We start from the raw sequence: 57,671 nt of genomic DNA, 5'->3' as shown, positions 1-57,671 counted from the left end.
ATGGTGTTGTTCACTAGCATTTTCAATCAGATCGGCGTTCATTTGTTCTTTGCTAACATCTTGTAAATTGTTGATAAATTCTACAATAGCGCTTTTATGCCATTAGATAAACCTTCAAGCGTCATCTCATACATATGACCCGCCATGATCTGCTCCATCAGACCAATAGATTGATAATAGGGCCAATAAGCTCTCGGTTGTGGGTTTAACCAGATAGCATGTTGAAAATGATCTAACACGCGTTGCATCCAGACACTACCGGCTTCCTGGTTCCAGTGCTCGACACTGCCCCCGGGGTAGGTTATTTCATAGGGACCCATGGTGGCATCACCAACGAATATAATTTTGTATTCCTTGCCGTAGGTGCGAATGATATCCCATACATCGATGGTTTCCTGGCGACGCCGCTTATTGTCCTGCCAAACCTGTTCATATACACAGTTATGGAAATAAAAATATTGCAGGTGTTTAAATTCAGTGTGAGCGGCTGAGAAAAGCTCTTCGCAGGCAAGAATATGATCGTCCATTGAACCGCCAACATCGAAAAATAACAGTACTTTGATGGCGTTATGACGCTCGGGACGCATTTTTAAGTCAAGATAGCCGGCATTTTGTGCTGTCGCTTTAATGGTGTTGTCCAGGTCAAGTTCGGAGGCGGCACCGGTTCGGGCGAACTGACGTAGCTTACGTAATGCCATTTTTATATTACGAGTGCCCAGTTCGACATCGGCATCAAGATTACGGAATTCCCGTTTATCCCAGACTTTGGCGGCACTACGATTTCGACTTTGCTCCTGGCCAATACGCATGCCCCCCGGATGCTCACCATACGCGCCAAACGGTGATGTGCCACCGGTACCTATCCATTTATTGCCGCCCTGATGCCGTTTTTTCTGTTCACGCAGGCGTTCGTGCAGGGTTTTCATTAGTTCTTCCAGACCGCCGAGCTGCTGAATTTGCTTGCGCTCCTGTTCGCTAAACATTCGTTCAAAGCGCTTTTCCAGCCAATCTTTTGGAATTTTATCAAGGTCTAAATCAATCCGTTCTACACCCTCGAAATAATCGGCGAAGGCCCGGTCAAACTTGTCAAAGTGGCACTCATCTTTAACCAGAATAACCCGGGAAATTACGTAAAAATCATCGATAGATGCAAAGATCACTCGTTGTTCGAGCGCCTGAATTAAATCCAGTAACTCTTTTAAGGTTACGGGCACCTGATACTTTTTCAGGGTGAAGAAAAAATCGATAAGCATATCTTAACGACCCGAGCGATTTAAAAATGCCAACTTCTCGAACAGGTGAACATCCTGCTCATTCTTTAGCAGCGCGCCGTGTAACGGGGGAATGACTTTGTTTTGATTACTTTCATGTAAGATCGCCGGATCAATATCTTCGGCAACCAGCAGTTTTAGCCAGTCAATCAGCTCAGAGGTGGACGGCTTTTTCTTCAGGCCCGGGATGTCTCGCAAATCAAAAAACATCGATAAGGCTTCGTCGAGCAGACGCTGTTTAATCGAAGGGAAATGCACATCGACAATCGCCTGCATCTCCTCTTTATCCGGGAATTTAATGTAATGAAAGAAGCAGCGCCTTAAAAAGGCATCGGGTAGCTCCTTTTCATTGTTGGAGGTAATAATGACAATAGGACGCTGTTTTGCAAAAACTTTTTGCTGAGTCTCGTATACGAAAAACTCCATTTTATCGAGCTCCAGAAGCAGGTCATTGGGGAACTCGATATCTGCCTTGTCGATTTCATCAATCAGTAACACCGGTCGCTCATTTTGCTCAAAAGCCTGCCAGAGCTTGCCTTTAACGATATAATTAGCAATATCCTTAACCCCCTCTTTACCGAGCTGACTGTCTCTTAAGCGCGAAACCGCATCATACTCATACAACCCCTGTTGGGCCCGGGTGGTGGATTTAATATGCCATTGAAATAGCTCGCAGTTAAGGCTAGTCGCCAGTTCTTCTGCCAGCATGGTTTTACCGGTACCAGGCTCGCCTTTGATCAACAATGGTTTTTCAAGAGCAATAGCGGCATTTACCGCCAGTTGTAATTCCTGACTGGCGATGTAATTTTGAGTCCCTTTAAACACGATAATACCTCCGAAACTGTGCAAACTTAGAGATGCGATTTTTTATACTAAATAGAAATAAAGAAAATACAACTGAATGGAATTAGTTATAACGTTCTATTACTTCTTAGAAGAATGAAAACTGAGTAATCTAGCCTATAATAGCAACTATCATCCGCTTCATTGTTTCTTTCGATATTGAAATTATCGATTATCAACAATGGGTTAGCGAAACTGTTGTTGGAATGCTCATTATAAATCTGCGCCATACTGTTGTTACGTGCGCAGCGTTTAAGCTAAGGATAACCCAAAGGATCATATCATGACCAACCTATATCAAGATAACCCGCAATCTATCGGCAATACGCCCCTGGTTAAGCTTAACCGTATTACCGGCGGTAACGTGTACGCGAAAATTGAAGCCCGTAACCCGAGTTTCAGCGTCAAATGTCGGATTGGTGCCAACATGATTTGGGATGCAGAGAAAAGCGGAAAATTAAGTAAAGGTAAAACCATTGTAGAGCCGACCAGTGGCAATACCGGTATTGCATTGGCATTCGTAGCAGCAGCAAAAGGCTATGACTTGATTCTCACCATGCCAAGCACGATGAGTCTTGAACGCCGTAAATTGCTAATTGCCCTTGGCGCCAAACTTGAGTTGACCGACGGTGCCAAAGGTATGAAAGGGGCGATCGAAAAAGCTAACGAGATTGTTGCCCAGGATCCAGAAAACCACATATTAATGGGCCAGTTCGATAACCCGGCAAACCCTGAGATCCATGAGAAAACCACCGGACCGGAAATCTGGGAAGATACCGGTGGTGATATCGATATTTTTGTTGCCGGCGTTGGTACTGGTGGCACCATCACCGGTGTTAGCCGTTACATTAAAAACGAGAAAGGCAAAGCGATTCAGTCCGTCGCCGTAGAACCGACAGATTCGCCGGTGATAAGCCAGAAGATGGCAGGCGAGGAACTGACACCCGGTCCACATAAAATTCAGGGGATTGGCGCTGGTTTTATTCCGGGTAACCTGGATTTGTCACTAATTGACAGTGTTGAAAAAGTTACGAATGAGGAAGCCATGGCAATGGCGCACCGCCTGATGCGTGAAGAAGGCATTCTTGCCGGCATTTCATCAGGGGCTGCAGCGGTTGCCGCTAAACGCCTGGCTGAAGACCCCGCCAATGAAGGGAAAACCATTGTCGTGATTCTGGCAAGCTCGGCGGAACGCTACCTGAGCAGTCCGCTATTCAGTGACACCTTTACCGATGCAGAGTTGGTCCAGTAACAACTCAATAGGTACATCCTTGCAACGAAAAACAGCACAACACTCTGTTTTTCAGACAAAGATCTTTACAAACCAAATCCCTGCTAGTGTCTAGCGGGGGTTTTTTATCCACGAAATACTTCCCTTCCCGTATCAGACATCAACTTTAGCAGGTTAACTCAGGCCCCCTTAACAAGACACCCACTGTAATCGAGGCCTCCTTATCAAGACACCCACTGTAACCAATATGTTTCAAACAAATACCAACCTACTGATTAGTATACTTTTATGAACTCATAAGAGGAGGAAGTATTATCTTCATTCTGCGGACTTGTCGCGCATACAGAATTCCCTGCAAGTAATTTACAGGATTATCATAGGTGTCTTGATATTTACTTATGCTGTAAGGTTTAGTCGCAGTGAATTTAGCCAAATGCAGGCTATCGCCTCACGCTTAATGACATCCAAACTAAGAAAACAATGTTTAGCAATTTTGCAGGAGTGGAAACTTGCTCCTGCTCCGCAGAACAAAATTAGCAATCTAAGTGTTCGGGTGATTCATTAACAATGGGTGTGTTGATAACTGCATTTGCGGTGGGTGTCCTGCTAAGCGTTTACGATGGGTGTCTTGTTAATTGTATAATCCCGGGGGGATAAAAAGTCCCTGCGGTTGCAGGGATTTTTTTTAATTTGAGGGGGAGTTGTTATTACTCGCCGAGGACAATGCCTTCGCGACGGGGGTCGGCACCGCCAACCAGTTTACTGCCGAACACTTCAATGCCATGCAGACCACTGTTTAAATCGCGAATGCTGACCTCATGCCCCATCGCCTCAAGCGCTGGTTTAAGCATCTCAAGGTTCGTGCCTTTTTCCAGGGTGGTAATGTCATTGCGATGGGTCACTCGCGGCATGTTAATCGCCTCCTGAATCGACATGTTCCAGTCAAGTACACCAATTAGCGTCTGTGATACGTAATTAATGATGCGACTACCACCCGGCGAGCCCACGACAAGGCGCAGAGAACCATCACCATTAAACACCATCATTGGTGCCATCGAGCTGCGCGGGCGTTTTAACGGTTCAACCCGGTTTGCAATTTTTACCCCGTTTTCTTCCGGGGTACGGGAAAAGTCGGTCAGTTGATTGTTTAGCAAGAATCCGTTCACCATGACCCCGGAGCCAAATGCCATTTCAATGGTTGCGGTCATGGATACCGCATTACCGTCTTTATCGACAATACTCATGTGCGTGGTTGATGGCAGCTCGTAAGCGTTATCATTCGCTCTTGTCAGGTTTTTAAATTCGCCAGGACTGGCTTTACCCATGTCTTTTTCAGAATCAATCAACGCACCACGCATATTCAGGTAATCTGCCGATAACATTTGCGATGTTGGAACATTGGCGAAATCCGGATCGGCCAGATATCGATTTCTGTCCGCAAAGGCTAAACGGGCACTCTGGGTATACAAGTGGATCGCTTGCGGATCTTCAGCGCTTAGTTTGCTTAAGTCAAATTGCTGTAGCTGGCCAAGGATCTGCATTACCGCGATACCCCCGGAACTCGGTGGTGCCATACTACATAACTCATAGGCGCGGTATGGCGCACACACCGGATCACGCTGTTTGGCTTGATAATTTGCCATATCCTGTTCGGACAGGCCGCCCGGTGACACTGCAGAATTTTGCACGGCAGCGGCAATATCCTTGGCAATCCATCCGTGGTAAAAGGCATCGCTACCCAGCTCCGCCACGGTCCTCAATACACGGGCAAATTCCGGATTTTTCAAAACCATGCCCGCCTGTAACGGTTTGCCATTGGGGAAAAAATACTGATTCGCGGCGCCTAGTTTTGTAAGGCCTGGATTTATTTCCAACTGCACCAGTCTGGCCAGTCGCGGAGATACGATGAAGCCCTGTTCCGCAAGTTTAATTGCCTGCTCAAATAGGGTTGCCCATGGCAGTTTACCGTGTTGTTGATGCGCCATTTCCATCATTTTAATCAGACCTGGTACGCCAACACTGCGACCGCCAACGACGGCTTCAATCCAGGGAACAGCGTTACCCTGCTTATCTAAAAACATGTCCTCAGTCGCCGACGCCGGCGCAATTTCCCGACCGTCGTAGGTACGCAATTCGCCTTTATCTTTATCAAAGTAGAGCATGAAAGCCCCACCACCAATACCGGACGATTGCGGTTCCACCAGGCTCAGTACCAACTGTACGGCAATCGCGGCATCGACAGCACTGCCGCCGTTCTTAAGAATGTTAAATCCGGCCTGGGTCGCCAGGGGATTTGCGGCGGTTACCATAAACGATTTTGATTCAACCACCTGTTTTTCAGTCACGCCGGTGGCGGCTTCAGGCTCACCTTCTTCTCGTTTTTGTGTTGCCATCGAGGTATCGTGAATACAGCCTGATAGCACGCTGAGACAGACCAGCATCGCTGACAATTTCTGGATATTTAACACACGTTTATCCTTCTATTTATTATTAACCCGGTTAGTATGCGCAAGTCTTAATTGAAAATCATTAAATTGTTTAAAACCGCTCAATATTCCCCGATAGGTATCGGGATTATTTTCTAATATCCCAAGGGCGTGGACAGTGGACTCCAGGGTCGACAGGCCGCGTGGGTCGTGATGTTTGCGAATGTGATAATTACTGGTAAATTGTTGAGGTAACGTGAGTTGCGGCAAATCATGAAGGTTGGTAGATAACTGCAACATTTTATAGGCTTTTTTCCAGGTACCATCGAGCACCACGAGACGCAGTTTAGTTAATGTCTCATCTGGCCTTGGTTGCACCACTTCACTATTTTTCCCTGGATACAACAGACAGGTCTGGTATCCAGGTTCATTTATCAGCGCGTTAAGTTCACGATCCTGGGAAAAGTTTTCACCGACAAATACCTGGCAATGTTGCAAACTTAGCGCCAACAACCTGGCAGTGCCTTTGGCCTGTTTCTCTTCACTCTTGTGTTGCAGGAGCAGGATTTCTACCCGGTTATCGGTGGTGGACGTAAATTCACAAACACAGGTGACTAGCGGTCGTTGACACCTTATGCAATACTGTCGGCTCATTGGCAATCGTCAATCACAATTAAAATAAAAACTATTATATGCGCGAACTCCCACTATGTTGAAGTTATCTTTACCGTGGCAAACCTCTGCCTGGCTCACACCACTTATCACCCTGGTCATTTCTATCGCGGTATTCTGGTTACCCGAATCCATCTCTGATTCGCTGATTTACGACCGCAATGCGATTAACGCCGGCCAATACTGGCGGTTACTAACCGGGCATTTCGACCACACTAACCTAAATCACATGTTGCTAAATATCGCCGGGCTAACCATGCTTTGGGCCCTACATGGTGATCATTACCGCCATGGTATATTTATAACGGTCTTCCTCGTTTCGGCACTGGCCTGTAGCATCGGCATTTATCTGTTCGACCCGCAAATGCTGCGCTACGTGGGACTATCCGGCGTATTACACGGCATCTTTGTGTTTGGTGCTATTGCAGATATCAGGACCGGTGACAAAACTGGCTACCTGTTATTGCTTGGTGTCAGCGGTAAAATACTTTATGAGCAAACCGTTGGTGCCAGTAGCGAAATGGAAGAAATGATCGGGGCAAACGTGGCTGTCGATGCTCACTTATATGGCGCTTTAGGTGGCGTGATTGCAGCATTTTTGCTGGCAATGGTTATCAAACACCAGGAAAAACCCGATTAATTAACAATTAGTTGCTGGCGATAAAACGATTATTTAACGCCTGCCCTAATCAGGGGCAGATAACCAGCAACCACTTACGTTATTGACCCAGGCGCTCAATAAAGCAGTCGACAAAGCGCTGCGGCGAATGCGGATCCATATTGAAATATAGTGACGGCTCAATGAGCTCTGCCTCCATCATCGCAAACCCCTGGCGATAACGGACAAAGTCAAGACGTGCGTACATGGGGATTGAAGGTAATTGCAGCAATGCTTGCTGTGCATGTGCCAGCAACGACGCCTCTGGTTCAACCAACTTCAGGCGTCCACCATGTTCTTCCTGAACCCGGAAATCATTGGCTTTTGGGGTTTTCAAAATACTGTGGCTGTACTGACCATTAAAATAGAAACAGGAATATTCCCCTTCATCGATCACGGATTCCATAAAGGGTTGAACCATAAAGTCGCCGTTTGCAAATGCAACTTCAAGATCCCCAATAGCTGCCGACGCTGTGTCTTTGTGCAGCCAGAAGGTATTATCCGCATTGGCACTCACACATGGCTTGATCACGATTTGATCCGCATTAAAATGATCGAAGTACGAGGCAACTTCATCAGCAATAAATGTATCTTTCCATAACGTCGGCACGATGGCCACGTGTTTTTGTTGAAGCTCAGCCAGATACTTCTTATTGATGTTCCAACGTACGGTAGTCATATCGTTTTCCAAACGAGCGCTTGATGCTTCGATGGTCTCGAGTACGTCGATAAACTCCTGTTCGTATTGTTGATAATCCCAGGGACTGCGGATCAGGACGACATCAAATTTCGACCAGTTGATGTTCTTGTCGTGCCAGTCAACCGTATGAGTTTGCCATCCTGCGTTAAGAAACGGTTCATCTAGTAACTCGTCATATACTTCGAAATCATCCAGGTTAGCCATCGACAATATAGCTACGTGCTTCACAGTTACTCCCTGATTTAATTGATTATCTTAATTGATCGCCGAGTGTACTCGTGATTTGCCGGGAATAGCAAGCAAATTACCGGCTCAAGTCACAAAAAAAGATAGCGCAATACCGGGCTGAAAAAAGATACAGTTTCGGAATTTACTTGACGGTGCACGGGGAACATCATAAATTGTGGGGCGAAGATATTCGTAAAGTAACAGTGATTTTATAATGCTAAAAAGAATTTTTGTACTTTTACCACTCCTGCTAACCTCTTCCCTGGCATTGGCCGAATCTGGTGAGAACACGGAAGCCGTCGCGGAAATCCCGCTAACCGCTGACGCTCAGGTTTTTTCTCGATATGATGATGATTTTCCTGCGATTTTGACCTTTTTCAGTCAATTGAGTGAAGCCGAGATCAAGTCTTTCTACAACGATCAGCTCGGTCAACCCACGTCCGAGAAAACCGTTTATGGTCGTCTCGAATTAAAATACGCCTGGGACGAAAAATCTTACCGGGTCATCATTGATTCGCTTCAGGAAAATCATCGCGAAGTCGATGTGCTGGTAAGCCAATAACTCAATACGATGCCCGATTAGAGGCACAAACTACCCTGCCCCCACATACATTTCATCTGCCTGATTAACACCGGGCGGTCAGTTTTATCTGTTTTAAAAAAGGAATAAACCATGGAAAAAACCATGAAAGCGTCTGCATTATCTCTGGCCTTAGCAACAACGATTCTTGCTGGTTGTGTAACAACGGTTGACCCATACAGCGGGGAAGAAAAAGTGTCTAATACTACCGTCGGCACTACGGTCGGTGCCGTTGCTGGTTCTCTGATTGGTGTAGCAATTGGTGATAACAAAGAATCAGCAGCCATTGGTGGTGTGGTCGGTTCTGCAATTGGTGCTGGTATTGGCTATAACATGGATCAGCAAGAAGCCATTTTACGTCAGAAACTGCAAAACTCAGGCGTTAAAGTGGTGCGCCAGCACGACGGTTCGATTAAGCTAATCATGCCATCTAACATTACCTTTGCGAACAATGAAAGTCAGGTTAACCCTGGATTTGTTAATACCCTTGATGCGATTGCCGAAGTGTTAAAGCAAAACGATAACACCCGCATCCAGGTTGTCGGTCACACTGACAGCGTTGGTAACGCCGACTACAACCAGGGATTATCGGTAAGACGTGCTGCCGCTGTGGCAACCGAAATGCGAGTTCTTGGTGTCGCCGCCAACCGTATCGTTTCTCTTGGTATGGGCGAAAACCAGCCACTGGCAGACAATAAATATGCGAATGGTCGCGCGTTAAACAGACGTGTAGAGCTATTTATCGTACCTGCTGCTTAATTAATCTAGACAACCTAGATAAAATAAAAAGCCCGTTTTCACGCATGTGAAGACGGGCTTTTTTTATAGAAATCAAGCTCTCAATCTATTTCTTCAAAATCTCATCGACGGTACCCTGCGCCAACGGATGATATCCAGGGCGAGCTTTTTCGTACACCGGTTTAACCCAGGCAAGCCCTGCATCGGATTCCGCTAGTTTCATATACAGAGGCACGATAAGCTTACGACGACCGATATTTATCAGGTATTTTTCAAGTTCAGGTTTGATAACGTTATAGTTATTGTGCAACGCCAGCAAGTACCAGGCATGAGCGATTTCCGCATTCTGGCTGTGGGTTAAATCAAACGCCTTGTCCAACTCCTGCATTTTTTTCCGGTCAAGATCGCGGGGCAATTCATTGATAAAATAAAGCCACTCGTGAACGGTCCAGTTATCGGTTGGCATATCCTTTAGGGATTTTTCACCCTGTTGCCAGGCTGCAGACTGATTCGCCACTTTGCTGAACACGTCCGATTCTGGCTGCGGCGCGTTCTCTGGCAGGCCTTTACCAAACACCCACTCTTCGACTTCCGCTTTACTGACAATACCCGGGTATTTATTGATCAGGTTGTTATATAAATACTGGAGAAAATCTTCTGTACCAATGCTTTGAAAACTAAAATGGTTAAAGTACGCCAGTACGAAGGGATCAAAACGCTCACGACCGAAACGTTGCTCTAAAAACATCAGGAATAGCTGGCCTTTGACATAAGGAACGTCAGAAAATGCAGCATCCGGGTCGCGCCCTTTTAAGTCCAGATAAAGAATGGAATCATCAGCAGGCAGGGATTCTAAATCACCTTTCAGACTGGCAACCCCTAGTACCTGCTCCATTACAGCGCGCTCGGTGGAAAACACCACTTCCATAATGCGATTTTCCACATATGAGGTGAAGCCTTCGTTAAGCCAGAGATCACGCCATGTGGCATTGGTAACCAGATTACCTGACCAGGAGTGAGCCAATTCATGGGCAATCAGATTAACCAGTGATTTGTCGCCGGCCACGACGGTTGGGGTGATAAATGACAAGCGTGGATTTTCCATGCCGCCAAACGGAAAACTGGGTGGTAGCATCAATAAGTCATAACGCCCCCAACGATATTCGCCGTATAATTTTTCTGATGCGGTGATCATCGCCTGGGTATCATTAAACTCTTCAGCCGAAGCATCAAGAATATATTTTTCCGCGTAAACCCCGGTTTGTTCACTCATCGCTTTAAAGTGTAAATCACCTGCGGCGATGGCAATTAAGTAAGGTGGAATCGCCTGTGGCATCGTAAATTGATAGTCACCGTCACGCTCGGTACCTGGCTCATTATTGGCACTCATCACTGCCAGTAATGACTTGTCGGTATTGATTTGCGCGGTATATGTCATCCGCACCGCCGGTGTGTCCTGAATCGGGATCCAGCTGCGGGCATGAATCGCCTGGTTCTGGCTGAACATAAAGGGATGTTTTTTGCCGGCCGTTTGCTCAGGCGTTAACCATTGCAGACCTGATGCCTGAGGTTGAGACTGATACTTTACCAGCAATTTATCAGCCTGAAACGTTGGCTTTATGGTCAGTTTAGAACCCATCACGTCATCACGCTTGCCTAGGGTAAATGACACTTTCTGCCATTCTCCATCGCCCTGCTGTGCTTTAACGGCGGCGATGACCAAATCCCGGGTATCGAGATAAATGGTTTTCGCTCCACTGTCACTCCAGTCTAATGTCAGTTCCGCCGAGCCAACCAACGCCTTTTGCTGAAAATCGACGTCAAGATCAAGATGTAGGTGACTGACTTTAACCTGATCATAATTTGCATAGGTCAGATTATCGTCAACTTTCGCCATTGATGGTTGGCTGAGCATCAAAAACGCCGCTACCGTCATCAATACCTGTTTGCGCACTTGGGTATTAAAAAACCACATGTTTCATTCAATCCTTAATTTTCCAATGTTTCACCGCTGCGATACTCAATATGAAATCGCCCTGAAACCTTGCAGCTAAGTTTACAGATGAAGTGCACAGTTGCAAGCAATAGCAGCAACACGGACAACAAAAGCGTTGGCATTAACCCCTGCTTTTCTGAGATAATTGTGCGCCTTAACATAAGCTGAATAAAATGTGGTAAGTAATGAGCGACACTCAAAAATCTTTGTTTGCACAGCGGTTTCGAGGCTATTTCCCGGTTGTAGTTGATGTAGAAACCGCAGGATTTAATGCAACAACCGATGCCTTGTTGGAAATTGCCGCCAGCATTCTGCATATGGATGAAACCACGGGGCTGTTATCGCTTAAAGAAACCCTACATTTTCATGTCAATCCTTTTGAAGGAGCAAACCTTGAGCCAGCAGCACTGGAGTTTACCGGTATCGATCCGACTAATCCATTGCGTGGTGCGGTTGATGAAGACGTAGCCCTAAAGGCTATTTTTAAAGCCGTTCGTAAAGCGATGAAAGCAGCTGGTTGTCAACGTGCCATCATGGTTGCTCACAATGCGGCATTTGATTTGGGGTTTGTCAATGCCGCGACAGAGCGCTCACAAATAAAACGCAGTCCTTTTCATCCGTTTGTAACGTTTGATACTGCCACCCTATCGGGTCTGGCCCTGGGGCAAACGGTGCTCGCTAAGGCCGCAGTCGCAGCAAACCTTGGCTTTGATAACCGCGAAGCTCATTCAGCCTTGTATGATACTGAGAAAACGGCAGACCTGTTCTGTTATATTGTCAATAAATGGCAACAACTGGGAGGCTGGCCGCTCGCTGAAACTGACGAAGCTGCTGAGGAAGCAGAAGCTAATCCTACAGCGAATAACATCTCGGGTTAATATCGGTTGCGTAATCCCAACCACTCGCGAAATGTCAGAAGTATCGCAAATAACGCAATGGCAACTGCCGACTGCTCGGGAAAATAACGACCGGATTCTATCGCAATTAACAGAAACAACGATAATCTTGCCAGCCTAACACTGGGTTTGACTCGCTGAGCAGCACTAAGCAATAGTCGCTTTGGTTTTATCGCCTGGTTATTTAAATACTTCAGGCCAGCCCAGAAAAAAACAAGGTATAAAGCCAACCCTAACCCATGGATAATTGCCTGTTCTGAGAAAATGATAAGTGTGCCGCTTAACAGCAGCAGAGGTAAAATCGGGGGATTTTCCTTCAATGACGAAAGCATCGCCGTTCTTCCTTGAAAAGCTATTAAAAATATTGCCTCACTTAAGCGTAGTAGAATTTATCGAACTGTTTAATTTGATTGAAAAAAAATCCCAAAAAAAAAGCTGCCTGAGGCAGCTTTTTTTATTCGCTTAGCTAAACGAAATTATAAGTTGTCAGCATTGCTGGACAGGTAAGAAGCAACACCATCAGGGGAAGCCGTCATACCAGCATCACCTTTGTTCCAGCCTGCAGGACAAACTTCGCCGTGCTCTGAGTGGAACTGTAATGCGTCGATCATACGTAACATTTCATCGATGTTACGACCTAAAGGCAGATCGTTTACTACCTGGTGACGAACGTTACCTTCTTCGTCGATCAGGAATGAACCACGGAAAGCAACGCCAGCTTCAGGGTGCTCTACATCATATGCCTGACAGATTTCGTGCTTAACATCAGCAACCAATGGGTATTTAACCGGACCGATACCGCCTTCGTTTACTGGGGTGTTACGCCATGCGTTGTGGCTGAATTGAGAATCGATAGAAACACCGATAACTTCAACACCACGGCTTTGGAATTCTTCAAAACGCTTGTCAAAAGCAATCAGCTCAGACGGACAAACGAAAGTGAAGTCTAGTGGGTAGAAGAAGATTACCGCTTTTTTACCTTTGATGGTTTCGGTAAGGTTGAAGTTATCTACGATTTCGCCGTTACCTAATACAGCTGCAGCAGTGAAATCAGGAGCAGGACGACCTACTAATACACTCATGTTGTTCTCCATTTATTAACACATAGTTATTTTAAAAAGTGTGCTGAGGGCAGTTTTTTACCTTCAGCCAATCGCGCCATAGCAGCACGATTAGAAAATTCGATTATTGTTCAGAGTGCTTGGCTGCAACTTCTTTAATCAGTGGTTGCAATTCACCCTGTTGGTACATTTCCATGATAATGTCACAACCGCCAATCAATTCACCTTCAACCCAAAGTTGCGGGAAGGTTGGCCAGTTTGCATAACCTGGAAGTTCTGCTCGGATATCTGGGTTTTGCAGGATATCTACATAAGCAAATTTTTCGCCACAGGCCATAAGCGCTTGTGAGGCTTGTGATGAAAAGCCACAACTTGGAAGTTTTGGCGAGCCCTTCATAAAGATAAGAATCGGGTTCTCGGCAATCTGTTGTTTGATCTTGTCAATGGTTTCCATAAAATCCTCAAAAATTAGCTAGCAAGGTAAAAAACCCGACTAGTTTACTTGGTTTTGTATTGAAATGGTATTACGCGGGAAATTATTCAAGGGTTAAACAAAAATTTTTATTCGAACGGTTAAATTTCAGACAAAAATAAACCCTGCATCGAGCAGGGTTTAATGTAAACAACAGGGCTAACTGTCAGCGGACAGTTTAGCGAGCTAATTCGCGCAATACATCTTCTTTGAGGTTATGCCAGACTTTTCCTGACTCAACACCATAGTTCCGGACAACCTGCACCGACTCATTAAAATGACCATTTTCGGCAACATCGATCAGTTCCCGATAGAACTTCAGGCTCAGTTTGCGAGCATCTTCGTGCGCAAAGTACAGACCACCTAAACGGGAATAGAGATTTTTAAAACCATTCAGGACCAATACATAAATGGGGTTAGACGACGCCAGCGCCAAATCATGGTGGAGCTGATAATCGTTCTGGGCAAACTGCTCACCATCGCATTCGGTATCCATACAATTGTTGATAAGCTCGATCACTTTTTCCGGATTGTTTTTAATCGCTGCACGGATAAAAATCGCGCTTAAGTTGGTTCGGGCTGATAACAGGTTTTCCACCAGGTCCGGGATACCTTCCTGATCTAACTCCGCCAGAGTACTAAGAATATTCAGACCACAGGTTTCCCAGAAATCATTTACTTTGGTCGGTTTGCCATGTTGAATGGTTAGCCAGCCATCTCGAGCCAGGCGCTGTAACACTTCGCGCAGGGTCGTTCTGGTAACACCGATCAGTTCCGACAATTCGCGCTCGGCGGGCAAAATAGAGCCCGGCGGAAAGCCTCCATTCCAGATGGATTCAACAATATACTGCTCTGCAAACCCGGCAGGACTTTGTGCTTTTATGATCATTTAAAATTCCGTGAAGTGCTTATCACTTTAGAGTTAATTATTCAGTATATAAACTGATTGTACCAGACGATGTCAAGTGGCTTGTTGACGGATTAAATAAATGAGGCACATTCAGCTCAAAGATTGCTCAGATATTAACCATTTTGTAACAAATCGCGACTTTTCATTCCAGTTAACCCTAGCTCATTTCCTGAGAAATACCCGATTCACTGGAATTTGCATAGTTATTCAATCCAATCAGCTGTTGATGCATGCATGACTTTTCCAGGATTATCGAGTTTTGGTCTCGCCTGTAATACCAATCCTGATTGGTATTATCTGAATTTTCGAGTATTCTATGGCTCGTTTTGATCGAAATGCAGTGTCCAGCCCCGATGACTCCGGGATTGTAAGACAAGTTTCTATCTGCGCTAATCAATTCGGCGTTATCAACGTCGCAAATAAAATAACAGACTTTACCGGCCGTTTACCGGTAGAGCAAAAAACAGTAGTTCTTTAAGGAAAGTTATTAATGCAGCAGTCATTTGCACACGCTCTGTCGAAAAACTTTTTAGGCCAGGCCCCAAACTGGTACAAGTGGACCATCCTTGGTTTCCTCATTGTTAACCCCATACTATTCTTCCTCGTATCTCCGTACGTTGCAGGTTGGGCGTTGGTATTACAGTTTATTTTCACTCTTGCCATGGCACTAAAATGTTACCCATTACAACCCGGTGGTTTGTTGGCGATTCAGGCCGTTGCCATAGGCATGACCAGCCCAGAACAGGTGTACCATGAAATCAGTGTAAACCTCGAGGTTATGCTGCTATTGATTTTTATGGTTGCGGGTATTTATTTTATGAAGAACCTGCTGCTGTTTTTGTTTACCAAAATCATCACCAATGTGCGCTCAAAAATTGCCGTATCGTTAATGTTCTGTTTCTCCAGTGCATTCCTGTCGGCGTTTTTAGATGCGTTGACGGTTATCGCGGTAATCATCAGTGTTGCAGTCGGCTTTTACAGTGTTTACCACAAAGTAGCATCTGGCAAAACCATACAACATAGCCACGACCATACCAGCGATCATGAACTGCCCGATTATTCTCGCGAAGATCTGCTTCAATTTCGTGCTTACCTGCGTAACCTGTTGATGCATGCGGGCGTAGGTACTGCCCTTGGTGGGGTAATGACCATCGTTGGCGAACCGCAAAATTTAATCATCGGTCAGCAGGCTGGCTGGCAGTTTGTCGAGTTCGCCGTACGTATGTCACCAGTTACCATTCCGGTCTTCATTTTCGGTTTGCTGACCTGTTTCGTCGTCGAAAAATTCAAGATGTTTAGCTATGGCGTCGATATGCCGGAAAATGTGCGCAAAATTCTGGTGGAATTCGATCACGCAGAGACCGCAAACCGTACCAAGCAGGACAATGCAAAGTTAGTGATGCAGGGTGTGATTGGATTGTGGCTGGTCATAGCCCTGGCCCTTCACCTGGCCGCGGTAGGATTGATTGGCCTTACCGTCATTATTCTGGCGACTTCTTTCACTGGTGTCATTGAAGAGCATCAGATCGGCCATGCATTCGAAGAAGCATTGCCATTTACAGCACTATTGGCGGTATTTTTTGCGGTGGTTGCGGTGATTATTGACCAACAATTGTTTACGCCTGTGATTAACTGGGTATTAACGTTTGAAGGCAATATGCAATTGGTAATGTTCTATCTCGCCAACGGCTTCCTGTCGATGGTCAGTGATAATGTATTTGTTGGCACGGTATATATCACCGAGGTGAAAAAAGCGTTGCTGGCCGGCCAGATCACCCGTGATCAATTCGATATGCTGGCGGTTGCCATTAATACCGGTACTAACCTGCCTTCAGTTGCTACCCCAAATGGCCAGGCCGCTTTCCTGTTTCTGTTGACGTCAGCGCTGGCACCATTGATTCGGTTGTCATATGGTCGTATGGTGTATATGGCTTTACCTTACACAATCGTACTGACCATCGTTGGCTTTATTGCCATTTATTCCGGTGTACTCGTAGAATATACCGAACTGCTGTACGACATGGGGTGGATACATCATCACACAACCCCAGCCACTATCGAGCCTAGTGGTCATTAAGGCGAGGGAATCGTATGTTCAACACATTAAATCGATGGGTGATGTCCAGTAAGTCCTGGTGGCTGTTAGCTCTGTCAGCCATCACCCTGGAAATGGCGGCATTGTATTTTCAATATGGTATGGGGCTCGAGCCCTGCATCATGTGTATTTATCAGCGAGTTGCAATATTCGGTATCGCATTCGCTGGTATCATCGGTGCATTAGGCAATCGCCTGGTGCTGCTGCGCCTGGCTGGCTTTGCCATTTGGGGCGTCAGTGCTATCTGGGGACTGATTATCGCCCTTGAACATGTGGAAATGCAAACGAATGCTAATTCGTTGTTTTTCAGCTGTGATATCGTGCCAAATTTCCCACAATGGCTACCATTACACCAATGGGTCCCCGCCATTTTCGAAGCAACCGGTGATTGCGGTGAAATCAGCTGGTCATTGCTAGGATACTCGATGCCACAGTGGATGGTAGTGGTCTATGGCGTCTACAGTGCACTGTTTGTGGTGTTTCTCTGCAGTCACGTGTTGAATAAACTGGGTCGTAATGACACCTGATTGGTATTGATCATTGAATTGAAAAGGAGCCATTTGGCTCCTTTTTTGTGATTAGCGGCAGAGCTTAAGGATTTTTTTCTATTAATGTTAACTTACCCGCTTCGAAGGTAAAAATGGTTAAAGGCTCACTCTTATCAATCGAGAATCGATAAACCAGGCGCTCTACCCTTCTTTCTATTTCCGCAGAAATGATTTCCTGAGCCATTGGCGTACCGCAGCGTTCAATGACATCAAATTTGTCCATCGCTAACTTCGCAACTCCTCCACTACAACGTACTGCCTTAATTTCAGCAGCATGAACCAATGTTGTAGCAGCCATAATCAGACCGAGAAATATTGCAGTTAAAATGCTCTTCTTAGTTCTTAACATGATAGATTACCTTAGCAATTCATAAGGTTACAATATCAGTTTAAAAAGCAGACAGCCAGTCCAGACACAAAAGTCGCGGTTTAAATCAAAATCCAATAACAACAAAGCGCAACGATACAAGAAACCAGCAAGCTAAGTACCGCCCCTTCTTTGACCATGTCGAGTATATCAATTTGCTTGGTACCAAAGGCGATGGCATTCGGCGCCGTGGCGACCGGTAGCATAAACGCGCAACTGGCACAGATTGCGGCGGGGATCATCAGCACCTGCGGTGGCAAGCCGGTTGCTATTGCCGCTGATGCGAGTATCGGCATCAACAGGGTTGCAGTGGCAGTGTTGGAGGTGATTTCAGTCAGATAGGTAACCGCCAGGCAGATACAAAGCAAGGTTAATAGAATAGGAAGATTTGCCAGTTCAACCAGGCCAGAGGCTAATATATCGCTCAACCCGGAAGCCACAAACGCTTTGGCAATCACAATGCCACCGGCAAACAACAATAACATGCCCCAGGGAATCGTTTTCGCGGTATCCCAGTCTAACAGGCGTGAGCCTTTACCATTCGGGATCATTGCCATAATGACCACCGCTGCCAAAGCAATGCTACTGTCTCCAACCTGAGGCAAGTCAAGCGCACCACTCCAGCCTCCGAACGGCTCTTTGCGGGTAATCCAGGCAAGGGCCGTTAACGCAAATACTGCCAGCGTACGCTTTTCTTCCGTGCGCCACTTGCCTTGCACCGGCATGTTTATCCTCTCATCAAGGGTAACATTGCGTGTTAACCATAAGCCCATTATTGGAACTGAGATGAGTACAACCGGAACACCAACTTTCATCCATTCAATAAAGCCAAACTCGGTTTGGGTAAATTGCTCAAAAATGCCCATAAAAATAACATTTGGCGGGGTACCAATTAAGGTACCGACACCACCAACGCTGGCCGCATAGGCAATACCAAGAATCAATGCCACTTTTAACTTACGATTTTCGATATGGGACAAGACCGCCAATGCCATGGGTAACATGATGAGCACAGTTGCCGTATTGGATATCCACATACTAAGAATGGCGGTAGCCAGCATAAACCCGATGACCAGACGACGTCCGCTGTGGACCCCGACCAGATTTACCATATACACTGCCAACCGTTCATGTACCTGACTCTTTTCCAGGGCCTTGGATAGCATAAAGGCCCCCATTAGCAATAAAATTACATGGCTACCAAGAGCACTCGACGCTTGTTTATGATCGAGAATGCCGAACAGGGGAAATAAGACAAATGGTAATAAGCTGGTAATCGGGATCGGTAAGGTTTCGGTGACCCAAAACACTACTATCAACAGGGTTAGTGATACGGTCATCGCCGGAGCACTCCCCATATTTAACTGTAATAACACAAAAAAACAGGCGATACAGACCAGAGGCGTGATAATGGCAATTAAATGGTGGTTTTTCATTCGGTTTATAATTCTTTGACACGGTTTGTTATGAAGTTATATGTCGCTTAGCCGCGGTTCTTATTCGCTAATTGAAATGACTGTTTATCCGTTTACGGATTTTCAGCCACTGTTTAACGGTGTTTAAATCTGAAAATGGTTGACCGTGGTTTATCATGGACTGCAGCCGCACTGCACTATCGCGCTCAACATTCAGGTTTGCCTGATCTAACACCTGTTCGACGCCCTGACGGTCATTGCAAAGCAGTAACATATCACAACCGGCATCAAGGGCCGCTTCACAGCGCTCGACATACCCCCCGGCAACGGATGCGGCTTTCATCGACAGATCATCGGAAAAAATGACGCCATTAAAACCAAGCTGTTTTCGTAACACGTCTTTTAACCAAACCGGCGAAAAACCGACGGGACGATGATCAACGTCTGGATAGATGACATGCGCCGGCATGATCGCGCCAAGAGAGTTGCTCTCGATTAACGTCCTGAATACAGACATGTCATGATTAAAAATCGATGACTCGCTGCGGCGATCAACGGGCATCGCTACATGCGAATCTTCTTTGACACTGCCATGCCCGGGAAAATGTTTTCCTGTCGCTTGCATACCCGCCTGATTCATGCCGCGAATAAAGGCACCAGCCAGGGATGTAACCACCTGAGGTTCAATATCAAAGCCACGATCACCAATAACGTCGGAAATATCGTCGATATCCAATACCGGTGCAAAACTGATATCAACACCGACATTTAGCACTTCAGTGGCCATTAACCATCCAAGGTCCTGAGCCAACTCTGATGCTAACTCATGAGCTTTTGATTCGGTGTTACAGAGTAAACGCGCCCGGGCTATGACTTTGCCCATTGCCGGCAACTTGGTGAAGCCCTGACGAAATCGCTGGACTCTACCGCCTTCCTGATCGACACCGATTAAGATGTTTGGATTTACGGCTTTTATTTGTCTGGTGAGTTCCCGGACCTGTTCAGTGTCCTGATAGTTTCGTGAAAACAGGATCAACCCGCCTACCATAGGGTGAGCAAGAATCTCACGATCCTGCACGGTTAACTCTAGCCCCTCTACATCAACCATTAAGCAGCTCAATGACGACTCCTGTAATACATGAAATTAAAATAATGATGTTAGTTCTGACATTCCCGCTGGCAATCTGTTATCCCGCAACAACGGTATTGGCACCCACCCCGGCGGCGACATAGGGGATCAGGCGACGGATGACGCCTTCGATATCCACTTCAGCATTGAAATCATTCTGGGCAATATCTATCAGGGCTGAGGTCGAAGACATTGCAAATACTGCCGTTCCCATTGTGAAGTGGAGGCGCCAGAACATGTCTTGTGAGGATAATTCCGGATAGGCCTTATGAACCGCCATAACAAAGTTATCGATAATGCCAGGGTAATTGGTCGTGATAAACCAGCGCAAAAATCCCTGCGAATCGGTGTATGAGTGCCCAAGCAATTGCAAAAAGTTACTGGTGCCCTGCTCCTTCAGTTGATTGAGCGTCAACAGTGGTTCAACAAATGCTTCAAAAACCTGTTCCAAGGTAAGGTTTTCGTTATCTTCCATCACCCGTTGCAACGAACCCTGCAGTTCCGGGCTCAACACATCGAGATAACGTTTCATCAACGCTTTGATCAACTCTTTTTTAGAGCCAAAATGGTAATTAACGGCGGCCAGGTTGACTTCAGCGGCGCTGGTAATTTCGCGCAGAGAAGTACCGGTAAATCCTTTATCGGCGAATAAATTCTCTGCTGCATTTAAAATTTTAGTCTTAGTATCCATTACATCTCAGGCTAAAGTTAAACATGCGTTTAAAATGACAGCTAGCAGTTTAAGTGTCAAGAATTAAAGGCTAAATAGGGAAATAAAACAGCCTGCAGTTTGACCTATAACGCCTTATTTTCTCGGTCAAAAAATTGTAAAAAAAACTGACAAAAAATTGTGCGAAACAAAAAATCTCGACCATACTTAAATTACGTTTAATGATTCTCCCTGGACCCAATCGCCCCGATCTGTCAACTGGCTTTTGGGTCTTTTTTTATCCGCTGTTTTTTGCTGGAAACTTAAAATACCGCAATTAAAATCACAAAACTCTAATAAAACAATAAGTTAAATACAACAAGGAAATAACCAATTGGTTTCAAACGGTACTGAAATGATGGCTGACACAAGCCATGCCTTGATTTAGTTAGGATACGTTAATGGTAAAACGTGGACTAATTTACCGGCGTTCGTCAATCAGTCAGCATAGAAGTTTGTTTAATCTGTTACTCACTAAATTGAAATCTTTAGCTCAATTTCTCTTTCTTATCTTGCATACGAGACACGAAATCAAACGGCAGGCGACTGCAAAATATACACAGGTAATTTGCTGCGAGAATTTAAAATTAAAACAGGCATCTATCAATTTATGACGACGATAACCGCACCGTCTGGTTAATGGGATATAAATCTAAGTCACTGATATTATGAGTTTAGATATCGAAAAAATGGTGGCAGATAAGCATATTTTTTATCTACCTCCACTACCTCTGATCACCATCTATGATGATAATTTTTTCGTCCGCAACGATTACGACATTTTATCGATGGGACAACGGCAATACTTAATCAACTTTTTCAAGGCTCAGGGGTTCAGCCAAAAAAGCGGTAAATTGCTAACCAGGGAGCAGTTACAATTACATTTTCCAAAACCCAGTCATATCCTCGCGCAGTCTGCTTTTAACGAGGATTACCTGAGCGCTGATCCACATCACTTTTACTTTGTGACACCAACCACTTTCGCTGAAACCCTTTTTCAGCAGGGCTTGAGGGGGATCAATGCAAACTTTATCGAAGACATTAAATCGCTTATCGAAACCTGTCCATTTAATCTTGAACTGGTCCGTGACATCAATATCACTAATCAACTGGGGCCGTTTATTAATCAATACTATCGACAACTGGAACGCTATCAAAAGCAGGTAATCGAACGAGACTTTAAACGTAAGAAAGCGCTTTAATGGAGTAAGACGTGAGGACATGAAAGCAATTGCGTAATATTTCATAATCCCCATACAAATTACAACACGCAGTGCCTTGCACAAACACAACGTAGGTAATCTAAACGGACATCATCTAAACCCGTTACAGTTCATGATGCACATGCAATTCAGGCATGTGCATCTCAAAAATGATATTGTTTTCTTTGATTTTAAAGGGCCAGCGCTCATGCATGGTCTTTTCGCGGCTGTAGCCATCGCAGCCATAGTGAGTCGACCAGGTATAATCCACGGTGATTTCGCCCTTGTCCTGTTCCATTTTCACCTCGGAAATCGCCAGGCTGTCGGTTGCCACGAGGGCCCGCAGATCGTAGAGCTGGCAAACCCTGGACATAAACTCATGCAATTGTTTTTTATGATGCTGAAAGTGTCCGAGAATAAGCTCCTTTAAGGCGCCATTACTGGTTAAATCATGTCCATTAATATCTATATTCAATAAAACTTTTTCTGTCACGGCCGTTTTCTCCCCATAACCTTAACATACGGGCTTTCTATCCCTTCGAAACTGTTAAGGTTTACTGTAAATACCCCAGATAACGTAAGTTTAACTGTAAACTTTCATTTTAGACATCATTTTATTAAACCAAAGCCTGCCTGAACGGCAACAATAGTGAACATAACCGGTAAAAACCTGACGCTTAGAACAAGTTAAACTGGAGTTTTCGATAACAATGACCTGAATTTCTAGTCGGTCAGTTGGAAAGTCAGATATCAACCATTTATCCATCCCTTCAAGCGCCGCTAACGCTTACAATTTCACAACTGAAATCCGGATCGGATTCCGGTATAATCCCGCCACTTAAATTTTAATGCCAACACCAATCACAGGAATCTTATGAGCGTAAAGACATTCGACCCGAACAACCTGCCGGAACAAACCAGTGCCGAAAATGCCAAAGCCGTAAAGCGCAGTGTCAGTAACAGCGCCGAACGAGCCAATAGCGAATTGAGCCAAGGGAACTCCAAGGTCGGTTTCGTCAGTCTTGGCTGTCCGAAAAACCTGGTGGATTCCGAGCGTATTCTTACCCAGCTTCGTACCGAAGGATACGATGTCGTACCTAGCTATGATGACGCCGATTTGGTGATCGTTAATACCTGTGGTTTTATCGACTCGGCCGTTCAGGAGTCTTTAGATACGATTGGTGAAGCATTAAAAGAAAATGGCAAAGTACTGGTGACCGGCTGTCTCGGCGCTAAAGAAGATGAAATCACCGAAATTCATCCTAACGTTTTGGGCGTAACAGGGCCGCATGCCTATGAAGAAGTGTTAAATCAGGTTCATCAACACGTCGCGAAACCTCAGCACAACCCGTTTGTCGACCTGGTACCAGATCATGGTGTGAAGCTGACTCCAAAACATTTTGCCTACCTGAAAATATCCGAGGGCTGTAACCACCGTTGTACGTTTTGCATCATACCTTCGATGCGTGGCGATCTCGATTCCCGTCCTATTGGCGACGTTTTGGGCGAAGCCAAACGCCTTGCTAACGCGGGTGTCAAAGAGTTATTGGTGATCTCTCAGGATACTTCTGCTTATGGCGTTGATGTTAAGCATAAAACCGATTTCTGGGACGGAATGCCGGTCAAAACCAGCATGCTTAAGTTATGTGAAGAACTGGGTAATATGGGAGTATGGGTGCGCCTGCATTATGTTTACCCATACCCACATGTCGATGACGTTATACCACTGATGGCGGAAGGCAAAATACTGCCTTACCTGGATATTCCGTTTCAGCATGCCAACAAGCGCATATTGAAACTTATGAAACGCCCTGGCAACGCTGATCGCACCCTGGAACGCATTAAAAAATGGCGTGAAATATGTCCGGAGTTAGTGATCCGCTCTACCTTTATTGTCGGCTTCCCGGGAGAGACCGAAGAAGAGTTTGAAGAATTACTGGAATTCCTGCGCGAAGCAAAGTTAGACCGAGTTGGTGCATTTGCCTACTCGCCAGTCGAGGGAGCTACAGCCAATAACTTACCGGATCAAATCGATGAGGAAACCAAACAGCTGCGTTTACAACGGTTTATGCAAGTGCAGTCAGAGATTAGCGCCGCGAAATTGCAACAACGCATTGGTAATGAATACCAGGTATTGATCGATGAGGTCAATTCGGAAGGCGCAATTGGTCGCACTTATATGGATGCCCCTGAAATAGACGGACTGGTATATTTAAGTGATGAGTTTGATGTCAAACCTGGAGACAAAATCTGGGCTCAGGTTATCCATGCTGATGCTCATGATGTATGGGCCGTCAAGGTTGATGATTAAATGGTAATGACTTACGACATTAATACGCTGGACGTCAGCATCGGCTTAACAAACCCCAAGAGCCCCGCTAACGTCGGTGCCATATTGCGTGCCGCCGGCTGCTACCAGGCCGGACAGATATTCTATAGCGGTTCCCGTTATGACAATGCGGCTAAATTTCATACCGATACAAAAAATGCCAGTCTGGATATCCCGTTGCAGCAAACGCCCTGTTTGTTGCAAGCGAAACCGGCCGGCGCCAAGCTGGTTTGTGTGGACTTAGTGGAAGGTGCACAACCCCTGCCCGAATTTGAGCACCCACAACAGGCGTATTATGTGTTTGGCCCCGAGGATGGGACGATTGATCAGGCAATTATCGATGCCGCCGATGCGGTGGTATATGTCCCCACAAAAGGCTGTATGAACCTGGCCGCCTCCGTCAATGTCATTTTGTATGACCGGTTGGCTAAAAATGCCAGCCGGAACCAGGGTGATGAACTCATCAGACGCAGCCGCGATGTTAATAACAAGGTTAAAGTCCGTTAGCGCACAATGACAATATACTTTTGTTCAACCATGCGCCGGGCTGATTCTGACTGAGTTAGCCCTTCCCTTGTGAACAATCAAACAGTTACAAACATTCTCAAAACGCGGCAGATGAATTAAATTTTTGCATACTTATTTTGTTACATATGTATGCACTCTGTTAACCCTTTTCATCCTTGTTCCTCCTATGATTTAAGTTAGGGGAACCACGAGAAAAGGAGGTTTATATGAACCGCACAAACCTGTTTGCAGCATGCTTAATCGCTGCCGTCCCAGTGGGCGCCTTAGCCAGTGACTTTCAATTTGTCGCGAAAGATTCTTCTATAGCAACCAAAACCTGCATTGCTGCCGCCAGCAACGATCTGCCGGGTTTGAAACGAAATGGGCGCCAGGGCTTTGATGGCAATTATCGGCTGATGAGCCTTACCCTGACCTGTAATGGCGTTGATGTTAACAGCTTTGCTCAATCCTTTGGGGCAACATCGACTAATGACTTTCTCAATAGGCGGGTCAGCAGTCAATATCGGGTAGATGAAGAGGTGAACATTATCGATGTTTCTGCTCACTACCCAATGGTAAATGGCCAGTTACAGGTGATGGTTAGCGGCAAATAATAAGCTCGGGGAAGCGGGAGATTAAGGCGTTTTGGTTGTCACTTGTAGGTCTGCTGCTGAGCGATGTTAGCGCGTCCCGAAAAGACGGTCACCCGCATCTCCCAAACCAGGAACCACATAACCATTGTTATCGAGGTGTTCATCGATCGATGCGGTAAACAACTGAATATCAGGATGTTTCAGCGCTAGCTTTTCCAGGCCTTCGGGGGATGCAACCAGGACCATTACAGCGATTTGCCTGGCACCATGAAGCTTTAACAGGTCGATGGTTGCCACCAGCGTGCCGCCCGTTGCCAGCATTGGATCAATAACGAAAACCGGACGTTGATCCAGATGCTGCACCAGTTTTTCAAAGTAAACCACTGGTTCGAAGGTTTCGTGATTCCGATACATGCCAACCATCGAAATTCGGGCATTGGGGATCAGGGTAAGTAGGCCATCGAGCATCCCCATGCCGGCTCTTAACACCGGTACTACGGTTGGTTTTTTGCCACAGATTGCTTCAATTTCGACTTCACCGCACCAATTGCTGATTGAGTGAAATTCGGTTGCCAGCGTCCGACTGGCCTCATAGGTCAGGCTAATGGTAAGCTCGGTGACGACTTGTCGAAATTTTTGCGTCGATATGTCCTTATTGCGCAATAGGCCGAGCTTGTGGCGAACCAAGGGATGACTTAATTGCGTGATTTGCATAACAATACGGAACAGGCCTTAAACTTTAAGTATGGCCAACATTCTCAATATTGCATGAAATACCGATTGCCTTAAGCCGATGCCATTGCGATGGCTATGGCTCGGTAGACGTTGCTATTACCTCACGCCTTCTCCAACAAACGGATTTGATGCCCGTTCCTCACCAAACGTGCCCATCGGGCCATGGCCAGGAATAAACTGCACATCATCGCCCAGCGGCCATAACTTAGTTTTGATCGAATCAATCAATTGCTGTTGATTGCCGCGAGGAAAGTCCGTGCGACCGATGGAACCTCTAAACAATACATCACCAACCTGGGCTAACTTAGTGGCTCGATGAAAAAAGATCACGTGACCGGGCGTATGCCCCGGGCAGAAATACACCTCCAGGGTCTCATCACCCAAGCTCACCGTATCGCCGTCTTCAAGCCAGCGATCGGTAGCGAAAGCCTCAACCGGCTCAAAACCAAATCGTTGCACCTGTTGAGGAAACAAATCAATCCAGAACTGATCCTCCCGATGTGGTCCTTCTACGGTTAATTTCTGCCGACGGGCTAACTCTTCAGTGCCACCAGCATGATCCAGGTGCGCATGAGTCAATAATATCTTGGTTAGTTTTACGCCCAACTGCTGCGCGGTGGTTAACAGGCGCTCCACCTCACCGCCAGGATCGATAATGGCTCCTTCCATGGTGTTGTCGCACCAGATTAAGGTGCTATTTTGCTGAAACGGGGTGACCGGAATAATGTGATACTGCAGCATAACGATAGTGACTCTATTATGTATCAATCAATTAACATGTTAATAACCTAGCATACTGACCTCCTTCCCCGCCACCGTGAGTTAACATGGAAGCGAATTTTTCACCCTGAAAAATTCGCTTTTCAGCGCCTTAGCCCTTGCAATGGTAATAGCAAAATCGGTAAGCTCATGGGTCTATAAAAATAACCAAGAAGTAGCTATGTCCATCGTTCGAGACTCTTTTCACACCCGTATTGGTTTTATTCTGGCAGCCGCTGGCTCAGCGATCGGATTAGGAAACATCTGGGGATTTCCAACACAGGCGGCCAATAATGGCGGTGGTGCATTCCTGTTTATCTACTTAATTGTAACCCTGCTATTGGCTCTGCCGGCACTCTATTCAGAGATGTATATCGGCAATCAAGCACAGAAAAACCCGGTTACGGCTTTACAAGAAGCCTGTGCACCAAAATCAGCACGACTGGGAAAGTTTGCCGGATTGTTTGGCTTGATGGGCGCCATTTTGATGCTCAGCTTCTATTCGATTGTAGCAGGCTGGATGTTGTCGCACGCACTGGCACCGCTTTCAGAACTTGTTGGCTTCAATGGTGCGGCGCAATGGATGGAAACCAGTAGCCTCGGCCGAAACCTCATTTTCACCCCTATTTTCATTGTGTTAACAGCGCTGATTATCTTTCAGGGCATTCATGCAGGCATAGAACGCTGGTCGTCTCGGTTGATGCCAACGTTGTTCGTCATGTTAATTGGCTTAATTATTTATATCTTGCAGCAACCAGGCGCCAGCGCCGGCCTGGAAATGTACCTGATTCCGGATTTCAGTCAGTTAACCGATCCCAGGCTGATTATTTCAGCGATGGGGCAGGCCTTCTTCTCTCTGTCCATCGGCGTAGGCGGCATGATGGTATACGGCAGTTATCTCAAAAAAGGTGATAACCTTGGAAAACTGGTGGCTTCCATTACGGCGCTGGATACCCTAATTGCTTTTCTGGCGGGCTTACTGATCATCCCTGCTCTGTTTGTCGCCCAGCACAACGGCCTGAAAGTCTTTGAAAATGGCGTATTAATTGGCGAAGGCCAGTTAATCTTTCATATATTGCCTAATTTATTTGATGCCATGGGAGAGGTGGGCATCCTGGTTGGACTGGTATTCTTCGCCCTAATGTCGATGGCCGCTCTCACCTCTACCTTATCCTCCACGGAAGTACCGGTTTCTTATCTGGTAGAAGATAAAAACCTGAGTCGGAATAAAGCAACTCTGGCGGTTTCGCTGGTTGTATTGTTGGCAAGTATGACGCTGGTTGCCTTCTTCGATCCTTTATTTGGCATGATCATCAGTTGGGTAAATACATTTCAGCTACCGATTATGGGACTGTTTTATTTTATTGTCGTGGGCTGGCTGTGGAGCCGTGGCAATCGTCTGCGCACCGAAGCCCGGCAAGGCGATAACCGCTGGATTGCCCTGTGGGCAAATTACCTGCGTTATGTATGCCCGGTGTTAATTAGTATTGTGTTTATTAATGTTGCCTTTGGCTAGGGGCTGTTCGAACAGTTCAATCGTGCGCCGGGAACGATATGTTACCTCTTACTTTATCTACTAATTCGATTGACAAACCATTATTGAACAAAATTTGGCCGGCCAAGTTCACCAGGCCCTAACAGAAGGATAATAAAAATGAAGAATTCATATTGGATGAAACCATTAACCATTTCACTGCTTTCCCTGCTTGGCGCCAGCGCCTGTAGTGATGCCCCTGCCGAGCCGGTTAAAAAGCAAATTGTCGCTAGTGAAAAGGCCCACCAACTTGCCCAGCAGCACATCATTGTCGACACCCATATCGATGTGCCCTATCGCCTCGAAGGTCAATATGAGGACGTCACTAAAGCGACAGCAAAAGGTGAATTTGATTTACCACGAGCGCAGCAAGGTGGCTTAAATGCGGCATTTATGTCCATTTACACACCGCCTAAACTGGAAGACGAGCCAGGGCAACACCGTTATGGCCCGAAAGCCATGGCCGATTTGCTTATCGACCGTGTTGAAGCAATCGTTGGCCGCGCTCCAGGGTCATTCTCCCTTGCCTATACCGTCAAAGATATCGAAGAAAACTATGCCGCAGGAAAAGTTTCGTTGCCCCTTGGCATGGAAAACGGCAGCCCAATTGAGGGTAATATTGAAAATCTCAGCCATTTTTACCAGCGCGGGGTGCGTTATATCACGTTAGCCCATAGTGAAAGCAATCACATCAGTGACTCGTCCTATTCGGAAGATAAACCCTGGCAAGGTTTAAGTCCGTTTGGCAAAGAGTTAGTAAAAGAGATGAATCAATTAGGCATCATGATCGATGTCTCGCACGTTAGCGACCAGGCCTTTTTCCAGGTCATGGAGTTAAGTGAAGCACCGGTAATTGCCTCACATTCATCTCTCCGCCATTTCACCCCTGGCATGGAACGTAATATGAGTGATGAAATGTTAACAGCGCTGAAAGATAATGGTGGTGTGATTCAAATTAACTTTGGATCTTATTTTCTGACTAATGAAGCATACCAATGGGATGAAACCAAAGAGGCCAACATTCAGGCCTTTATGAAACAGCACGGTCTGACCGAAGATGATGAAAAAGTTACCGAATTTAAGGCCGATTATCGTCAGCAACATCCCTACCCATTTGCCACCCTTGACGATGTCCTCGATCATATCGATCGCGCTGTTGAAATAGCCGGCATCGACTACGTCGGTATCGGCTCCGACTATGATGGTGTAGGTGATAGTTTACCGACCGGATTAAAAGACGTGAGCAGCTTCCCTAATTTAGTCGAAGGATTGTTGCAACGTGGTTACAGTGATGAAGATATTGGCAAAATTCTTGGTAAAAACCTGTTGCGGGTTTGGCGCCAGGTAGAAACGGTTGCACAGCAGTCGGCAGCCGCTAACAAAGCCACTGCGATATAGGGATAACCGTTTAACGGATAATCGCTTCGGTAGTGATGACACATGTCATCAGCTACCGGCCCTAAAAATCCCATTCATGAAGCCCAGCGATGCCGCAGTAATCGCTGGTCTGCTTAATCTTCCCCCTCCTGTTTAAACACAAATTCTGCCGCGGTTTCCACTTGTTGTTTGTCTTCGTCAATTTCCAGGGCATGTTTACCCCGTTTTAATGCAATTCTCGCTTGATACTGAGCTGCTTCACGCAGCTCCTTATCGCCAATAGCGGCAATCGAGCCCAGTCCCTTTTGTAAACGCACCAAAACCTCAACATTTCTTGCACCATCGCGGGCGATTGCGCTAAATGCATCATCAAACATATCCATAACCGATACCTGCCCTACTTCGACCCGGTCAAACTTAAGATTATCAGTCTCTTCATCCTCGAGCGGCCGGCTCCACAGGGTAATCAGTCTCACTAATACACCAATAATGGTGATCGCCGTGCCTGGATCGTTGACCGCCGGTGATAGCGCACGGCTTGATATTTCAGATAAAACCACGAGCCCGAATCTCGGGTCATAATCAAACATACGCTCATCACCGATTGCAAAACAATTCCGGACCGGCTCAAGTTCATCGGTCGAGCATTCTTCGCTGGCATCGAGCAAGCTTGCAATGGGACGACCAGGAGCCGCCAGGGAACCAGGTAAGGCTTCAACCCTGACCTGTTTATCTTTGTCTTTCGCCCAACCCTGTAATGCTTCCATATCGATGTGTTGCACAAACCCCACCTTAGATGCATATATACGCTGGCCCGCTTTGTCCTGACTCAATGGTTTGCCGCCCAGAGTTGGCGCATTTCGGCGCCTGAGCAACGCTTTACGGGTAGCATGTTCGACTTTACCTATGGTCGAGCCCATGCGTCCAAGACGGGCAATGCAATCGACCCAGCGGACAAAGGTTAGAATTACCAGGGCAAAAACAATCAAGGTAAAAACAAACAGGACAAAAATGCCACCCGCTTGAAAAAAGTCATTTTTAAAGGCAATTAGCGCCACTATGCTGAAAATGAATGCCCCGACAAAGGTGGACAGGGCATTTTTAGACTTATCATCGGCAATGACCAGGGCGAATGATCGGGGGGTAGCATTACTGCTTGCCGATGCATAGGCCGACAACAGAGATGACACGGAAAAGGTTGCAATGACCAGCATGCTGGTCGCCATTATTGAGAGTAGCGTTTCCAGGCTGCCCCGGGATACATTGGGGGTATATTGGGCAATCCAGGTGTTTTCGGCTAATTTAGCCGTGAATACCGCAGAAATTGATAACACACACACCATCAGCGGTTTCACCCAAAGGCGTTCACGTAAGCGTTTAATCAGAAAACTGAGATGATCTTTCGATACCTTGGAGTCCAACGGCAACACCTTTGACCATAAAACTTCCAGTGTAGACTATGTCAAACCATTCATGACAGGTGCCAGGTTAATTAACAAGCACGGTCGCGGCGCACGTAAATCCGTGAACTTGATCCGCCATTAATACCGATTTCATTAATATAGAATGACTATATCAGTCAAATCGTTGTTGCAAGTAAGCCTCTGCCCTACCCCCGGGTTGTATAAAAACTTAATGGAATTGGCATAACCTGCCTTATGAGATGCTACTGGACAACTCAGGCAGATGACATCCTTACTCCACATTAAGCAATGCATCCTGTTGCTGTTTCGATTCCGATTCTGGTGCTACTTCAACCTGGTCGATTTTCGCAAAACGGCGACTGATCTTATGGGCACTGGTATGGATTTGTTTCACATCCGATGCGGCCTGGTCGATGTGCTTAGCAAGATTATCAAAGCGACTGGTAAAGCGGTTAAAATCGTCTGCCAGCATTGCCAAGTGCTCCTGAATAATATGCACCTGCTGTCGTGTTGCCTCATCTTTTAACACCGAACGCGCGGTCGTCAATATCGCCATTAACGTCGTTGGTGATGCCAGCCACACCCTGGCCCGATGAGCGCTTTCCACCAGCTCTGGGTAATGACCATGAATTTCAGCAAAAATAGCTTCCGCCGGGATAAACATCACCGCGCCATCTGCGGTTTCGTTACTGATTAAATACTTTTCGGAAATATCCCGGATATGCTTTTTAATGTCCTGGCGAAACTGGGTTTGCGCCATTTTTCGCTCGGCAACAGTCAACTGTGGGTCCTGCATGCGCTGGTAGGATTCTAACGGAAATTTGGAGTCGATCACTACGTTACCGGTCGGCTTAGGCAAAAACAGCACACAATCGGCAATTTTACCGTTCGATAACGTATGTTGTATTGAGAAATGTTTCTCTGGCAATACATTACGTATCAACGCATTTAACTGCACCTCGCCAAATGCGCCACGGGAGCGCTTGTCGGCAAGCACTTCCTGGAGGCTAACCACATTCGACGACAACTCGGTAATTTTCTTTTGCGCATCATCAATCAGTGCCAGACGCTTTAAAATATCATTAAAGGTTTTTGTGGTCTTCTCAAAACCATCGGTTAAACGGTTTTCGACTTCTTTGGAAATATCTTTTAAACGATTATCAGTTGACTCGGTTAACTCTTTCATACTGGTTGCCAGGGCTTTCGAGCTTTGTTGCAAACTCACCTGCAATTCCTGACGATGCGCCTGGGTTGATTGCTGAAGGTGTTCGATCAATTGTTTAAAACCGTGATTTTGATGCTGGGTAAACTTTTCGCTATGTTCATGCAACACTTTCATCAGATTCAGGTGCTGCTCATTATTGATCTTGATTTGCTGCTGTTGAGTCTGAAACAGCAGTTTTTGTATCTGGCTTTGCTGGCTGTGCAGCATTTGCTGAAGGTTTTGCGAAAGTGATGCGGTTAACTTCTCAATCAATGCGTCGCTGGCGGCATCTGGCAAAGGATTGTCCAGATACTGACGCAATAAAGATTGCGTCCGTCTGTTGCTTAACCATTGCCAAATAAATAATGCGCCAAGCATTAAAATGACCGCAAAAGTCAGATGAGTATCCTGTATTTGTTCCATGTCCACACCGAGAACTACTGATTATTTTTACAGGTATTTAATCACTAATTGCTAAAACTTGCAAAAGCGATACGCAAATTTTCCTATTGACGATCGTGGTTGTCACGTTTGCGGTTGTAGTGGTGACGATTTTTTATTACTTTAGAATGCCAGTTTATGCCCCATTAGATTTTGTAAGCCAATGTTATTTAAGAAAGTTACTACACCTGAAGTAAAAACGATTGCCTTAGTTGCTCACGATAATATGAAGCCGGCATTAATTGCCTGGACGACCGCCCATGCCGATAAGTTAAAGCCACATCGCCTCTATGCGACCGGTACCACCGGCAGTATTCTTGAATCACAAACGGGCTTGTCGATTCATAAACTGATCAGCGGCCCGTTAGGTGGTGACCAGCAAATTGGCGCTTTAATTACCGAGCAGGTGATCGATATGATGATATTTTTCTGGGATCCACTCGAAGCCCAACCCCATGATCCCGATGTCAAAGCCTTGTTACGACTTGCCGCGGTCTGGAATATACCGGTTGCCTGTAACGTCGCCACTGCCGATTTGTTGATTACCTCTAAATTGTTTGATCACGCCTTTGAAAAAGACGTTCCGGATTATCAAAAATACCTGTCTGAGCGCACGTAATAATCTGCTTAGGGGCAATGTGACAATGTGACAATCAACAATTGAGTTGGTAAATAGTTACCATTTTTAAGAGTGGCATAGGCCAGTATATGCTGATTCGGCTTTCCCGGAGCCAGGCTGCCGTAAACCAATAAATGCTGCATAAGATACGAAACCGATTCGATTACCCGCATTCATCGTTCGAATTGATGTTGCTAGCGGCCAGGGAACAACACAGGATAATTTATTGATAAGAGGCCAGAAACTCATTAAGGAGAGGTTTTTGCAATTGTTTCACCTGCAGGCATTGTGCGGTCTTCATCAGTTGTTTTTGTAAACTGGACTGAAATATGCCTTGGCGGTCACTGAAAAAATCATACAATGACTGAGCATTATCCCACTGGCATGACGGGGTAAAGACTTCGGGCAGGACGCTCTGATACAGCAATGGCAGTTGCGCAACCCATTTACCAAAATCATCTTCCAACCACTGGTAGAGAATATGCTGTTCCTTGTTTTGCCAAAACAAACGCTGCAAGATATATAACCGCTCGCCAGAGCTAAAATCGATTTGATGAGTTTGTTTGAAAATATAATGTATCGAAGTCGGATCCTGAAAATACATGGCCTGGATGATGCTTTTTCGTAGGTTTTCATCCGGTGTTGCTTGCGCGACCTTGAAATACTGATGCACCAGATTTTGCTGGTTTCGACTGGCATTTATGGCACTGATGCGTAATGCTTCTGTTCCCAGTACCGGACTGATTGTCGAGTTGCCCTGCAGATAAATAACCGCCAGGTCCCCTAAGTACTGGCTCACCCGTTTATCCCGGCCAAACTGTGCCAGGGCTCTGAGCAATCTTGCCCGCAGGTAAATCAATTCCTGAGGTTGTCCCTCTGATTCTTTCATCCCTACCTGAGCAAGCCAGGGTTGCAATAGCGCATTCACATAGTAGCCGTATGCATAAAGATGCCGCTGGTCCAGGTATACGTAGCCGATGTTAATAATTTCATCGACAACGACCTGCGCCGTCAACGGATGCTGGGATTTAGCCAACACTTCCAATACCTGCAGGTGTTCATTAATCGTGATATCGCCACGATCTAACTTCTGGCGACTACTTTCAATGGCACTCACTTGTTTGAGCAATGATTGGTCAAGCAGATTCTGATACCCTTGCGAGGCTTTAACACAGGTACAGGCAAACAGTAGCAATAACAGTCCGGTTTTAATCAACACAGCCAGAGGCCGATGCACATAATGACACCGTTTACGCAACGCTTGTGAGATATATGAAAATAATAACCAGAGCACAGAAGATATCCATTTGCTGGCAATCACCACAGGCAAGGAATCAGTCATCTATAGCGATCGGATGAGTCCGTCTGGTAAATTGTAGTTGGTTCTGCAGGTTTTGCTGTGCTGATACAGGCAGGTAAATACACCCGCTCGTTTAAGCGGGTGCCGCTGATATTAACTATTACGTCCCCAGTAACGTTGCATTTCCAGAAATAAGAAGGAAGCGGTCCAGGTAATTAACAATAGACCGGTTAACGAGACAATACCGGTTAAAAAGCGAATATCGCCGGTCGGGGTAATATCGCCAAACCCGAGCGTAGAATATGTGGTAAATGAAAAATATACGCAATCAAGCAAGGCACCGGAAAACTCTCCTTTAAACTCACCAAATCCTGGTTCGTGGTGCATCCAGAAAAATACCAGGCCAATAATCCAGATTTCGACGGTATGGGCAATCAGAGAGCCGACCACGCCCATTAAAATCCGATATTTGTGTGCAAACTTAAACTTTGGCAATAACTTCGACATATACCATAGGGACTCATAGTGGATAATTACCACCAATGCCACTACCAGCGTATTTATGAGGGAAAGTTGAATCATATTCGCCCTTGTCCTGAATTTTTATACCTATGATTACAGAATGTTAGAATTTTTTACAATCCCGGTTGCAAAATTAACCAGCCTTTACTTAACTCAATTAGACCCGGTTGTTTTATGAGTATTGCAAATACCCGGGAAGTGGCAAACAGAATAGAAACAACTAAACTTCCTAAATAACCTGTTAATCCCAATAAGTTATGCAGTATCTATGCGGTTAAAATAGAAATTATCTTAACGGGTGGAGTATTTAATATGTTCCATCAAAATATGACGATAAAGTTATGGCTGGTGATCTGGCTGAGCTTTATCGGGCTATATTTGTTTTTTCCACCATCAGAACTGTTTGAACAAGAAAACTTCGTCCTCCCACTCATCGAAAATAATGCCGAAACCGCAACCGCCGACGTAGCAGAAACTGCGCCTGGTGACAACAACTCCCCAGTTAACAACGCCAACATGATCGCAACCAATGAACCGGCTCCTGACGCGTTTGATAGCGCAACAACAACGCTGGACAGCGGCATTGCCAAAGAGAGATTACAGAATGCCAACCTGCCATACATCCCCGATTTGGAAGTTGGTGTAACCGAAAGAGAACACGTACTCAACACGCTGGGCAAGCCAGCCCGACAATTACAACAGGGGAAAATACTCGAATATTACTTCGAACAGGACAGTGAAGTTTTACATGTACTAAGTGAAGAAGAGTCTAATCTGTTGCTGCAAAATGAGCTCGACGCCCATCACGACCTATACCATTTACTGATTGAATTCGATTACAACAATGTCATCATGGCAATGAATATGCAGCCACTGTGAGTCACCAGGACTTCAGGTATTTAACGCCCGGGCATATTGCTTTAACGAAAACCCCTGTATAAACCGATCACCAATTTTTAACACCGGTACCGAGCGAAACCCGGTTTTATAGAACTCTTTTTGTCCGGCCGGAGAACTGACATTGCAAAGGCGATAGGTAATTTGCTGTTTATCGAGAAAGGCTTTGGCATTGTCACAGTGTGGACAACGATTGCGGGTATACAAAACAACACGTTGCATTATTTCCACCCCATCTGCCAGCAGCTACTGTCACGCAACTGGCGCCAGTCAATACCTTGCGGTTCAGTATCTAAAACCGCCTGGATCTGACAATCAGACACTTTACCCAATTCGTCATATTTAACCGCTACGACGATAAAGTGCTTGCGTCTGTTTTCCACCTGGCGTTTCGTCCATTTGCTGTGCAGCAGTTTTTTAGGATTGATTTGGTTGCTCATATTGATACCGTCACCGTTTGCTATTTATTGTAAAAAGAGCATTGAGCCGTGCTCAGGCAATTGCTGAAGATTCACTGGACAATAATACCAAGTCCATTAAGTTTTTGCACAACTCAGAGTTAGGGCTGAGGTTCATTGGCACCCTAGGTTTCATTGATATAGTCATTCGATATTAATGACATTGGTATAACTAGTCTGGGAGAAATTTGATGGCATGGATATGTAAGGCAAAATGACCCTGCTGTTTGTCTGAGATCAGAAAGCCAACTTGTTCGATGCGACTGAACACCAAAGAAGGTACATTGGACAGCTGCATGCCGCGATAGGTCGCAATGAAATCCCGTTCTTCAAAAAACAGCGTCAACCACTGATTCTCAATGGTGTTAAAGCTGACCTGATACGCGTAGCCGTCAAAATCCCGGTTGGTTCTCACCCGAAACTGGTAGCGACCGCCATCACCTTTCAGTCGAATGGCAATTTTCGACACATCCGAACCGACCGGAGCGTCGAGTAATCGTCGCACCGATGCAAAGCCGCCATTGTTTTCCAGCGATAGTACGCCAAAAAATATGCCATTGTCGTTTTCGACCAGAAACTGCCCCTGGGAGATACCGCCCATGACCGAATCGTTCACTACTAACCAGCTCTGCAATTCATCTGGATCAACGAAGTCCAGCTTGTTAACGTCTTCGTTTGCCACCGCATTTCCCACGATACACATCACTAATACAATGATAATAAGCAGCTTCAACAACAATTTCATTTTCTAACCTGAGCGCTACACCACACGACTACGAGCAGTAATACCAATCACATTAAATTATTGCTCACTCAGTGAGAATTTAATGTGATTGGTATAAAGTTAAGGATAGATGATGCCGTTAATTGTTGCCCGGGTTGATGCAGATTACGGCTTAGAATCCGGCATTCCGTGCTGAGTTAGTCTTGTTCATGGGCTGTCGATATCAGGTAAATTCGAGTGTGACTGCTTCCACAATTTTATCCGGACGAGTCAGATATAAATTATGATTTAACAAAACGATACGTTCATCCCTGGCAACCAGTAATGCAGGGAAAGCAGTAGTCTGGATAATGTCCTGTAATTCGGCTATATCACTCAACTGATATTCTGCATCTTTGGACAACTTATCTTTAAATACCTTGCCAGGAATCGACAATTTGAAACGTTTTATCAAGGCTTCAAAGTCTTCCGGATGAGTCATCATCAGCCCCTGCTGGAAATGCGAGTCCTGAATCTGCTCAAGGACTTCAAGGCCAATATCAGGCTGTTTAGCCATCAACCAGGCCATCAGGTTTGCTACCACAGTCGCATCCTGAGGCTGTTCACAGCCACGCAGGTAATCTTCACCGAACTTCACCGTACTCTGGTTGGCAACCGCTTTCGCCACCTTATGACTCACGCCATCACTACCATCATAGTGAGCAACATGAAACAGGTGCAGATGCATCTCTGGGTTGGCTGCGACCAACTGCTTTACTAATGGGGTCGTCGCGTAGCTCCATGGGCAATGGGAGTCATATATAAAAAACAATTCACTGTTCATATCAATGAGTTCTTCAACAAAAAGCGCAATTTTAGTTAGTTTAGCAGGTTAATACCAGTGCTCGTTTGTGGCGATGCTGCACGCGTGTATTTTTTACCCAATTTCGCTAATAACCATGCAACTCTAGTTGTTATCAACCTGAATGGCTCTGACAGGATCTGGCGGCGCCGGCAAGCGCCGCCGTTCCTGGTAAGTCTCAAGTTGCTTCAGCGCTTCTTGCACTGCTCGTTGCAATTGTGCATCTTTACCCTGGCTGCTTAACAATAAGTCATCGTCAACGCTAATATCTGGTGCTACGCCTTTATTTTCAACAGCCCAGTTTCCCGTTAAATCGTAAAAGCCACTTCGCGGTGCGGTCATATAACCACCATCGACAAAAGACGGTACGCCCCAGATCCCTACCAGGCCGCCCCAGGTGCGGGTACCAATGATGGTACCCAGGTTATGGAAACGAAACAGATAAGGAAACATATCACCACCGGAACCGGCCATCTCATTGATCAACAATACTTTCGGGCCGTTAATGATAGCGCCAGGACTGGTTAATGGTCGCTGTGAATCAAGAATATTATTGAAATATCCACTAAGTTTGCGACCCAGCACATCAATCATGTAATCAGCGATGTAGCCGCCGCCATTAAAGCGCTCATCAACGATGATCCCCTTGCGGTCAGCCTGGGCAAAAAAGTAACGATTGAAATAGCGGTAACCTTTATCACCGGTATCCGGTAACCAGACATAGGCTAGCTGATTGTCCGATGCCTGGTTAACAAAGCGACGATTATCCTCCACCCATGCCATTTGCCGTAGCTTTGATTCATCTTCAATCGGTATCACCCAGTAATCAGTGCTATCGCCGGTTCGGGCGGAACGAATGGTAATTTTGGTCTGCTTGTTTAAGGTACCGTTAAAATATCGATAAAAGTTTTCCCGTGTCGATAACTTCTGGTCATTTACCGCAATAATCCTGTCATTGACGGCCAGTTGATGGTGAACGTTAGCAAAAGGAGCATAGCGATTTATCTCACCATTCCACGCTTCACCACTATATACACGCTTAATAATAAAGTTATCCGAATCGGTGCCCACATCAATGCCCAACAAGCCAATCTGACTTGCTGGTAACTCCGGAAACTCGCCACCACCATTGAACGAGTGCCCAACCGAGGTTTCAGCGCCAAGGTTGTCGAGCAGGTAATTGAGATCGGCAAGATGATTTACCCCCGTAAGCAATGGTGAATAGTCACGCCAGATTTGTTGCCAGTTGACGCCATGTAAGTTGGCGACATAAAAATAATCTCTTTGATAGCGCCAGGCTTCACGAAATTTTTGCCGCCACTCCTGCTTAGGATCGAGGTATAACGGCAATTGCACGTTGAGCCCTGGTGCATCTTTAATACTGTGAATATCGTCGGCCATTTTCCACAAACTCCCCTGTTGCACCAGGATCGCCTGATTGTTCGCCGCTACTGCGTAATGTTTTATGCCTTTAATTAGCAATTGAGATTGCTGTTGTTCAAAATCGAAAAGGTATAAATTGCTTTGCTCCTCATTCTCTTTTTTCACCATTAGCAACCCTGCTTCGCTACTGTTCAAGCGGGAAAAATGGCCACTGCCAACAGGCAAGGCAATCATTCGCGACTGGATTCCGGTAAAGTCGATTTGCACCTTAAGCTCTGAGCGCTCTTTATCTTCTGAATCCTCGTCAGCTTCCTCATCAGCCTCTGCAGAGGCTTTTACAGGCTCTGTATCGCGCTGCAATTGCAGCGGACTTTTGCCGTGTTTTTGCAGGATAACCGCATACACCTGATAATTTTCCTGAGCTTTACCTGTCGTACTTAGATCCAGCCATGGCGCCATGCTGGCAAAATCAACACTGGCATTGAGATACAGATAGTGACCCTTGTGATCCCAGGCAAAGCTTGGGTTATCGGCCATGCCGTCGGTAATTAAATAAGACGTTTGCGTGGCCAGTTCAAATACATAAACGTCATGGAGGAAATTGTCCGACGTCTTGCCATAAGCGAGATAAGCACTATCCGGTGACCATGCTGGTGGGTGCAAATCGGAGGGAATCACCTGAGTATCCTGATCGATGCGATGCAATGCCTGTGATGCAATGGTCAATAACCAGATGGATTGCCTCTGATCGGTAAAAGCGATTTTTTTGCTGTCCGGTGACCAGCGCAGATTTTTATAAAAGCCAGTGCCGCGCAACGGGATAGTTCGCAAATGTTGGCCAAATTGATCGCTGAGCATCAGCGTATATTCTCCTGAGCGATCGCTAAACCAGGCTATCTGTTTAGCATCGGGCGACCATTGCGCGTCAACTTCCCGTTGCCAGCTATTACTGAGATTGCGCTCTTCACCGTGTTCTGCCGGTACACTGAAAACTTCGCCGCGAGCAACGAATAAAGCGCGTTTCCCGGATGGAGATATTGATGCGGATTCTATGTGTTCTGCCGCCTTAACCCATTGTTGGCGAGTCCATGGAAAGTCACCATGCAAGGTAATCGACAGCGGCACCGGTGCGGACTTTTCGGCGTTGATCGACTGTTGATATAGCCGGCCATGCTGCTCTACTAACAAGGTACCTGACCACACGCCAAAAGACTTCACATCATAATCGTTAAAAAACGTCAGTTGTCGGGCGCTGCTATTATCCTGGCTAGTCTCGGCAAAGCGGTAAACGTTCATGACGCCATCAGCATCACTGAGAAAATAAATATAACCCTGATGCCACACCGGCTGAATCTGTTTCTCCCGATTCCATGGTAGTGATGATTCTTCTAAGGTATCCAGGTCGACCAGCCGCAGAGGCTGATTTTGGCCGCCACGATAATTGCGCCATCCATCATCCCAGGGGGTTATTTTTTGATAAACAATACGGTCTCCCTGGGGCGAAAAGCTGCCAGATTGTGCCCGGGACATGGGCAGTGGTTCGGGCGTGCCACCGTCTAGCCGGACGGTGTAAAATTGGGGTAACTTTACCGGTGCGCTGGAGCGTGCACTGGCAAACAGGATTTTACTCGAGTCAGGACTCCAGCCACGAACAAAATCATCTTCCGGATGCCAGGTAAGCTGAATAATTTCGCCGCCACCAGTGGCTATCAGATAGACATCAAAGTTACCATTAAGCTGGGCGCTAAACGCTATCCATTTACCATCTGGGGATATTTTTGGGCTTTGCGCCTGCCCCCGAAAAGAAGTCAGGCGAAATGCCTGCTTTGATGTAAGGCTCGCTTGCCAGATGTCCTGACCATAGGTAAACACCAGCGTATCCTGACGGACATCAACTTGCCTCATTAGCATCGGCGCTGGCGTATTGGCGGCAGCAATATTGGTGACGAGGAGCAATAACAACCAGGCTATGCACATTAATAACGGTTTCATCATCTGCCCATAATTCATATAAAACAAACGGTTAATGCTTAAATACTAGTTGAGCTGGGGATCAATACGGCATCATTATGAAAAAATAATGCAACATTAGCTGAAGAATCTCGTAATCGCCATGATGGTTCAAATACCATTAATCTGATTAACACCCGGTTAACAAACCCATTTTGTTTAATTTTCAACCTAACAGGTTGAAAAATAACTCTTTGCTCACCACATGTACAAAAGATAACAATTTATACGTTATCAGCTTGTTAAATAAGCGTTTTCTATGTTGCTTTGATTTCCCCCTCCCCCTAAATTGCTTGGCACGTTAAGAAGAGTGCAGCTCGCACAGAAGTTAATAATTTAATTAAGCAACACCAATATTTCTTCTGGCAACTCCCGACTATCACAGCATTCCTTTGCTACGTGGGTTCGGAATAAAGGCGCTGTAATGCAGTTCTTAGGTTCTGTTTACCTTGAAAAAGAGACCTCTCGCCTCTTCTGACGCTTAATTTTTTTAGAAGTTTGCCGCTTTATTAGGCGATAGATGGGGGGACCATGAAATTCAAACGAAATAAAACCATTAACACACTAACGCCATTGGCAAGTGCCATTATTGCACTGGGATTGACAACAAACGCACACGCTAATATCGAGACCAATGAAGAACAAATCATCATTACCCCAAAAGCCGGGGTAAGTGAAAAGGCTTTACAACGATTTTTGCAGGACGCCAACGCACCTTTCGATAGTGCAAAAGAAAAGCGTTATAAACGCGTCATAGAACAGTCCAATTCTCGCATCGTTAAGGTGAAAAAAGACAAGCTGGAAAAACAACTGTCCCGCCTGCAGAAAAGCCCTTTAATTGAAACCGCTGAAGTAAATGAACTGGTAGAGCTGGCAGCGACACCCAATGATCCGCGATATACGGAAGCCTGGCATTTGTCCAAGATAAAAGCGGACCAGGTCTGGGATACGACCACAGGTAATGGCGTTATCGTTGCTGTACTGGACACCGGAGTCGATGAATCTCACCCCGATCTGCATGCAAATTTATTACCTGGCTACAATGTCGTAGGTAATAACACTAATCTAACCGATGTTCATGGTCACGGTACCAAAGTATCGGGTGTTATCGCTGCAACCTCAAATAATAACGTAGGGATTACTTCTATCGCCTGGGACAGCAAAGTATTACCGATTCGCGTTTCAGAGCGCAGTGATGGTGTCGCTTCCCTTCTGGATATTGCTGACGCCCTGATTTACGCTGCAGACAATGGCGCAGATATTGCCAATATCAGCTACCGCGTTACCTACAGTGGTACCGTCACCAATGCCGCCCAATATTTTTACGAAAAAGGTGGACTGGTAGTGGCTGCGGCTGGCAACAATGGCACTGACCAAAACTGCTCGGATAATAAATACATAGTTACCGTTTCTGCAACCACCTCTGGCGACTCCCTAGCCAGTTGGTCAAACTATGGTAACTGCCTGGATGTGTCTGCACCCGGTGTTGGAATTCTGACAACGACAAAAGGTGGTGGTTACGGCAAGGTAAGCGGTACTTCTTTTGCGTCACCAGCAACGGCCGCGGTACTGGCACTGTTAAAACAACATAACCCAAGGTTAAGTAATGCCGAGCTGGAAAGCTTGCTTGAGACAAACGCAGATAAAAGCATGTTTAGCGGCTCTTACAGTAATAAATTCGGCCATGGTCGAATCGATGCCCTCGCGGCAATTAATGAAGGCGTTTATGTACCTGAACCTGAACTGGATACGGTTGCTCCAACGGTGTCTATTAGTTCACCTCGCCACAATGACACAGTATCTGAATCTATTAATGTCAGTATTGACGCGACCGATAATGTCGCCGTTGAAAATGTTGAGCTTTACTTTCAGGGCAGCCTTTATGCAACCGATAATAGTGCTCCTTATGAGTTTAATATTGATGCCAGCAACTTAGCTGATGGTAACAAAACCCTGTTGGCTCGTGCGACCGACAGCAGCGGTAACGTCGGGGAATCGCAACAAATCACCGTGCAACTGGCAACAACACCTACGCCGACTCCTGAACCAGAGCCAGAGCCAGTTGTTGACACAATAGCACCAAGCATCAGCTTCATCACCCCTTCAGAAAATGAAAAAGTATCTGGCGTGTTCAATGTCGAGTTGGATGCCTATGACAATGTCAGCGTCGAAACCGTTGAGGTCTATCTGAATAACTCACTGGTGAAAACATTTAATGCTGCGCCTTACGATTTATCAATTGATGTCAGTAAAACCAAAAATGGCAAAAAGCGGTTAAAAGCTATTGCTTATGATAAAGCCGGAAATATGGCGCATACCGGAAACCACTTTATCGAGGTTAGTAACTAAATATTTCGGAATTTTTCTATCAACGTCAGTTATGATAAACCTTCACTTTCGGAGGTTTGTCATACCTGCTTCTATCGCTTCGGCAGATGGTGTTAATCGTTATCAGAAAACTACTTGGTTAACGGTCTGCCTTACGACACAGGTACGCAAGGCCTAAACTTCATACTCTACTTATTAGCTAATTGCCCGTCTCATTATCAACAATATTTTTGGCAAGCTTCACACCATGTTGCTCAAAAATTTGCAGAGCCACGCTCAGCAAGCGGTGTCGATTCATTAAATACACCTTTTTATCAACCGCGTTGATATAAAACCGAATGCGAAATTTAATCGCTCCGGGGGTAAAGTCGTTAACACCGACCGCCAGGAAACGGCCAAACACCATATCATCCTGCTCATAGGCGGCAATAATTTCGGTGGAACATAATCTCAGCAAATCGGCCGTTGTGCGAGGATGCACGGGAATGCAAGTATCCACTAAGGTACGGCGTTTACGCTGTTCATTGGCAATAATATCTTTGGAGACAATCGAGTTTGGAATAAATACCAAAGCATCATTTTCCGCCCGTATTCGGGTTGAGCGCAAACCAACCGACTCGATATTACCTTTAAATTCGCCGATCACGACTTTATCTCCTGGCTTGAATGGCCTATCTGCAAGAATGACGGCGGACCCAAAAAAGTTCGCTACCGTATCTTTCGCGGCAATCGCCAGGGCAATACCGCCGATACCTAAGCCGGCGATGACAGTGCCAAATGGAATGCCAAGAATTTCCGCAATCAACATAACCCCGAAGATGATGACGCCGCCTTTAATCAGGCTACCAATTAATGTGACAATAATCTCATCAATCACCGACTCGGTTTTAAGCGCCTTGGATAGCAGATATTTTGATATTTCGTTGATAGCGATATATCCCAGCCATACGCTGCCAATAATAATTAGCAGTTGGCTGATGGTGCGCAAAAAGCTAAACAGGTAATCAGGTATGCCAAACACAAACAGCGTATATACCCAGATAAGGCCAATGGTGATAAGCATTGCCGGAATGCCGATATTAAGGTTAATACTCGACAGGGTTCGACGTCGAAAGCCGGGTAACAGTTTTACCAATGCATTCAGCTTAATACGCACCAAACTGGCAATGGTAAAACTTAATAGCAACAATAACACGGCGCCAATCCATTGCCATAACTCCAGTTGCCAATAGCGATTAGTTAACGGTCCGGGTAATTTGCGAACCTGGTCGCGGATATTAAAAAAGAATGCCGTATTCTCATATTCGGGTATACCTGGTGGCATGGGAAGCGACTCCAAAGCGTCATGAAGCGAGCGAATATTTGCGATGGTTTTCGGCGTAAACAGCCAGACTTTTTCGTCGCCTCGCATTGCCGGAGCGATCTCAATAACGCCTTTGGGATGAGTGAAATGTCGATAGGGAATATCGCTGTCAGGATCATTGGGAATTTCCTGCCATACCACATAACTGACACGATCCAGCACCTCTTTCAGATACTGAGCCAGTACCGGAGCTTCCCACTTTCTTACATTTTTATCCAGCCGGCTTATATTCAATGTGTTCAAAACCAGCGTATCGGATCCTTGATTCCAGTTTCTGAACTGTTCCAAAAAGGTGCGCATGGTTTCCCGTGGCGTTGCTAACTTAAAGTGTCCCTCAGGTGCCTTTTGCCGATATATACCCGCTGCCTCTGCCCGCTGTAACAGTGCATTGATTTCCTTTCTGTTCGGTAAAATAATACGCCACTGTCCATTTACCTTGTGTAAGGCTATTCGATGAGAAAATTCGCTGTAGCGCTTAAAAAGTTCAAAACTGTAGATGTCTGACTCAACAAAATCAGGCAAAGTAAACAGCCTGAATGTATCCATGTTCAGCAATTGGAAATACAGGTAAGCAATTTCAAATTTTTGTCGATACAAGGTATTGCTGCCGGTGTTGGGAATATCTACGGCAGCGATTAAATCATCAATGTAATTATTATCCCCAAAAGCGATCCAGTTTCCCGCCACCAGATAATTTTTTACCGTAGCTCTTGGCGATTGTAAATTAACCTGTGGCTTTGATTGTTGAGAGGCCTTATCGGAAAGTTTCAGGCCATTCCACCATTCGCCACTATCAAACCGCCCTGAAAAGGTTTTTTTATCCGGGGACAGTCGAAAGAAAAAGTGTCCCTTTGAACCCGGTTGCTGCCAGGAGCCAGAAAGCTGGCCTTGTTCACTTACCTGCCCTTCGACCGTGCCATTAAACGGCTCATAATAACCGGTTACTTTATTTCCCTGCTGGGTCAGCACCAGTTCGGCACCACCCTGACGCCAGTTAGTTTGCCAGGTACCCTGCCAGTCCCCCTTAGCAAGACAGACAGTCGACATGGACAAGCCTAGCAACAACAAAATTAATATCTTCATACACCCAGTTACCTGAGGTTTGATTCGAATCCGAACATTGTCGGCATTGCCGCCGACGATGCAGTCTGGTTTTCCAATCTACCCTTCGGTTAAGGAAATGCCATTAATTATAGTTGTCCGTTAAAAACCATACGAATGCCAATGCCATTGGCCATTAGTGCTATTGATTGGTCAGGGTTATCGGGCTTGCTGTCGCTGCTTTTGCAACCACAGATAAACATCTTCGCCACCATAGACCCGGGTCCAGGTATCATGCTCCATATCTTCATGTACCGTAAAGCGCACATCTTCATGTCCGAGTCGCTCAAGTTCTGCAAGGCCTGCATAAAAATTAGTAATTTTCACCGCGCTGTCTCGACCGCCGGCAAATACCCAAAGTGGTATCTGATGTTCAGCGATTGGCGCCATCAGGTCCGGGTGCCCCCAGCCCACCACCGGCACAATAGCGGCAAATTTCTGTGGATGCCTGCTGGCCAGATACCAGGTGCCAAACCCCCCATAACTCAGGCCTGTCAGGTACAAACGCCCGGTGTCGGTATTAAAGCGCTGTTTAACCGCGTCGATAATAGATAGCAGGTCATCTTCGATAACCTCCCAGCCCCGTGGTAACAAAGCTGGTGTTTGAGTCAAATCAGATGCGGACATCTCCCGGACGATTTGACGCTTTGTCGGAAATTCTGCTGGCCTTGCGGGAACACCTTGCTCTAATCGCTTGGGAATATCTGATAATTGTCGATTATCTATATAATCAATGCCCAGTTGATCCATCCCCAGCATTGGTAACTGTGGCGCCACGATAATAAACGGCAGATCACGCTTTTGAATCCAGGCTTCATACAGTGGCCCATAGCTCATCACAAATCCAAGTTCTGATTTACCATTGCCTCGCTCGCCATTGCCGTGCAGGAACATCAGTACCGGCCACTGCTTATTATCTTGCTGGTCATAGCCTTGGGGCAGGTAGACGAAATAGTCTCGTTCGCTCTGATCAAGTACGCTGGTATATGAAGCTCGCAATAATTGCGGCTCACCAGCTGTCGTATTTGCCTTGTCACATCCCAGTAGCATCAAGGTAAAAACAGTAATCAAAAGTATGCGCATAAGTTGTTTCCAAAATCCGGTTTGGATCAGGGTAACAGTGTCAGAGATAAATGAAAATGCCTGATTTAATTACGATAATTACCATGTAAATAACAGATATAACAAGTTTTCGATATGCGCCGTGAAAACCACTGGCCAGGCAGTTCAGCCAGATAACAGTTGAGTTAGATCAGACTGGCGGCTTTCAATACAGCCAGCAGTTCAGAGCTTAATTAGCCGTTGTTCGAAGTGTACACATCATATGCGGCTTTAAATAGCTGTAAATGCACATCAGTCAGCGCTTCAATATCTCGCTGGTAACCACCACCAATCACGGCGGCAACCGGCAAACCTCGTTGTTTACAGGCTGCAAACACCAGCTTATCTCGCAGGTAGACACCTTTAGTGGTGATATTCAAATGGCCTAAATCATCGTCCTGGTGGACGTCGACGCCAGCATCATAAATCACCGCATCTACATGGTAGCAATTTAATGCCAGCAGCAACGCCTGCTCGACAGTTTGTAAATACTCTGCATCGTCCAGGTGCTTATCCAGGGGAAAATCCATATCGGAGTCCTGCTTACGATAGGGAAAATTTTTCTCGCAATGTAAAGACACGGTAATGATGTCATCCCTGCCCTGTGCAAGCGCTGCGGTACCATCTCCCTGATGTACATCACAATCGAAAATCAGGACGCGATTAATATCCTCTCTTTCCAGCAATCGATTAGCGGCGAGATAAAGATCGTTAATCATGCAAAAGCCCGATCCGAAATCGGTAAAGGCATGGTGATAACCACCGGTGAGGTTGATGGCGATGCCATGTGTGTAGGCCAGCTCCGCCGTTAATAAGGTGCCTCCCACCGCTGTAAAAGTACGCTTTATCAATTGTTCTGACCAGGGAAAGCCAATTCGGCGCATCGCCTTGTGATCGAGTGAATTGGATACCAATGCATCAATATAAGCGGCATCTATCAATGGCGAAGCCCTGTCATAGGCGAGCATTTCTGGCAGATGAAATACGTTTTCAGATACGCCTTCATTTAACAGGCGCTTAAATATGCTGTGGTATTTATCAATGGGAAACCGGTGCCGTTCGGGCAGGTCGAGCTGACTGTATATCGGATGAAACACCAGGGGAATATTAAACGACTTCATTGCGTGCAAAGGTTACCTGCAAGTTTGACCAGCACGTATTGTATATCAGGGCCCATCCATTCTCACCCGGCTTAAGTGAAAATCGTGACAGGCTTGGTTTAGTCAAATGTACATACAGACGCCAACAGCGTTAATTTCTGCAAAAACTAACGGTATTGGCGAATTTCACCTAGGTTTAAATGGATTTCATCGCTTTGTTGAACGTTAAAAATTAGTGGTTATAGAAGTTATGATTTTTACATCTTCAACGCTGTATCGCAGATGCTGGCTGTTGCTCCTGATAACTGCATTGCTTTGGGCTGGGCAAATATCAGCCGCCAGGGTCAGCCAGGGCCCGCTGATTATTGCCCATCGTGGTGCCAGTGGCTATTTGCCTGAACATACGCTGGCGAGCAAAGCCCTCGCCCATGCCATGAATGCTGATTTTCTCGAGCAGGATGTGGTGATGACCAGGGACAATCGGCTAATTGTTTTCCACGATCTCGTATTACAACACAAGACGAACGTCGCCGCTAAGTACCCTGGCAGAAAGCGATTTGACGGCAACTACTATGTTATTGACTTTACTCTGGCTGAAATTCGTCAACTCGATTTAACCCCACCGCAAAGCTCTCCGGATCGCTTTCCCTATGTAACCAAGGCGCTGAAAATCCCTACGCTTGATGAAGAGATCACCTTTATTCAGGGGTTAAACCTAACCCGTCACACCCAGGTCGGCCTGTATATCGAAATAAAGGCCCCCTGGTTTCACCGCCAGCAGGATAAAGACATCACATCAGCATTATTCGCACTGTTATTAACCCGGAAGGAAGAGTTAACTGACACTCCTGTGTTTTTGCAAAGTTTTGACCCGAACAGTTTAATAACGCTGCGCGAAAAGCTTGATCGGGTTCGCTGGTATTTGCCATTAATTCAGTTGATAGCCAACGACGACTGGCAGCAGGCCTATCAGCAAATCGACGGTAAGTCTCAGCCCTATAACTTTCAACGCTTTTTGGAAGAGGATGGATTAAGAGAAATATCCAGTTATGCACACGGGATTGGTATTAGTATCGACCATGTATTTGCTGAGGATTGCAGCTACCAAGGTGGTAAACGTTGGATTCAGCAGGCACAAAACATTGGCCTGATTGTCCATGCCTATACATTTCGCCGAGACAAATTACCCGCCTGTACGACCAGCTTCAGGCAATTACACCAGTTGTTTTTCTCGGAACTAAATATCGATGGCATTTTTACCGATTACCCAGACATCAGTGCTGACTTCCGGGACAATCGGTAAGAAAACGTTTGCTAATGGCTACTATGATCTGGAAATTTAAATACGTGTATCGACCAGCCCCATCTGAGTGCCGCTAAACGTAGCAGTAAGACACAGAGAAACGCAATAATCGCGCTTATGTGAACCGATAAAAAATTCAATAAAGTAACGTAGACCAGGCCACCACTAATACAGCACACTGCATACAGCTCTTTCCTGAAGATCAGTGGAATTTGATTCGCGAACACATCTCTTAATAAGCCGCCAAAACAGCCGGTTAGTGTTCCCATGATTACCGCCGTTACCGCTGGAACTCCGGCGCTTAACGCTTTTTCCGTGCCCATCACCACAAACAGAGCCAATCCCAGGGCATCCGCTACTTCCAGGGATTTTCCCGGTATTTTACGAGAGCTGTTGATCCACAAAATGGTCACGATACTGGCAAAAATGATGGTGTAGATATAATTAGGCTGATGCAGCCAGAACACAGGAACATCGAGTAATAAGTCCCTAACTGTTCCGCCGCCAATAGCGGTCACGGTCGCCAGCACCACCACACCGATACCATCGACGCGTTGCTGAAACGCAATAATCGCCCCCGAAATGGCAAATACTCCACAACCAATTAAATCAAACGTTGCTATGTAACTCATTACGATATCGCTTTGGTTTTTTATTTATTATCCACAAATGCAAACTTAGCATTGTTGACAGATTAATGTGAACCACAAAGATTCTGTTCCAACTCATCAGGATCATCTCTGCAAGAACGTCATGCATCGTTAACCGCTTCAGTGCTTCAAAGCTAGAGAGTTTGCCGAAACTTTCTAACGGAAACGTTTCATACAAGCTGTTAGCCTATGTCAACACTCACTGGCTGCGGGAAGTTCTCATATTTGATACGATTTGGGTGAAGAAAACCACCGCCTTTATTTCTTTGAATACAAAATAGATTTTTATCAACTAAAAGCGATAAGACTTCCCTAGCTCTTGATTTGTACTCGTTTCCCCATGCCAACACTAATACATCTGACTTTTCACAAATATATTTAATCGCTTTGTTGTTTAATGGGCCGACTTTGTCCCGCTGTTTTTTCAGGTCGCTCTGGTCAGTTGCCATAAAGGCAAACAAATTGACAATGTAAAAGCCGCCCCAGCCCCACGCCGCCGCTAAGTTATTGCAGTTTCCCATGGTTTGATCTGAGTATATGGCGGTAGCTTTAGAAGGGTTAATGCAAATAAAGCAACCTATTGGTTTAGATTCATCCCAAATGCGACTCAACCAATATCGATATTTACCGCAATCTGAAATATTGGCTTCGGCTTTAATTGATATACTCTCGGTAGCATTCATTTATTGCATAGTATTCCAGGAAAAAGACATTCCTTTTATTTGATCTGGCGTTTAAAAGTTGTAAGAAATTTTATTTGCTTCGCCTGTAATGTTTTATTATTTAAATTAGCGAGTTAAGTATAGGTATAACTGACTATTTTTCTTAACGTTAATACAACATCATCAGGTGTAGTTACGAGAAGCCTATGTACAAAAGAATGGGAAGCAAAGGGGAAGAAGTAAAAAACATTCAGGAGATATTATTGCGTCTGGGATATAACCCAGGCCCAGATGATGGCGCTTTTGGCAGCAAAACTGAGTCAGCAATTATCCAGTTCCAGGAAGACAATAACCTGTATGCCGATGGGATTGTGGGACCAACAACCTGGGAGGCTTTGCGAGTTGCTTTAGAAATCAATCTTGATGAGCAAAACCTCAGTATTACAAAACCGGACCTCATTGATTGGGTTAGAGTCCCTGCGGATCCTTACCGAAACGGTTACAACCGTTTTTTATTAAGAGAAGACGCAGCAAAAGCGTACTTAAACGTCCGGGAAGTCGTTGTTGAAGCAGGAGGACAGATCACTAGTTCGGGAGCGAGGCGATCATTAACAGCAAGTGTTAGTGCTTCGCGCAGCGCCACCTCCTTTCATTACACAGGGAGAGCTATCGACTTATTCGTTGGCAGTGGCATGGAAAACCGCCACCGAGATCCGTTTGTTGTAGTCCCGGAGGAAGACAGATACTGGCGAGTCTATGCTCGAGCCGATGGTGGAGAGCAAATGGAATTAAATGCCGTTACCTATGGCTCAAGAAAGTCAGGCAAAGCCATAACTGGTAAGTTTATTGATTTAACAGCCCTGTTTGAACAGCAGGGATTTAAACGAATCAAGGCTCGTGGTTCATTTTTTCAGGGAGGTAGTTGGTTAGGTGCTGAATGGTGGCATTTTCAGTATGAGAAAGGCCTGAAAAAAGGCGTCACGACCTTTGGTGATGAATTAGCAAAAGTCTATACCGAAGAGCAATTAGAAGGCACATCACCCTGGAAGTTTAAAGACAGAACGTTTGGAGTGGATTGGTTTTAAAATATAAAGTTAAGTACCAATCTCCCAGAAAAGCTAAGCTTTCGACACCGAGCCATTATCTGAATCAGCAACGACAGAACCGCTAAATTGGGATAAATAACACCCTGTATTATGGGCAAACCTATAGGTCCATCGGTGACATCAATAAATGAACATGATCAGTTTAGTTGGCGCACCCTAAAGTTACGCCCTTTCATTTTTCCATCTGCGATGGTTCGTAAAGCCACTTTAGCAATATTTGCGTCTACCGCCACAAACGACGCAGTTGCCTGCACTTTGATTTTACCTATTTGCGCACCTTTAATGGCTGGATTTGCGGTAAGAGCACCGAGAATATCACCAGGCCTGAGCTTACTTTTCTTACCACCATCAATTTGCAAGGTTACCATTTTTGCTTTGACGGCCTTTTTACTAAAGACACTATCATCAGGTAGATCTGATGCCAGAATTTCCTGTTGTAGGTATTCCTGTAATTTAATGACTTTATGCGCTTCTTTATGACTCATCAATGAGCAAGCCACACCATTTTTTCCCGCTCTGCCGGTTCTGCCGATGCGGTGCACGTGCACTTCCGGATCGTGGGCAATATGATAGTTAATCACCAAATCCAGGTTGTCGACGTCGAGCCCCCGAGCCGCAACATCTGTCGCTACCAGTACAGTTAGACTTTTATTAGCAAAGCGAATCATCGTGCGGTCACGGTCTCGCTGTTCAAGATCGCCATGCAAAGCCGCACTATCAAATCCGTAGGCCGTTAACATATCGGATAATTGTTGGCACTGTGCCTTGGTATTACAGAATACCACGGCTGACTCCCCCTGAAACTGCAACAATAAGCGCTTCACGGCATCAATGCGTTGCGCTTCATCTTCGACCTCGTAAAAATATTGGCTTATGCTACTACTGTCATGGGTTGACTCTACGGTAACCCGTTGTGGCGATTGCATTAAATGCGCGGCAAGTTGCTCAATTTTGGCAGGGTATGTGGCGCTAAATAATAGTGTTTGACGCTGCGCCGGGCAGAACCCGACAATCGTTTCAAGGGCCTCTTCAAACCCCATATCCAGCATTCTATCGGCTTCATCAAGTACTAAGGTGTTGATGTCTTCCAGTGATAAACGCCCTTTTCTTACGTGTTCTTCAACGCGTCCGGGTGTACCAACAATAATATGCGCGCCATGTTCAAGCGAGCCAATTTGTGGCCCCATCGGCTGACCACCACATAAAGTAAGCACTTTTATGTTATGAATATTACGAGCTAATTTACGAATTTCGACTGCGACCTGATCAGCAAGCTCACGGGTTGGACACAACACCAGGCTTTGCACACGAAAGCGTTTCACGTCGAGGTTACTAAGCAAACCTAAACCAAATGCGCAGGTTTTCCCTGAGCCAGTTTTCGCCTGACCTATCACATCGTTACCCGCAAGCATCAGCGGAATGGTCATGGCTTGGATTTCGGTCATAGTTTGATAACCAAGAGAGGTAAGGTTTTCAATTAATTCGGGAGATAATGAGGTAGAACTGAACGTTAAATGAGACACAATTGACTAATATATTGGCGATAATGCCTAATTATACCTGATAGTGATACGCGACCGACATATTTGTCAGTGATATAGTATTTTTTAACGGCTCATTCCTGTGACACTTTAATCATGGCACCATAATGTATCGACAAACTCAATCTAGCAGACACAACCTTCGAACTGTCGCTACTATTGAGAGCTGATTAGACCCTAAATTCTCAAGCAAGCTGCAATTTTCCTTCAAACATGGGTGTTCACAAGTCATTTAGACTTATTGGATTGCTCATTTTTACGATTTCCCGTATCGTCCTCATCATCATGAAAACAGGTGATTTGCCTCGTTAAACGATTCAATGTGGCTAAGGAAAATATTCGCAATGTCTAAAATCGAATTCACAAATCAAGAGAAAGAGTCAATGGTTGAAAAACTGCAATCGTATTTTGAACATGAATTGCACCAGGATTTAGGTCAATTTGACGCAGGATTTAGGTCAATTTGACGCAGAATTTCTTTTAGACTTCTTTTCCAAAGAAATAGGTGCATATTATTACAATCGCGGATTGCATGATGCGAGAGCCATTTTTGAAGAGAGAATTCAAACGATTGATGATGATATTTATGCTATCGAAAAAGAAGTAAGATAGTAAGCCTGCTAAAGGTCTGGTTAACTGTAAAGCGCCAACCAAAGTCCTCCTGGAGTGCTACTCATTAGCAAATAAAGTGATGAAAGTGTCTGAATCAGCGAAAAACGTAACAAAAAGCGTTGTCTAGCTAGGAAGCTAAAAATTAAAAAAATTAACCGAAATTTCCTGATTAAGCTTTTAACCATATGGATAATGACTGCATCCTTAACGAGCTGCACGAAATATACTAAGTATCAGTATGAATCACACGTTTTCCCCCTTGATGATGAAAACGAACTTGTCATATCTACGTTCCCATCCTGGTTTCCGAAAGCCGAAAGTCACATACCATTCCTGTATAAACATTCAAAGGCTCCCCAATCCGTCTATTTCCAATTTTTTGTGCGGGCTGTTGGTACGACTGCGGGCAGCAATCCGAATATTGAATCTATTCACGTTAAAAATTTCTCTTACGAGTTTCCCGGCCAGAACCCTGTTGTTTTAATTGAGGACTATTCCGAAGGTTTCTGGCAACAAGGTCGGATTGAATATGATTCAGCAAATCTCAAGCCAGTACCCTGCGTTGATGGCTGGTATGTTCGAGTAAAGTACGATTTAATATTGAACGGATTAGCCTTCAAAGGCGAAGATATTCTGCATGCTCAGGAAGTGTCGAAAGTGCACCCGCTTCTTTTCGATTCCCTTAGATAAACCCATCTAGTTTATCGTGATGCTGATTAACGTATAAAGATGTTCTCCACAACAGGAGAAGCACAGAGGAAGCGATTTATAATTAGCGAATTGGGAAATCCGGACGTTTCGAAGAAATCCCGCGGACGAATTGCGGACAAACGCCAGATATAAATGTGATATATTTCAGATACTTACGAATTAGAATTTTAACCCTAAAAACTCTGTAAGTTATTTAATTAAAAGAAGTAATGGCGGTGACGGAGAGATTCGAACTCTCGATACGTTTCCGTATACACACTTTCCAGGCGTGCTCCTTCAGCCACTCGGACACGTCACCTAAAATCGAATTGTAGAAGAATTTAATATCCGTGTTTCTTTTCACGTTTGGTGATATGGCTGAGCACGCCAGGCGTGTTAATACCCTTGGCAGCCACTCGGACACGTCACCTAAAATCGAATTGTAGCTTCAAACACCATGTGCCTGAATGTGCGCGTATGTTAGGGAAAAATTAGCGAGGACGCAAGTGTTAATCGGTAAACGGTATACTGATTGCTGATTTTTTACGCTAACAAAAACAAACATAGATCCCAGACAGCGATAAACGGACGTAGACTAACTTGTTTTCTGCCATCTGAGACCTGAAACCTGTGTCCTGATTAAACCTGCCTGAAGCAGGGTTCAATCGACTTAGGTATTATTTTTCTGGCTCAGCTTTAATTGTGCTGAGAAATCGAGCATACGGTTCAGTGACTTTAATGCCCCATCACGCAAGTCCATATCGACGAAGATTTCTCGACCGGTTGGATCGATTAGCGCATCGTGAATGGCTTTTAAGCCGTTCATTGCCATCCACGGGCAATGGGCGCAGCTTTTACAGGTAGCGCCCTCACCTGCGGTTGGCGCTTCGAAAAACTCTTTTTCCGGGCACAACTGCTGCATCTTATAAAAGATGCCACGATCGGTCGCCACGATGAACTTGTTGTTATCCAGCTCTTGTGCCGCTTTAATTAATTGGCTGGTAGAACCTACGGCGTCCGCTAAATCAATAACCGATGCAGGAGACTCTGGATGCACTAATACGGCCGCATCCGGATGCAAGGCTTTCATGTCGACCAGCGCTTTGGTTTTAAACTCATCGTGGACGATACAGGCGCCATCCCACATCAGCATGTCAGCACCGGTTTGCTTTTCAATGTAAGCACCTAGATGCTTATCCGGGCCCCACAGTATCTTCTCACCCTGCTCGTCCAGGTGCTCAACAATTTCCAGCGCACAGGACGACGTTACAATCCAGTCGGCACGGGCTTTTACTTCGGTAGAGGTGTTGGCATAAACCACAACGGTGCGATCTGGGTGCTTGTCACAAAACTCATTGAATTCTTTGATTGGACAGCCTAAATCCAGTGAGCAGGTGGCTTCCAACGTTGGCATTAATACGGTTTTTTCCGGCGTTAATACCTTAGCAGTCTCGCCCATGAATTTAACCCCGGCAACAATCAGGGTATCTGCAGGATGCTGGTTACCAAAACGAGCCATCTCCAGGGAGTCGGCAACACAACCACCGGTTTCTTCCGCCAGTGCCTGAATTTCAGGGTCGGTGTAATAGTGGGCAACCAGAACCGCATTCTTGTCCTTTAACAGCTGCTTGATTTTCGCTTTGTACTGATCTTTTTCAGCATCGCTCAGCTTCGCCGGCTTGGCTGGAAAGGTGTAATCAAAATCAACGGCTAAGGTGGTTTCTAACATGGTTAAACAACTCGTGGGACTTAAAAAACTGCCGGATATTATAATGGATTCGGTTTTAAATGCCTATAGCCCTAAAGGGCAGCTTCTAGCACGCAATCGAAAATAGCTCCTAGTACACAATCGTAGATTGTTCCTAGCATGCGATAAACATCATCGCGCCTAGAACGGCTCTCAACTGCTTGGAGGGCGATATCCGCCCGTGCCAGGAGTCAAAATCTTATTTTGACGCGCTCGGAGTGAATGGGACATTCACGTGCCAGGAGTGATATTTATATCACGTGCTAAACCGTTAAGGAGATTTTTAGGTTTTGGGAAAGTGGTGGGTCGTGAAGGATTTGAACCTTCGACAAATTGGTTAAAAGCCAACTGCTCTACCAACTGAGCTAACGACCCTAAGATATGTCATCACTATTAAAAAATAGTGTAAAAACCAAGTTTTGGAAACCTGAAAAAAGTGGTGGGTCGTGAAGGATTTGAACCTTCGACAAATTGGTTAAAAGCCAACTGCTCTACCAACTGAGCTAACGACCCTTGAGATATGTCTGTCACGAAAACGTGGCTGAACAAAAATTTGAAAACTT

Annotated in this window: 55 protein-coding genes and 3 tRNA genes (1 of these 58 running past the window's edge); 21 read left to right on the top strand and 37 right to left on the bottom strand. The window is 45.6% G+C overall.

The features are described 5' to 3' along the window. The 3 genes in view from E8M12_RS07305 to E8M12_RS07295 are tightly spaced (at most 38 nt apart) and all read right to left on the bottom strand, a layout consistent with a single transcriptional unit that may run on beyond the window. On the bottom strand, positions 1 to 42 hold the start of the coding sequence (locus tag E8M12_RS07305; RefSeq protein WP_136735437.1) for an RDD family protein. 1,290 nt of this gene lie to the left of the window's left edge; only the first 42 of its 1,332 coding nucleotides appear in the window; its start codon is at positions 40 to 42; its stop codon lies beyond the left edge, outside the window. A 38-nt stretch (positions 43 to 80) separates the two neighbouring features. After that, positions 81 to 1,253, bottom strand: coding sequence for a vWA domain-containing protein (locus E8M12_RS07300; protein WP_136735436.1), 1,173 nt, complete (start codon positions 1,251 to 1,253; stop codon positions 81 to 83). Between the two features lie 3 nt (positions 1,254 to 1,256). After that, complete coding sequence (locus E8M12_RS07295; RefSeq protein WP_136735479.1) at positions 1,257 to 2,099, bottom strand: AAA family ATPase; 843 nt, start codon at positions 2,097 to 2,099, stop codon at positions 1,257 to 1,259. 298 nt (positions 2,100 to 2,397) lie between these two features. Between E8M12_RS07295 and cysK the strand changes: the two genes are divergently transcribed. Continuing rightward, on the top strand, positions 2,398 to 3,366 hold the full coding sequence (cysK, locus tag E8M12_RS07290) for a cysteine synthase A (protein WP_136735435.1): 969 nt from the start codon (positions 2,398 to 2,400) through the stop codon (positions 3,364 to 3,366). Positions 3,367 to 4,052: 686 nt separating this feature from the next. On the opposite strand, the gene ggt is transcribed toward cysK, so the two are convergent. Together ggt and E8M12_RS07280 are read right to left on the bottom strand one after the other, a co-directional pair. Beyond that, on the bottom strand, positions 4,053 to 5,786 hold the full coding sequence (gene ggt / locus E8M12_RS07285) for a gamma-glutamyltransferase (protein ID WP_136735478.1): 1,734 nt from the start codon (positions 5,784 to 5,786) through the stop codon (positions 4,053 to 4,055). Between the two features lie 39 nt (positions 5,787 to 5,825). Further along, complete coding sequence (locus E8M12_RS07280; protein WP_136735434.1) at positions 5,826 to 6,425, bottom strand: tRNA-uridine aminocarboxypropyltransferase; 600 nt, start codon at positions 6,423 to 6,425, stop codon at positions 5,826 to 5,828. 55 nt (positions 6,426 to 6,480) lie between these two features. Between E8M12_RS07280 and rrtA the strand changes: the two genes are divergently transcribed. Then, positions 6,481 to 7,083, top strand: coding sequence for a rhombosortase (gene rrtA / locus E8M12_RS07275; RefSeq protein ID WP_136735433.1), 603 nt, complete (start codon positions 6,481 to 6,483; stop codon positions 7,081 to 7,083). Positions 7,084 to 7,162: 79 nt separating this feature from the next. Here the strand turns inward: rrtA and E8M12_RS07270 are convergent, their stop codons facing one another. Further along, positions 7,163 to 8,029 (bottom strand): ATP-grasp domain-containing protein, encoded by an 867-nt coding sequence (locus tag E8M12_RS07270; protein WP_136735432.1) that lies wholly within the window; start codon positions 8,027 to 8,029, stop codon positions 7,163 to 7,165. Positions 8,030 to 8,243: 214 nt separating this feature from the next. On the opposite strand from E8M12_RS07270, the gene E8M12_RS07265 reads away from it, so the two are divergent. Both E8M12_RS07265 and E8M12_RS07260 read left to right on the top strand, forming a co-directional pair. Then, complete coding sequence (locus E8M12_RS07265) at positions 8,244 to 8,591, top strand: hypothetical protein (protein WP_136735431.1); 348 nt, start codon at positions 8,244 to 8,246, stop codon at positions 8,589 to 8,591. Positions 8,592 to 8,702: 111 nt separating this feature from the next. Beyond that, positions 8,703 to 9,368 carry a YiaD family glycine zipper/OmpA-like lipoprotein gene (locus E8M12_RS07260; protein WP_246034047.1) on the top strand — a complete coding sequence of 222 codons (666 nt, stop codon included), beginning with the start codon at positions 8,703 to 8,705 and terminating at the stop codon, positions 9,366 to 9,368. Positions 9,369 to 9,453: 85 nt separating this feature from the next. On the opposite strand, the gene E8M12_RS07255 is transcribed toward E8M12_RS07260, so the two are convergent. Next, positions 9,454 to 11,322 carry a M1 family metallopeptidase gene (locus E8M12_RS07255; protein WP_136735430.1) on the bottom strand — a complete coding sequence of 623 codons (1,869 nt, stop codon included), beginning with the start codon at positions 11,320 to 11,322 and terminating at the stop codon, positions 9,454 to 9,456. 206 nt (positions 11,323 to 11,528) lie between these two features. Between E8M12_RS07255 and rnt the strand changes: the two genes are divergently transcribed. Beyond that, complete coding sequence (gene rnt, locus E8M12_RS07250; RefSeq protein WP_136735429.1) at positions 11,529 to 12,221, top strand: ribonuclease T; 693 nt, start codon at positions 11,529 to 11,531, stop codon at positions 12,219 to 12,221. Here the strand turns inward: rnt and E8M12_RS07245 are convergent. The 4 genes from E8M12_RS07245 to fadR form a co-directional block, all read right to left on the bottom strand. After that, a complete protein-coding gene (locus E8M12_RS07245; protein ID WP_136735428.1) occupies positions 12,218 to 12,571 on the bottom strand; it encodes a hypothetical protein in 354 nt (117 codons plus the stop codon). The genes rnt and E8M12_RS07245 overlap by 4 nt on opposite strands. Before the next feature lie 144 nt (positions 12,572 to 12,715). Further along, on the bottom strand, positions 12,716 to 13,321 hold the full coding sequence (locus E8M12_RS07240) for a peroxiredoxin (RefSeq protein WP_136735427.1): 606 nt from the start codon (positions 13,319 to 13,321) through the stop codon (positions 12,716 to 12,718). A 103-nt stretch (positions 13,322 to 13,424) separates the two neighbouring features. Then, positions 13,425 to 13,754: a Grx4 family monothiol glutaredoxin gene (locus tag E8M12_RS07235; protein WP_136735426.1), complete on the bottom strand. Its 330-nt coding sequence runs from the start codon at positions 13,752 to 13,754 to the stop codon at positions 13,425 to 13,427. A 196-nt stretch (positions 13,755 to 13,950) separates the two neighbouring features. After that, on the bottom strand, positions 13,951 to 14,661 hold the full coding sequence (gene fadR / locus E8M12_RS07230) for a fatty acid metabolism transcriptional regulator FadR (protein ID WP_136735425.1): 711 nt from the start codon (positions 14,659 to 14,661) through the stop codon (positions 13,951 to 13,953). Positions 14,662 to 15,172: 511 nt separating this feature from the next. On the opposite strand from fadR, the gene nhaB reads away from it, so the two are divergent. Together nhaB and dsbB are read left to right on the top strand one after the other, a co-directional pair. After that, positions 15,173 to 16,759 carry a sodium/proton antiporter NhaB gene (gene nhaB / locus E8M12_RS07225; RefSeq protein ID WP_136735424.1) on the top strand — a complete coding sequence of 529 codons (1,587 nt, stop codon included), beginning with the start codon at positions 15,173 to 15,175 and terminating at the stop codon, positions 16,757 to 16,759. A gap of 14 nt (positions 16,760 to 16,773) precedes the next feature. Continuing rightward, the gene (dsbB, locus tag E8M12_RS07220; protein ID WP_136735423.1) at positions 16,774 to 17,304 is read left to right on the top strand and encodes a disulfide bond formation protein DsbB; all 531 of its coding nucleotides are present in this window, start codon (positions 16,774 to 16,776) and stop codon (positions 17,302 to 17,304) included. A gap of 64 nt (positions 17,305 to 17,368) precedes the next feature. Here dsbB and E8M12_RS07215 read toward each other — a convergent pair whose 3' ends face one another. The 4 genes from E8M12_RS07215 to psrA form a co-directional block, all read right to left on the bottom strand. Then, positions 17,369 to 17,674 carry a DUF2845 domain-containing protein gene (locus tag E8M12_RS07215; RefSeq protein WP_136735422.1) on the bottom strand — a complete coding sequence of 102 codons (306 nt, stop codon included), beginning with the start codon at positions 17,672 to 17,674 and terminating at the stop codon, positions 17,369 to 17,371. Between the two features lie 80 nt (positions 17,675 to 17,754). After that, positions 17,755 to 19,128: an SLC13 family permease gene (locus tag E8M12_RS07210; RefSeq protein WP_136735421.1), complete on the bottom strand. Its 1,374-nt coding sequence runs from the start codon at positions 19,126 to 19,128 to the stop codon at positions 17,755 to 17,757. Positions 19,129 to 19,195: 67 nt separating this feature from the next. Further along, positions 19,196 to 20,227, bottom strand: a complete 1,032-nt coding sequence (gene nagZ, locus E8M12_RS07205) for a beta-N-acetylhexosaminidase (RefSeq protein ID WP_246034046.1) — start codon at positions 20,225 to 20,227, stop codon at positions 19,196 to 19,198. 67 nt (positions 20,228 to 20,294) lie between these two features. Then, entirely contained in the window at positions 20,295 to 20,927 is a 633-nt protein-coding gene (gene psrA, locus E8M12_RS07200; RefSeq protein ID WP_136735420.1) for a TetR family transcriptional repressor PsrA, read from the bottom strand. A 686-nt stretch (positions 20,928 to 21,613) separates the two neighbouring features. Here psrA and E8M12_RS07195 point away from each other — a divergent pair. Then, a complete protein-coding gene (locus tag E8M12_RS07195) occupies positions 21,614 to 22,147 on the top strand; it encodes a hypothetical protein (protein WP_136735419.1) in 534 nt (177 codons plus the stop codon). 124 nt (positions 22,148 to 22,271) lie between these two features. Here the strand turns inward: E8M12_RS07195 and E8M12_RS07190 are convergent, their stop codons facing one another. Then, on the bottom strand, positions 22,272 to 22,640 hold the full coding sequence (locus E8M12_RS07190; protein ID WP_136735418.1) for a hypothetical protein: 369 nt from the start codon (positions 22,638 to 22,640) through the stop codon (positions 22,272 to 22,274). Between the two features lie 381 nt (positions 22,641 to 23,021). Here E8M12_RS07190 and rimO point away from each other — a divergent pair, with 381 nt between their 5' ends. From rimO to E8M12_RS07175, 3 genes are all read left to right on the top strand, one after another. Next, positions 23,022 to 24,458 (top strand): 30S ribosomal protein S12 methylthiotransferase RimO, encoded by a 1,437-nt coding sequence (gene rimO, locus E8M12_RS07185; protein ID WP_136735417.1) that lies wholly within the window; start codon positions 23,022 to 23,024, stop codon positions 24,456 to 24,458. Between the two features lie 6 nt (positions 24,459 to 24,464). Then, the gene (locus E8M12_RS07180) at positions 24,465 to 24,983 is read left to right on the top strand and encodes an RNA methyltransferase (RefSeq protein WP_211245003.1); all 519 of its coding nucleotides are present in this window, start codon (positions 24,465 to 24,467) and stop codon (positions 24,981 to 24,983) included. 227 nt (positions 24,984 to 25,210) lie between these two features. Beyond that, the gene (locus E8M12_RS07175) at positions 25,211 to 25,597 is read left to right on the top strand and encodes a DUF3718 domain-containing protein (protein ID WP_136735416.1); all 387 of its coding nucleotides are present in this window, start codon (positions 25,211 to 25,213) and stop codon (positions 25,595 to 25,597) included. 66 nt (positions 25,598 to 25,663) lie between these two features. Here the strand turns inward: E8M12_RS07175 and upp are convergent, their stop codons facing one another. Continuing rightward, positions 25,664 to 26,290 (bottom strand): uracil phosphoribosyltransferase, encoded by a 627-nt coding sequence (gene upp / locus E8M12_RS07170; protein WP_136735415.1) that lies wholly within the window; start codon positions 26,288 to 26,290, stop codon positions 25,664 to 25,666. A 117-nt stretch (positions 26,291 to 26,407) separates the two neighbouring features. Beyond that, a complete protein-coding gene (locus E8M12_RS07165; RefSeq protein ID WP_211245005.1) occupies positions 26,408 to 27,049 on the bottom strand; it encodes an MBL fold metallo-hydrolase in 642 nt (213 codons plus the stop codon). 202 nt (positions 27,050 to 27,251) lie between these two features. On the opposite strand from E8M12_RS07165, the gene E8M12_RS07160 reads away from it, so the two are divergent. Next, positions 27,252 to 28,586 carry a sodium-dependent transporter gene (locus E8M12_RS07160; protein WP_136735413.1) on the top strand — a complete coding sequence of 445 codons (1,335 nt, stop codon included), beginning with the start codon at positions 27,252 to 27,254 and terminating at the stop codon, positions 28,584 to 28,586. 138 nt (positions 28,587 to 28,724) lie between these two features. Then, positions 28,725 to 30,002, top strand: a complete 1,278-nt coding sequence (locus E8M12_RS07155) for a dipeptidase (RefSeq protein WP_246034045.1) — start codon at positions 28,725 to 28,727, stop codon at positions 30,000 to 30,002. Between the two features lie 113 nt (positions 30,003 to 30,115). Here E8M12_RS07155 and E8M12_RS07150 read toward each other — a convergent pair whose 3' ends face one another. Both E8M12_RS07150 and E8M12_RS07145 read right to left on the bottom strand, forming a co-directional pair. After that, positions 30,116 to 31,402, bottom strand: coding sequence for a DUF2254 domain-containing protein (locus E8M12_RS07150; protein ID WP_136735412.1), 1,287 nt, complete (start codon positions 31,400 to 31,402; stop codon positions 30,116 to 30,118). Between the two features lie 274 nt (positions 31,403 to 31,676). Then, on the bottom strand, positions 31,677 to 33,032 hold the full coding sequence (locus E8M12_RS07145) for a DNA recombination protein RmuC (RefSeq protein WP_246034044.1): 1,356 nt from the start codon (positions 33,030 to 33,032) through the stop codon (positions 31,677 to 31,679). A 181-nt stretch (positions 33,033 to 33,213) separates the two neighbouring features. Between E8M12_RS07145 and E8M12_RS07140 the strand changes: the two genes are divergently transcribed. Further along, entirely contained in the window at positions 33,214 to 33,669 is a 456-nt protein-coding gene (locus E8M12_RS07140; protein ID WP_136735411.1) for a methylglyoxal synthase, read from the top strand. Positions 33,670 to 33,892: 223 nt separating this feature from the next. Here E8M12_RS07140 and E8M12_RS07135 read toward each other — a convergent pair whose 3' ends face one another. Together E8M12_RS07135 and E8M12_RS07130 are read right to left on the bottom strand one after the other, a co-directional pair. Next, positions 33,893 to 35,011, bottom strand: coding sequence for an ERAP1-like C-terminal domain-containing protein (locus tag E8M12_RS07135; RefSeq protein ID WP_136735410.1), 1,119 nt, complete (start codon positions 35,009 to 35,011; stop codon positions 33,893 to 33,895). A 111-nt stretch (positions 35,012 to 35,122) separates the two neighbouring features. Continuing rightward, positions 35,123 to 35,551: a potassium channel family protein gene (locus tag E8M12_RS07130; RefSeq protein WP_136735409.1), complete on the bottom strand. Its 429-nt coding sequence runs from the start codon at positions 35,549 to 35,551 to the stop codon at positions 35,123 to 35,125. A 252-nt stretch (positions 35,552 to 35,803) separates the two neighbouring features. Here E8M12_RS07130 and E8M12_RS07125 point away from each other — a divergent pair, with 252 nt between their 5' ends. Beyond that, complete coding sequence (locus tag E8M12_RS07125; protein ID WP_136735408.1) at positions 35,804 to 36,370, top strand: hypothetical protein; 567 nt, start codon at positions 35,804 to 35,806, stop codon at positions 36,368 to 36,370. A gap of 12 nt (positions 36,371 to 36,382) precedes the next feature. Here E8M12_RS07125 and E8M12_RS07120 read toward each other — a convergent pair whose 3' ends face one another. The 5 genes from E8M12_RS07120 to E8M12_RS07100 all read right to left on the bottom strand — a co-directional run bounded on the left by E8M12_RS07120 (position 36,383) and on the right by E8M12_RS07100 (position 41,789). Then, positions 36,383 to 36,610 (bottom strand): glutaredoxin family protein, encoded by a 228-nt coding sequence (locus tag E8M12_RS07120; RefSeq protein WP_136735407.1) that lies wholly within the window; start codon positions 36,608 to 36,610, stop codon positions 36,383 to 36,385. Further along, the gene (locus E8M12_RS07115) at positions 36,610 to 36,828 is read right to left on the bottom strand and encodes a TIGR02450 family Trp-rich protein (RefSeq protein ID WP_136735406.1); all 219 of its coding nucleotides are present in this window, start codon (positions 36,826 to 36,828) and stop codon (positions 36,610 to 36,612) included. Before E8M12_RS07115 ends, E8M12_RS07120 begins: the two co-directional genes overlap by 1 nt. Positions 36,829 to 37,018: 190 nt before the next feature. Further along, positions 37,019 to 37,591 carry a CIA30 family protein gene (locus tag E8M12_RS07110; protein WP_136735405.1) on the bottom strand — a complete coding sequence of 191 codons (573 nt, stop codon included), beginning with the start codon at positions 37,589 to 37,591 and terminating at the stop codon, positions 37,019 to 37,021. Between the two features lie 202 nt (positions 37,592 to 37,793). After that, complete coding sequence (locus tag E8M12_RS07105; protein WP_136735404.1) at positions 37,794 to 38,393, bottom strand: protein-disulfide isomerase; 600 nt, start codon at positions 38,391 to 38,393, stop codon at positions 37,794 to 37,796. Positions 38,394 to 38,516: 123 nt separating this feature from the next. Beyond that, on the bottom strand, positions 38,517 to 41,789 hold the full coding sequence (locus E8M12_RS07100; protein WP_169303064.1) for a S41 family peptidase: 3,273 nt from the start codon (positions 41,787 to 41,789) through the stop codon (positions 38,517 to 38,519). 546 nt (positions 41,790 to 42,335) lie between these two features. Between E8M12_RS07100 and E8M12_RS07095 the strand changes: the two genes are divergently transcribed. Then, a complete protein-coding gene (locus tag E8M12_RS07095) occupies positions 42,336 to 44,153 on the top strand; it encodes a S8 family serine peptidase (protein WP_136735402.1) in 1,818 nt (605 codons plus the stop codon). 178 nt (positions 44,154 to 44,331) lie between these two features. Here E8M12_RS07095 and E8M12_RS07090 read toward each other — a convergent pair whose 3' ends face one another. The 3 genes from E8M12_RS07090 to E8M12_RS07080 form a co-directional block, all read right to left on the bottom strand. Then, on the bottom strand, positions 44,332 to 46,578 hold the full coding sequence (locus tag E8M12_RS07090; protein ID WP_136735401.1) for a mechanosensitive ion channel family protein: 2,247 nt from the start codon (positions 46,576 to 46,578) through the stop codon (positions 44,332 to 44,334). 177 nt (positions 46,579 to 46,755) lie between these two features. Further along, positions 46,756 to 47,679 (bottom strand): carboxylesterase family protein, encoded by a 924-nt coding sequence (locus E8M12_RS07085; RefSeq protein WP_136735400.1) that lies wholly within the window; start codon positions 47,677 to 47,679, stop codon positions 46,756 to 46,758. A 212-nt stretch (positions 47,680 to 47,891) separates the two neighbouring features. Next, the gene (locus tag E8M12_RS07080) at positions 47,892 to 48,818 is read right to left on the bottom strand and encodes a histone deacetylase family protein (RefSeq protein WP_136735399.1); all 927 of its coding nucleotides are present in this window, start codon (positions 48,816 to 48,818) and stop codon (positions 47,892 to 47,894) included. Between the two features lie 271 nt (positions 48,819 to 49,089). Here E8M12_RS07080 and glpQ point away from each other — a divergent pair, with 271 nt between their 5' ends. Then, the gene (gene glpQ, locus E8M12_RS07075; protein ID WP_169303063.1) at positions 49,090 to 50,100 is read left to right on the top strand and encodes a glycerophosphodiester phosphodiesterase; all 1,011 of its coding nucleotides are present in this window, start codon (positions 49,090 to 49,092) and stop codon (positions 50,098 to 50,100) included. Between the two features lie 11 nt (positions 50,101 to 50,111). Here glpQ and E8M12_RS07070 read toward each other — a convergent pair whose 3' ends face one another. Continuing rightward, the gene (locus E8M12_RS07070) at positions 50,112 to 50,732 is read right to left on the bottom strand and encodes a trimeric intracellular cation channel family protein (protein WP_136735397.1); all 621 of its coding nucleotides are present in this window, start codon (positions 50,730 to 50,732) and stop codon (positions 50,112 to 50,114) included. 200 nt (positions 50,733 to 50,932) lie between these two features. Continuing rightward, positions 50,933 to 51,433, bottom strand: a complete 501-nt coding sequence (locus E8M12_RS07065) for a DUF1643 domain-containing protein (protein WP_136735396.1) — start codon at positions 51,431 to 51,433, stop codon at positions 50,933 to 50,935. A gap of 185 nt (positions 51,434 to 51,618) precedes the next feature. Here E8M12_RS07065 and E8M12_RS07060 point away from each other — a divergent pair, with 185 nt between their 5' ends. Next, positions 51,619 to 52,497, top strand: coding sequence for a peptidoglycan-binding domain-containing protein (locus E8M12_RS07060; protein ID WP_136735395.1), 879 nt, complete (start codon positions 51,619 to 51,621; stop codon positions 52,495 to 52,497). A gap of 158 nt (positions 52,498 to 52,655) precedes the next feature. Here E8M12_RS07060 and dbpA read toward each other — a convergent pair whose 3' ends face one another. Continuing rightward, entirely contained in the window at positions 52,656 to 54,041 is a 1,386-nt protein-coding gene (dbpA, locus tag E8M12_RS07055) for an ATP-dependent RNA helicase DbpA (protein WP_136735394.1), read from the bottom strand. A gap of 338 nt (positions 54,042 to 54,379) precedes the next feature. Between dbpA and E8M12_RS16555 the strand changes: the two genes are divergently transcribed. The 3 genes from E8M12_RS16555 (at position 54,380) to E8M12_RS07045 (ending at position 55,361) form a co-directional block, all read left to right on the top strand. Beyond that, positions 54,380 to 54,526, top strand: a complete 147-nt coding sequence (locus E8M12_RS16555; RefSeq protein ID WP_306416215.1) for a DUF2164 family protein — start codon at positions 54,380 to 54,382, stop codon at positions 54,524 to 54,526. Beyond that, the gene (locus tag E8M12_RS16550) at positions 54,501 to 54,671 is read left to right on the top strand and encodes a DUF2164 domain-containing protein (protein WP_306416214.1); all 171 of its coding nucleotides are present in this window, start codon (positions 54,501 to 54,503) and stop codon (positions 54,669 to 54,671) included. The genes E8M12_RS16555 and E8M12_RS16550 overlap by 26 nt, the downstream gene beginning before the upstream one ends. Before the next feature lie 192 nt (positions 54,672 to 54,863). Further along, complete coding sequence (locus E8M12_RS07045) at positions 54,864 to 55,361, top strand: hypothetical protein (RefSeq protein WP_136735393.1); 498 nt, start codon at positions 54,864 to 54,866, stop codon at positions 55,359 to 55,361. A 231-nt stretch (positions 55,362 to 55,592) separates the two neighbouring features. Here E8M12_RS07045 and E8M12_RS07040 read toward each other — a convergent pair. The 4 genes from E8M12_RS07040 to E8M12_RS07025 all read right to left on the bottom strand — a co-directional run bounded on the left by E8M12_RS07040 (position 55,593) and on the right by E8M12_RS07025 (position 57,621). Further along, positions 55,593 to 55,680: transfer RNA gene (locus E8M12_RS07040), tRNA-Ser, on the bottom strand. 351 nt (positions 55,681 to 56,031) lie between these two features. After that, complete coding sequence (gene nadA, locus E8M12_RS07035; RefSeq protein WP_136735392.1) at positions 56,032 to 57,090, bottom strand: quinolinate synthase NadA; 1,059 nt, start codon at positions 57,088 to 57,090, stop codon at positions 56,032 to 56,034. 317 nt (positions 57,091 to 57,407) lie between these two features. Next, a tRNA-Lys gene (locus E8M12_RS07030) sits at positions 57,408 to 57,483 on the bottom strand. 62 nt (positions 57,484 to 57,545) lie between these two features. Then, a tRNA-Lys gene (locus E8M12_RS07025) sits at positions 57,546 to 57,621 on the bottom strand. Positions 57,622 to 57,671 lie beyond the last annotated feature (50 nt).

Source organism: Thalassotalea mangrovi (genome assembly GCF_005116735.1).
Lineage (GTDB): Bacteria > Pseudomonadota > Gammaproteobacteria > Enterobacterales > Alteromonadaceae > Thalassotalea_A > Thalassotalea_A mangrovi.
The sequence above is the reverse complement of the archived record's forward strand: the minus strand, read 5'-3'. Positions and strand labels throughout refer to the sequence as shown.

Excerpts from the sequence above, each read along its gene's own strand:
- E8M12_RS07215 (WP_136735422.1), bottom strand. The coding sequence starts at position 17,674 with ATGTTAAGAACTAAGAAGAGCATTTTAACTGCAATATTTCTCGGTCTG.
- psrA (WP_136735420.1), bottom strand. The coding sequence starts at position 20,927 with ATGGATACTAAGACTAAAATTTTAAATGCAGCAGAGAATTTATTCGCC.
- E8M12_RS07240 (WP_136735427.1), bottom strand. The coding sequence starts at position 13,321 with ATGAGTGTATTAGTAGGTCGTCCTGCTCCTGATTTCACTGCTGCAGCT.
- E8M12_RS07175 (WP_136735416.1), top strand. The coding sequence starts at position 25,211 with ATGAACCGCACAAACCTGTTTGCAGCATGCTTAATCGCTGCCGTCCCA.
- E8M12_RS07210 (WP_136735421.1), bottom strand. The coding sequence starts at position 19,128 with ATGAAAAACCACCATTTAATTGCCATTATCACGCCTCTGGTCTGTATC.
- upp (WP_136735415.1), bottom strand. The coding sequence starts at position 26,290 with ATGCAAATCACGCAATTAAGTCATCCCTTGGTTCGCCACAAGCTCGGC.
- fadR (WP_136735425.1), bottom strand. The coding sequence starts at position 14,661 with ATGATCATAAAAGCACAAAGTCCTGCCGGGTTTGCAGAGCAGTATATT.
- cysK (WP_136735435.1), top strand. The coding sequence starts at position 2,398 with ATGACCAACCTATATCAAGATAACCCGCAATCTATCGGCAATACGCCC.
- E8M12_RS07135 (WP_136735410.1), bottom strand. The coding sequence starts at position 35,011 with ATGACTGATTCCTTGCCTGTGGTGATTGCCAGCAAATGGATATCTTCT.
- E8M12_RS16555 (WP_306416215.1), top strand. The coding sequence starts at position 54,380 with ATGTGGCTAAGGAAAATATTCGCAATGTCTAAAATCGAATTCACAAAT.
- E8M12_RS07120 (WP_136735407.1), bottom strand. The coding sequence starts at position 36,610 with ATGCAACGTGTTGTTTTGTATACCCGCAATCGTTGTCCACACTGTGAC.
- E8M12_RS07260 (WP_246034047.1), top strand. The coding sequence starts at position 8,703 with ATGGAAAAAACCATGAAAGCGTCTGCATTATCTCTGGCCTTAGCAACA.
- E8M12_RS07195 (WP_136735419.1), top strand. The coding sequence starts at position 21,614 with ATGAGTTTAGATATCGAAAAAATGGTGGCAGATAAGCATATTTTTTAT.
- E8M12_RS07265 (WP_136735431.1), top strand. The coding sequence starts at position 8,244 with ATGCTAAAAAGAATTTTTGTACTTTTACCACTCCTGCTAACCTCTTCC.
- E8M12_RS07070 (WP_136735397.1), bottom strand. The coding sequence starts at position 50,732 with ATGAGTTACATAGCAACGTTTGATTTAATTGGTTGTGGAGTATTTGCC.
- E8M12_RS07235 (WP_136735426.1), bottom strand. The coding sequence starts at position 13,754 with ATGGAAACCATTGACAAGATCAAACAACAGATTGCCGAGAACCCGATT.
- E8M12_RS07300 (WP_136735436.1), bottom strand. The coding sequence starts at position 1,253 with ATGCTTATCGATTTTTTCTTCACCCTGAAAAAGTATCAGGTGCCCGTA.
- E8M12_RS07145 (WP_246034044.1), bottom strand. The coding sequence starts at position 33,032 with ATGGAACAAATACAGGATACTCATCTGACTTTTGCGGTCATTTTAATG.
- E8M12_RS07115 (WP_136735406.1), bottom strand. The coding sequence starts at position 36,828 with ATGAGCAACCAAATCAATCCTAAAAAACTGCTGCACAGCAAATGGACG.
- dsbB (WP_136735423.1), top strand. The coding sequence starts at position 16,774 with ATGTTCAACACATTAAATCGATGGGTGATGTCCAGTAAGTCCTGGTGG.
- E8M12_RS07080 (WP_136735399.1), bottom strand. The coding sequence starts at position 48,818 with ATGAAGTCGTTTAATATTCCCCTGGTGTTTCATCCGATATACAGTCAG.
- E8M12_RS07085 (WP_136735400.1), bottom strand. The coding sequence starts at position 47,679 with ATGCGCATACTTTTGATTACTGTTTTTACCTTGATGCTACTGGGATGT.
- E8M12_RS07140 (WP_136735411.1), top strand. The coding sequence starts at position 33,214 with ATGTTATTTAAGAAAGTTACTACACCTGAAGTAAAAACGATTGCCTTA.
- E8M12_RS07155 (WP_246034045.1), top strand. The coding sequence starts at position 28,725 with ATGAAGAATTCATATTGGATGAAACCATTAACCATTTCACTGCTTTCC.
- ggt (WP_136735478.1), bottom strand. The coding sequence starts at position 5,786 with ATGCTGGTCTGTCTCAGCGTGCTATCAGGCTGTATTCACGATACCTCG.
- E8M12_RS07280 (WP_136735434.1), bottom strand. The coding sequence starts at position 6,425 with ATGAGCCGACAGTATTGCATAAGGTGTCAACGACCGCTAGTCACCTGT.
- E8M12_RS07180 (WP_211245003.1), top strand. The coding sequence starts at position 24,465 with ATGACTTACGACATTAATACGCTGGACGTCAGCATCGGCTTAACAAAC.
- E8M12_RS07255 (WP_136735430.1), bottom strand. The coding sequence starts at position 11,322 with ATGTGGTTTTTTAATACCCAAGTGCGCAAACAGGTATTGATGACGGTA.
- E8M12_RS07245 (WP_136735428.1), bottom strand. The coding sequence starts at position 12,571 with ATGCTTTCGTCATTGAAGGAAAATCCCCCGATTTTACCTCTGCTGCTG.
- E8M12_RS07095 (WP_136735402.1), top strand. The coding sequence starts at position 42,336 with ATGAAATTCAAACGAAATAAAACCATTAACACACTAACGCCATTGGCA.
- E8M12_RS07090 (WP_136735401.1), bottom strand. The coding sequence starts at position 46,578 with ATGAAGATATTAATTTTGTTGTTGCTAGGCTTGTCCATGTCGACTGTC.
- E8M12_RS07045 (WP_136735393.1), top strand. The coding sequence starts at position 54,864 with ATGACTGCATCCTTAACGAGCTGCACGAAATATACTAAGTATCAGTAT.
- E8M12_RS07060 (WP_136735395.1), top strand. The coding sequence starts at position 51,619 with ATGTACAAAAGAATGGGAAGCAAAGGGGAAGAAGTAAAAAACATTCAG.
- E8M12_RS07065 (WP_136735396.1), bottom strand. The coding sequence starts at position 51,433 with ATGAATGCTACCGAGAGTATATCAATTAAAGCCGAAGCCAATATTTCA.
- E8M12_RS07105 (WP_136735404.1), bottom strand. The coding sequence starts at position 38,393 with ATGAACAGTGAATTGTTTTTTATATATGACTCCCATTGCCCATGGAGC.
- E8M12_RS07125 (WP_136735408.1), top strand. The coding sequence starts at position 35,804 with ATGTTCCATCAAAATATGACGATAAAGTTATGGCTGGTGATCTGGCTG.
- rnt (WP_136735429.1), top strand. The coding sequence starts at position 11,529 with ATGAGCGACACTCAAAAATCTTTGTTTGCACAGCGGTTTCGAGGCTAT.
- rimO (WP_136735417.1), top strand. The coding sequence starts at position 23,022 with ATGAGCGTAAAGACATTCGACCCGAACAACCTGCCGGAACAAACCAGT.
- E8M12_RS07160 (WP_136735413.1), top strand. The coding sequence starts at position 27,252 with ATGTCCATCGTTCGAGACTCTTTTCACACCCGTATTGGTTTTATTCTG.
- nadA (WP_136735392.1), bottom strand. The coding sequence starts at position 57,090 with ATGTTAGAAACCACCTTAGCCGTTGATTTTGATTACACCTTTCCAGCC.
- E8M12_RS07100 (WP_169303064.1), bottom strand. The coding sequence starts at position 41,789 with ATGATGAAACCGTTATTAATGTGCATAGCCTGGTTGTTATTGCTCCTC.
- E8M12_RS07130 (WP_136735409.1), bottom strand. The coding sequence starts at position 35,551 with ATGATTCAACTTTCCCTCATAAATACGCTGGTAGTGGCATTGGTGGTA.
- rrtA (WP_136735433.1), top strand. The coding sequence starts at position 6,481 with ATGTTGAAGTTATCTTTACCGTGGCAAACCTCTGCCTGGCTCACACCA.
- nhaB (WP_136735424.1), top strand. The coding sequence starts at position 15,173 with ATGCAGCAGTCATTTGCACACGCTCTGTCGAAAAACTTTTTAGGCCAG.
- E8M12_RS07110 (WP_136735405.1), bottom strand. The coding sequence starts at position 37,591 with ATGAAATTGTTGTTGAAGCTGCTTATTATCATTGTATTAGTGATGTGT.